Source organism: Paracoccus sp. SCSIO 75233 (assembly GCF_027912675.1).
GTDB lineage: Bacteria > Pseudomonadota > Alphaproteobacteria > Rhodobacterales > Rhodobacteraceae > Paracoccus.
The window spans coordinates 2,807,036-2,862,220 of sequence record NZ_CP115757.1 but is presented as its reverse complement, the minus strand read 5'-3'; the positions used below and the strand labels follow the sequence as shown (position 1 = coordinate 2,862,220).

General features: G+C 62.1%; 59 protein-coding genes (1 of these 59 running past the window's edge). 35 read left to right on the top strand and 24 right to left on the bottom strand.

The genetic code is table 11. The annotated features are described in order from the left end of the window. Positions 1-1,126: the final stretch of a double-strand break repair helicase AddA gene (addA, locus tag PAF12_RS13935; RefSeq protein ID WP_271107596.1), read on the top strand. It extends 2,267 nt beyond the left edge of the window; 1,126 of the gene's 3,393 nt are visible here — the last part of the coding sequence; its start codon lies off the left edge, out of view; it ends in the stop codon at positions 1,124-1,126. A 53-nt stretch (positions 1,127-1,179) separates the two neighbouring features. Beyond that, a complete protein-coding gene (gene trxA / locus PAF12_RS13930) occupies positions 1,180-1,500 on the top strand; it encodes a thioredoxin (RefSeq protein ID WP_271107595.1) in 321 nt (106 codons plus the stop codon). A gap of 30 nt (positions 1,501-1,530) precedes the next feature. Here the strand turns inward: trxA and PAF12_RS13925 are convergent, their stop codons facing one another. After that, on the bottom strand, positions 1,531-2,415 hold the full coding sequence (locus PAF12_RS13925; protein ID WP_271107594.1) for a hypothetical protein: 885 nt from the start codon (positions 2,413-2,415) through the stop codon (positions 1,531-1,533). 90 nt (positions 2,416-2,505) lie between these two features. Between PAF12_RS13925 and hslV the strand changes: the two genes are divergently transcribed. The 3 genes from hslV (at position 2,506) to PAF12_RS13910 (ending at position 4,746) form a co-directional block, all read left to right on the top strand. Next, the gene (gene hslV / locus PAF12_RS13920; protein ID WP_271107593.1) at positions 2,506-3,063 is read left to right on the top strand and encodes an ATP-dependent protease subunit HslV; all 558 of its coding nucleotides are present in this window, start codon (positions 2,506-2,508) and stop codon (positions 3,061-3,063) included. A gap of 56 nt (positions 3,064-3,119) precedes the next feature. Then, entirely contained in the window at positions 3,120-4,418 is a 1,299-nt protein-coding gene (hslU, locus tag PAF12_RS13915) for an ATP-dependent protease ATPase subunit HslU (protein ID WP_271107592.1), read from the top strand. 136 nt (positions 4,419-4,554) lie between these two features. Then, a complete protein-coding gene (locus PAF12_RS13910; RefSeq protein WP_368045146.1) occupies positions 4,555-4,746 on the top strand; it encodes a PLD nuclease N-terminal domain-containing protein in 192 nt (63 codons plus the stop codon). Between the two features lie 39 nt (positions 4,747-4,785). Here the strand turns inward: PAF12_RS13910 and PAF12_RS13905 are convergent, their stop codons facing one another. Beyond that, a complete protein-coding gene (locus PAF12_RS13905; RefSeq protein WP_271107590.1) occupies positions 4,786-6,210 on the bottom strand; it encodes a PAS-domain containing protein in 1,425 nt (474 codons plus the stop codon). 200 nt (positions 6,211-6,410) lie between these two features. Next, complete coding sequence (locus tag PAF12_RS13900) at positions 6,411-7,745, bottom strand: ActS/PrrB/RegB family redox-sensitive histidine kinase (RefSeq protein WP_271107589.1); 1,335 nt, start codon at positions 7,743-7,745, stop codon at positions 6,411-6,413. Between the two features lie 86 nt (positions 7,746-7,831). Here PAF12_RS13900 and PAF12_RS13895 point away from each other — a divergent pair, with 86 nt between their 5' ends. From PAF12_RS13895 to PAF12_RS13885, 3 genes are all read left to right on the top strand, one after another. Beyond that, entirely contained in the window at positions 7,832-8,461 is a 630-nt protein-coding gene (locus PAF12_RS13895; RefSeq protein ID WP_271107587.1) for an SCO family protein, read from the top strand. A gap of 69 nt (positions 8,462-8,530) precedes the next feature. Continuing rightward, positions 8,531-9,085 carry an ActR/PrrA/RegA family redox response regulator transcription factor gene (locus PAF12_RS13890; RefSeq protein ID WP_271107586.1) on the top strand — a complete coding sequence of 185 codons (555 nt, stop codon included), beginning with the start codon at positions 8,531-8,533 and terminating at the stop codon, positions 9,083-9,085. Between the two features lie 80 nt (positions 9,086-9,165). Continuing rightward, complete coding sequence (locus PAF12_RS13885) at positions 9,166-9,474, top strand: H-NS histone family protein (RefSeq protein WP_271107585.1); 309 nt, start codon at positions 9,166-9,168, stop codon at positions 9,472-9,474. A gap of 78 nt (positions 9,475-9,552) precedes the next feature. Here the strand turns inward: PAF12_RS13885 and PAF12_RS13880 are convergent, their stop codons facing one another. From PAF12_RS13880 to PAF12_RS13870, 3 genes are all read right to left on the bottom strand, one after another. Next, complete coding sequence (locus tag PAF12_RS13880; RefSeq protein WP_271107584.1) at positions 9,553-10,149, bottom strand: HD family hydrolase; 597 nt, start codon at positions 10,147-10,149, stop codon at positions 9,553-9,555. An 18-nt stretch (positions 10,150-10,167) separates the two neighbouring features. Then, positions 10,168-10,689 carry a protein-export chaperone SecB gene (gene secB / locus PAF12_RS13875; RefSeq protein ID WP_271107583.1) on the bottom strand — a complete coding sequence of 174 codons (522 nt, stop codon included), beginning with the start codon at positions 10,687-10,689 and terminating at the stop codon, positions 10,168-10,170. Between the two features lie 85 nt (positions 10,690-10,774). Beyond that, complete coding sequence (locus tag PAF12_RS13870) at positions 10,775-11,353, bottom strand: FxsA family protein (RefSeq protein ID WP_271107582.1); 579 nt, start codon at positions 11,351-11,353, stop codon at positions 10,775-10,777. A 104-nt stretch (positions 11,354-11,457) separates the two neighbouring features. Between PAF12_RS13870 and PAF12_RS13865 the strand changes: the two genes are divergently transcribed. Further along, positions 11,458-12,117, top strand: coding sequence for a Tim44/TimA family putative adaptor protein (locus PAF12_RS13865; protein WP_271107581.1), 660 nt, complete (start codon positions 11,458-11,460; stop codon positions 12,115-12,117). Next, positions 12,117-12,719 carry a Smr/MutS family protein gene (locus tag PAF12_RS13860; RefSeq protein WP_271107580.1) on the top strand — a complete coding sequence of 201 codons (603 nt, stop codon included), beginning with the start codon at positions 12,117-12,119 and terminating at the stop codon, positions 12,717-12,719. Before PAF12_RS13865 ends, PAF12_RS13860 begins: the two co-directional genes overlap by 1 nt. Here the strand turns inward: PAF12_RS13860 and PAF12_RS13855 are convergent. From PAF12_RS13855 to PAF12_RS13835, 5 genes are all read right to left on the bottom strand, one after another. Further along, positions 12,704-13,051 (bottom strand): TfoX/Sxy family protein, encoded by a 348-nt coding sequence (locus tag PAF12_RS13855; RefSeq protein ID WP_271107579.1) that lies wholly within the window; start codon positions 13,049-13,051, stop codon positions 12,704-12,706. The genes PAF12_RS13860 and PAF12_RS13855 overlap by 16 nt on opposite strands. Before the next feature lie 395 nt (positions 13,052-13,446). Then, positions 13,447-15,375, bottom strand: a complete 1,929-nt coding sequence (locus PAF12_RS13850) for a nitric oxide reductase activation protein NorD (RefSeq protein WP_271107578.1) — start codon at positions 15,373-15,375, stop codon at positions 13,447-13,449. Positions 15,376-15,385: 10 nt separating this feature from the next. Beyond that, positions 15,386-16,192, bottom strand: coding sequence for a CbbQ/NirQ/NorQ/GpvN family protein (locus PAF12_RS13845; protein ID WP_271107577.1), 807 nt, complete (start codon positions 16,190-16,192; stop codon positions 15,386-15,388). Positions 16,193-16,197: 5 nt separating this feature from the next. Beyond that, positions 16,198-17,595, bottom strand: coding sequence for a cbb3-type cytochrome c oxidase subunit I (locus tag PAF12_RS13840; protein WP_271107576.1), 1,398 nt, complete (start codon positions 17,593-17,595; stop codon positions 16,198-16,200). A 15-nt stretch (positions 17,596-17,610) separates the two neighbouring features. Then, positions 17,611-18,063 (bottom strand): cytochrome c, encoded by a 453-nt coding sequence (locus PAF12_RS13835; protein WP_271107575.1) that lies wholly within the window; start codon positions 18,061-18,063, stop codon positions 17,611-17,613. A gap of 347 nt (positions 18,064-18,410) precedes the next feature. Here PAF12_RS13835 and PAF12_RS13830 point away from each other — a divergent pair, with 347 nt between their 5' ends. From PAF12_RS13830 to PAF12_RS13780, 11 genes are all read left to right on the top strand, one after another. Next, a complete protein-coding gene (locus PAF12_RS13830; protein ID WP_271107574.1) occupies positions 18,411-20,168 on the top strand; it encodes a nitrite reductase in 1,758 nt (585 codons plus the stop codon). Between the two features lie 86 nt (positions 20,169-20,254). After that, on the top strand, positions 20,255-21,037 hold the full coding sequence (gene cobA, locus PAF12_RS13825; protein ID WP_271107573.1) for a uroporphyrinogen-III C-methyltransferase: 783 nt from the start codon (positions 20,255-20,257) through the stop codon (positions 21,035-21,037). Then, positions 21,030-21,329: a cytochrome c gene (locus tag PAF12_RS13820; RefSeq protein ID WP_271107571.1), complete on the top strand. Its 300-nt coding sequence runs from the start codon at positions 21,030-21,032 to the stop codon at positions 21,327-21,329. Before cobA ends, PAF12_RS13820 begins: the two co-directional genes overlap by 8 nt. Beyond that, on the top strand, positions 21,326-22,474 hold the full coding sequence (locus tag PAF12_RS13815) for a cytochrome D1 domain-containing protein (RefSeq protein WP_271107570.1): 1,149 nt from the start codon (positions 21,326-21,328) through the stop codon (positions 22,472-22,474). Before PAF12_RS13820 ends, PAF12_RS13815 begins: the two co-directional genes overlap by 4 nt. Then, positions 22,474-23,466 carry an Lrp/AsnC family transcriptional regulator gene (locus tag PAF12_RS13810; RefSeq protein WP_271107569.1) on the top strand — a complete coding sequence of 331 codons (993 nt, stop codon included), beginning with the start codon at positions 22,474-22,476 and terminating at the stop codon, positions 23,464-23,466. The genes PAF12_RS13815 and PAF12_RS13810 overlap by 1 nt, the downstream gene beginning before the upstream one ends. Continuing rightward, positions 23,463-23,912, top strand: a complete 450-nt coding sequence (locus PAF12_RS13805) for an Lrp/AsnC family transcriptional regulator (RefSeq protein WP_271107567.1) — start codon at positions 23,463-23,465, stop codon at positions 23,910-23,912. Before PAF12_RS13810 ends, PAF12_RS13805 begins: the two co-directional genes overlap by 4 nt. After that, positions 23,909-24,403 (top strand): AsnC family transcriptional regulator, encoded by a 495-nt coding sequence (locus tag PAF12_RS13800; protein ID WP_271107565.1) that lies wholly within the window; start codon positions 23,909-23,911, stop codon positions 24,401-24,403. Before PAF12_RS13805 ends, PAF12_RS13800 begins: the two co-directional genes overlap by 4 nt. Further along, entirely contained in the window at positions 24,391-25,599 is a 1,209-nt protein-coding gene (gene nirJ, locus PAF12_RS13795) for a heme d1 biosynthesis radical SAM protein NirJ (RefSeq protein ID WP_271107563.1), read from the top strand. Before PAF12_RS13800 ends, nirJ begins: the two co-directional genes overlap by 13 nt. Further along, the gene (locus PAF12_RS13790) at positions 25,574-27,136 is read left to right on the top strand and encodes a cytochrome D1 domain-containing protein (RefSeq protein WP_271107562.1); all 1,563 of its coding nucleotides are present in this window, start codon (positions 25,574-25,576) and stop codon (positions 27,134-27,136) included. Before nirJ ends, PAF12_RS13790 begins: the two co-directional genes overlap by 26 nt. 48 nt (positions 27,137-27,184) lie before the next feature. Further along, complete coding sequence (locus PAF12_RS13785) at positions 27,185-27,412, top strand: hypothetical protein (protein WP_271107561.1); 228 nt, start codon at positions 27,185-27,187, stop codon at positions 27,410-27,412. Between the two features lie 212 nt (positions 27,413-27,624). Then, a complete protein-coding gene (locus PAF12_RS13780; RefSeq protein WP_271107560.1) occupies positions 27,625-28,677 on the top strand; it encodes a tyrosine-type recombinase/integrase in 1,053 nt (350 codons plus the stop codon). Positions 28,678-28,704: 27 nt separating this feature from the next. Here PAF12_RS13780 and PAF12_RS13775 read toward each other — a convergent pair whose 3' ends face one another. The 3 genes from PAF12_RS13775 to PAF12_RS13765 all read right to left on the bottom strand — a co-directional run bounded on the left by PAF12_RS13775 (position 28,705) and on the right by PAF12_RS13765 (position 32,196). Further along, complete coding sequence (locus tag PAF12_RS13775; RefSeq protein WP_271107559.1) at positions 28,705-29,742, bottom strand: ParB N-terminal domain-containing protein; 1,038 nt, start codon at positions 29,740-29,742, stop codon at positions 28,705-28,707. Positions 29,743-30,013: 271 nt separating this feature from the next. After that, positions 30,014-31,492, bottom strand: a complete 1,479-nt coding sequence (locus PAF12_RS13770) for a sulfatase-like hydrolase/transferase (protein WP_271107558.1) — start codon at positions 31,490-31,492, stop codon at positions 30,014-30,016. Further along, complete coding sequence (locus PAF12_RS13765) at positions 31,489-32,196, bottom strand: GntR family transcriptional regulator (RefSeq protein WP_271107557.1); 708 nt, start codon at positions 32,194-32,196, stop codon at positions 31,489-31,491. Before PAF12_RS13765 ends, PAF12_RS13770 begins: the two co-directional genes overlap by 4 nt. A 203-nt stretch (positions 32,197-32,399) precedes the next feature. Between PAF12_RS13765 and PAF12_RS13760 the strand changes: the two genes are divergently transcribed. The 6 genes from PAF12_RS13760 (at position 32,400) to PAF12_RS13735 (ending at position 38,234) form a co-directional block, all read left to right on the top strand. Continuing rightward, on the top strand, positions 32,400-33,212 hold the full coding sequence (locus tag PAF12_RS13760; protein WP_271107555.1) for a transporter substrate-binding domain-containing protein: 813 nt from the start codon (positions 32,400-32,402) through the stop codon (positions 33,210-33,212). Between the two features lie 84 nt (positions 33,213-33,296). Further along, positions 33,297-33,962, top strand: a complete 666-nt coding sequence (locus PAF12_RS13755; protein ID WP_271107554.1) for an amino acid ABC transporter permease — start codon at positions 33,297-33,299, stop codon at positions 33,960-33,962. Positions 33,963-33,965: 3 nt separating this feature from the next. After that, positions 33,966-34,631: an amino acid ABC transporter permease gene (locus tag PAF12_RS13750; RefSeq protein ID WP_271107553.1), complete on the top strand. Its 666-nt coding sequence runs from the start codon at positions 33,966-33,968 to the stop codon at positions 34,629-34,631. Between the two features lie 38 nt (positions 34,632-34,669). Then, the gene (locus tag PAF12_RS13745) at positions 34,670-35,479 is read left to right on the top strand and encodes an amino acid ABC transporter ATP-binding protein (RefSeq protein ID WP_271107551.1); all 810 of its coding nucleotides are present in this window, start codon (positions 34,670-34,672) and stop codon (positions 35,477-35,479) included. 23 nt (positions 35,480-35,502) lie between these two features. Then, positions 35,503-36,420, top strand: a complete 918-nt coding sequence (locus PAF12_RS13740; protein WP_271107550.1) for an aminotransferase class IV — start codon at positions 35,503-35,505, stop codon at positions 36,418-36,420. A gap of 59 nt (positions 36,421-36,479) precedes the next feature. After that, positions 36,480-38,234 carry a cobalamin-dependent protein gene (locus PAF12_RS13735; protein WP_271107549.1) on the top strand — a complete coding sequence of 585 codons (1,755 nt, stop codon included), beginning with the start codon at positions 36,480-36,482 and terminating at the stop codon, positions 38,232-38,234. Between the two features lie 45 nt (positions 38,235-38,279). Here the strand turns inward: PAF12_RS13735 and PAF12_RS13730 are convergent, their stop codons facing one another. The 3 genes from PAF12_RS13730 to PAF12_RS13720 are packed head-to-tail and all read right to left on the bottom strand — an operon-like array spanning position 38,280 to position 40,994. Next, on the bottom strand, positions 38,280-39,227 hold the full coding sequence (locus tag PAF12_RS13730; RefSeq protein WP_271107548.1) for an aldo/keto reductase: 948 nt from the start codon (positions 39,225-39,227) through the stop codon (positions 38,280-38,282). Continuing rightward, on the bottom strand, positions 39,221-40,408 hold the full coding sequence (locus PAF12_RS13725; RefSeq protein WP_271107547.1) for an alpha-hydroxy acid oxidase: 1,188 nt from the start codon (positions 40,406-40,408) through the stop codon (positions 39,221-39,223). The genes PAF12_RS13730 and PAF12_RS13725 overlap by 7 nt, the downstream gene beginning before the upstream one ends. A 4-nt stretch (positions 40,409-40,412) precedes the next feature. Further along, a complete protein-coding gene (locus PAF12_RS13720) occupies positions 40,413-40,994 on the bottom strand; it encodes a MarR family winged helix-turn-helix transcriptional regulator (protein ID WP_271107546.1) in 582 nt (193 codons plus the stop codon). 104 nt (positions 40,995-41,098) lie between these two features. On the opposite strand from PAF12_RS13720, the gene PAF12_RS13715 reads away from it, so the two are divergent. Genes PAF12_RS13715 through PAF12_RS13680 form a run of 8 tightly spaced genes read left to right on the top strand, consistent with a single transcriptional unit; the run spans position 41,099 to position 48,610 of the window. Continuing rightward, positions 41,099-42,124, top strand: a complete 1,026-nt coding sequence (locus PAF12_RS13715) for an ABC transporter substrate-binding protein (protein ID WP_271107545.1) — start codon at positions 41,099-41,101, stop codon at positions 42,122-42,124. A 60-nt stretch (positions 42,125-42,184) separates the two neighbouring features. Further along, complete coding sequence (locus PAF12_RS13710; protein WP_271107543.1) at positions 42,185-43,246, top strand: ABC transporter ATP-binding protein; 1,062 nt, start codon at positions 42,185-42,187, stop codon at positions 43,244-43,246. Next, positions 43,243-44,094 (top strand): ABC transporter permease, encoded by an 852-nt coding sequence (locus tag PAF12_RS13705; protein ID WP_271107542.1) that lies wholly within the window; start codon positions 43,243-43,245, stop codon positions 44,092-44,094. Before PAF12_RS13710 ends, PAF12_RS13705 begins: the two co-directional genes overlap by 4 nt. Beyond that, the gene (locus PAF12_RS13700; RefSeq protein WP_271107541.1) at positions 44,091-44,879 is read left to right on the top strand and encodes an ABC transporter permease; all 789 of its coding nucleotides are present in this window, start codon (positions 44,091-44,093) and stop codon (positions 44,877-44,879) included. The genes PAF12_RS13705 and PAF12_RS13700 overlap by 4 nt, the downstream gene beginning before the upstream one ends. 13 nt (positions 44,880-44,892) lie before the next feature. After that, the gene (locus tag PAF12_RS13695) at positions 44,893-45,714 is read left to right on the top strand and encodes a polysaccharide deacetylase (protein WP_271107540.1); all 822 of its coding nucleotides are present in this window, start codon (positions 44,893-44,895) and stop codon (positions 45,712-45,714) included. Continuing rightward, positions 45,711-46,460, top strand: coding sequence for an SDR family NAD(P)-dependent oxidoreductase (locus PAF12_RS13690; protein WP_271107539.1), 750 nt, complete (start codon positions 45,711-45,713; stop codon positions 46,458-46,460). The genes PAF12_RS13695 and PAF12_RS13690 overlap by 4 nt, the downstream gene beginning before the upstream one ends. A 9-nt stretch (positions 46,461-46,469) precedes the next feature. Next, on the top strand, positions 46,470-47,213 hold the full coding sequence (locus tag PAF12_RS13685) for an SDR family NAD(P)-dependent oxidoreductase (protein WP_271107538.1): 744 nt from the start codon (positions 46,470-46,472) through the stop codon (positions 47,211-47,213). An 11-nt stretch (positions 47,214-47,224) separates the two neighbouring features. Further along, the gene (locus PAF12_RS13680) at positions 47,225-48,610 is read left to right on the top strand and encodes an amidase (protein WP_271107537.1); all 1,386 of its coding nucleotides are present in this window, start codon (positions 47,225-47,227) and stop codon (positions 48,608-48,610) included. Positions 48,611-48,623: 13 nt separating this feature from the next. On the opposite strand, the gene PAF12_RS13675 is transcribed toward PAF12_RS13680, so the two are convergent. The 7 genes from PAF12_RS13675 to PAF12_RS13645 all read right to left on the bottom strand — a co-directional run bounded on the left by PAF12_RS13675 (position 48,624) and on the right by PAF12_RS13645 (position 55,030). Continuing rightward, on the bottom strand, positions 48,624-50,306 hold the full coding sequence (locus tag PAF12_RS13675) for an aconitase family protein (RefSeq protein WP_271107536.1): 1,683 nt from the start codon (positions 50,304-50,306) through the stop codon (positions 48,624-48,626). Continuing rightward, positions 50,303-50,437, bottom strand: coding sequence for a hypothetical protein (locus PAF12_RS13670; RefSeq protein ID WP_271107535.1), 135 nt, complete (start codon positions 50,435-50,437; stop codon positions 50,303-50,305). Before PAF12_RS13670 ends, PAF12_RS13675 begins: the two co-directional genes overlap by 4 nt. A 9-nt stretch (positions 50,438-50,446) precedes the next feature. Next, a complete protein-coding gene (locus PAF12_RS13665; RefSeq protein WP_271107534.1) occupies positions 50,447-51,169 on the bottom strand; it encodes an amino acid ABC transporter ATP-binding protein in 723 nt (240 codons plus the stop codon). Next, positions 51,162-51,815: an amino acid ABC transporter permease gene (locus PAF12_RS13660; protein WP_271107533.1), complete on the bottom strand. Its 654-nt coding sequence runs from the start codon at positions 51,813-51,815 to the stop codon at positions 51,162-51,164. Before PAF12_RS13660 ends, PAF12_RS13665 begins: the two co-directional genes overlap by 8 nt. A gap of 10 nt (positions 51,816-51,825) precedes the next feature. Next, positions 51,826-52,491 carry an amino acid ABC transporter permease gene (locus PAF12_RS13655; RefSeq protein ID WP_271107532.1) on the bottom strand — a complete coding sequence of 222 codons (666 nt, stop codon included), beginning with the start codon at positions 52,489-52,491 and terminating at the stop codon, positions 51,826-51,828. Positions 52,492-52,556: 65 nt separating this feature from the next. After that, positions 52,557-53,366 (bottom strand): transporter substrate-binding domain-containing protein, encoded by an 810-nt coding sequence (locus PAF12_RS13650; RefSeq protein WP_271107531.1) that lies wholly within the window; start codon positions 53,364-53,366, stop codon positions 52,557-52,559. Between the two features lie 149 nt (positions 53,367-53,515). Beyond that, positions 53,516-55,030, bottom strand: coding sequence for an aldehyde dehydrogenase (NADP(+)) (locus PAF12_RS13645; RefSeq protein WP_271107530.1), 1,515 nt, complete (start codon positions 55,028-55,030; stop codon positions 53,516-53,518). Between the last annotated feature and the right edge of the window lie 155 nt (positions 55,031-55,185).

Below are 55,185 nucleotides of genomic sequence, written 5' to 3'. Positions count from 1 at the left end.
CCGCCAGCCCGGTTCAGGTGCGGGGCTGATCCGGGTGATGACGGTGCATGGCTCCAAGGGTCTGGAAAGCCCGATCGTGATCCTGCCCGATACGAAAAAGCGCCGCGCCTACACGCCGCCTCAGGTGCTGAACGGCAAGGACGGCCCGCCGATACTGACCGGCAACAAGGATAATCGCCCCGATTTCGCGCATGAGCTGGTCGAGGAAGCCGCGCGGCTGAATGATGAGGAGCGCAAGCGGCTGCTCTATGTGGCGATGACGCGGGCGGAAAGCTGGCTGATCGTCACGGCGGAGGGCAAGACCGGCGAGGGCGAGGAAAGCTGGTATGCCATGATCGCGGACGGGCTGGCCCGCAGTGAGCTGATGCCCGAGATACTGACCGGCGGTCTGGGCGATATCACACGTTACAGCTTTGGCGACTGGCCCGAAGCCCCGGCCGCTGCGGCGGCGACGACCGTAACGCAGGAGGACGCGCCGTGGATCTGGGAATCCCCGCCCGAGGTTGCGCACCCGCCCCAGCCGGTTGCGGCATCGGCGCTTGGTGGTGCGAAGGCCCTGCCCGGTCCCGATAACGACGACCCGGACGCCGCGATGCTGCACGGAACACGGCTGCATCTGCTGCTGGAGCATCTGCCGAAAATCTCCCGCGCCGAATGGCCCGCCCGCACCCGTGATTTGCTGTCCGGCGCAGAGGGCGGATTGCCGGGCGAGGATGACGTTCAGCTTCTGCTGGAGGAGGCGACCGGGGTCCTGGACGCGCCGCAATTGTCCGAGGTTTTCGCCATGCCCGGGGATGCGACCGTCCTGACCGAGGTGGAGCTTGCCACTGCCCTGCCCGGTATCGGCTCCGTCCGTGGCGTGGTGGATCGGCTGGTTGTTTCCGCAGACAGTATCATCGTGATCGACTACAAATCCAATGCCACCGTACCGGGTGAACCGGACCAGACGCCGGAGGGCATTCTGCGGCAGATGGCCGCTTACCGGGATGCGGTCACGGGGATCTATCCGGGTCGGCTGGTCGAGACGGCTGTGCTGTGGACATCCAGCCGGCAACTCATGTGGCTGCCCGATAAGCTGCTGGATCGGGCGATGGCCGCCCTTGACCCTGCCGCCGCTGGTTCCTAGCTGTTACCAAAGCCCGCAATACCAGCACCCCGTTTGTTACAAGGAGAGCGTAAATGGCTACTCAACCCGTCACCGACGCCCAGTTCGAGGCCGAAGTCGTCAATTCCGATACCCCTGTCGTGGTCGATTTCTGGGCCGAATGGTGCGGCCCATGCAAACAGATCGGCCCGGCCCTAGAAGAGCTGTCCGACGAGTATGACGGCAAGGTCAAAATCGTGAAGGTGAACGTGGACGAGAACCCGGAAAGCCCTGCCTCTATGGGCGTTCGCGGTATTCCGGCGCTGTTCCTGTTCAAGGATGGCAAGCAGGTGTCCAGCAAGATCGGCGCGGCACCGAAAGCGGCGCTGAAAGCCTGGATCGACGAGAACGTCTGATCTCGGCGCCAGCGAGTTTCGGGGCGGCGGTCAGATCGGCCAGCCGCCCTTTCTCATGGCGGCGACGATCTGTGCCTCGGCGTTCTTTGCGGTTGCAACGATGGATTGCCGTCGCAGGAACCAGTAGAGATATTTTGCGTAGTTGGCCTTGTGTTTCGGTGCATGCCGCAAGGCGCGCTCAACGCCGATTTTCGGCACGTTCAGGGCGATATGGTGAAAATCCACCTGTGCAAACAGCACCACGGGCCGCGCCAGCAGATAAGCCTCAAAGGCAACGGCGCTGTTCTGCGTTGCGATATATTCAGCCTCAGCGATCAGGTGACGGCTGTTTTCGCCGACAGTGAAATTCGGGTAACGGTCGCCGATCCGGGCGAGCCTGTCCATTTCGTCCTGTGTGTAGTTTCCTTTCGGATGCAGCGTCGCGATGCAGTGCTTTCCGGTCGAAGCGACTTGTTCGACCATCTCGACCGGGCTCATTGACTGGAAAGAGCGGGTTTCCAGAAGTTGCTCCTGAAGCGGGATCAACACATGACGAGCTTTGCCGGGCCGCAATCCGGGCAGGACGCGCTGGCGCAGTTTCCGCAAGAAATGCCGCGCCGGAGCCGCCGGGATCTTGCCGGGTTCGAATTCGGCCGTGGCCACGGGCCAGCGCCAACGCCGCTGATCCGGTTCTATGTGCCAGTATGGATAGTAATAGGCCTTGCGAAAGAACATCGTGCGGGGATGGGACGGACCGCTCATATGGTGGAGCGCATAGCCCGTGACCGGCGGCGCGTCGGTTTCTTCCGCGAACTCGCAGCGCCAGCCGCCTGCCTCGACCGCGCTGCGGACCCGGTTCATGAAGTTGAACTGACCGGCAACGGTCCGCGCCAGCATATCCGGCTCAAGATGGATTCGCAGCAGCTTGGTAACCATGCCGCAGGCTAGGGCGCGCCGCCGACCCGTGCAATGCCTTGCAGGCGCGCGGCGCGGCCCCTATCTGGACGGCAGAACAAGGAGTTTTAGATGGCGGACGAGAAATTCCCCGGCTGGCATGGCACCACCATCCTTGCGGTCAAGCGCGGCGGTAAGGTCGTGGTGGCAGGCGACGGTCAGGTCAGTGTCGGTCAGACCGTGATGAAGGGAACCGCACGCAAGGTCCGCAGGCTGTCGCCGGGCGGACGCGACGTCGTGGTCGGATTTGCCGGATCGACGGCGGATGCCTTCACGCTGCTCGAACGGTTGGAGAAGAAGCTGGAAGCCGCACCGGGCCAGCTTCAGCGCGCCTGTGTCGAGCTGGCGAAGGACTGGCGCACCGACAAATATCTGCGCAATCTGGAGGCGATGCTGATCGTGACCGATGGCGACCAGCTTTATGTCGTGACCGGCGCGGGCGACGTGCTGGAGCCGGAGCATGACATTGCGGCGATCGGCTCGGGCGGGAATTTTGCCCTCGCCGCGGCGCGTGGCCTTCTGGAAACCGATCTCGACGCGGAGGCCGTGGCGCGCAAGGCGATGGCGATTGCCGCGGATATCTGCGTTTACACGAATGGAAACCTGACAATCGAGGAAATCGGCGCGTGACAGGGGGCGCTGCCCCCTGACCCCCGGGATATTTCCGCCAGGATGAAAGAGACATCATGACCGACCTCACCCCCCGCGAAATCGTATCGGAACTGGACCGTTTCATCATCGGGCAGAAGGATGCCAAGCGCGCTGTCGCCGTGGCGCTGCGCAATCGCTGGCGGCGCAAGCAGCTTTCGGATGATCTTCGCGATGAGGTCTATCCCAAGAATATCCTGATGATCGGCCCGACCGGCGTCGGCAAGACGGAGATCAGCCGCCGTCTGGCGAAGCTGGCGCAGGCACCGTTCATCAAGGTCGAGGCGACGAAATTCACCGAGGTCGGCTATGTCGGTCGCGACGTGGAGCAGATCATCCGCGACCTGACCGATACCGCGATGATCGACACGCGGGAGCGGATGCGCGAGGACGTCAAGACCCGTGCCCATGCCGCTGCTGAGGACCGGGTGATTGCTGTGCTCGCCGGGGAAGGTGCGCGTGAGCAGACGCGCAATATGTTCCGTGACAAGCTGAAGCGTGGCGAGCTGGACGACACGATTATCGAGGTCGAGGTTCAGGACAACTCAAACCCGCTCGGCGGGATGGAAATCCCCGGTCAGGGCGGCATGGGGATGATGGATCTGTCGGGGCTGATGAAGGCGTTTGGCGGGCGTCGGGTGATGCGCAAGGTTACCGTCGCCGAAAGCTACGACCTGCTGATCGCGGAGGAGGCCGATAAGCTGCTGGATGATGAGGTCGTGAAGGCCGCAGCCCTGGAAGCGGTGCAGGAAAACGGCATCGTGTTCATCGACGAGATCGATAAGGTCGCGGCCCGGACCGAGGGGCGCAGCGCCGATGTCAGCCGCGAGGGGGTTCAACGGGACCTGCTGCCGCTGATCGAGGGGACAACCGTTTCGACAAAATACGGGCCGGTGAAGACGGATCATATCCTGTTCATTGCGTCCGGTGCGTTCCATGTCTCGAAACCGTCGGACATGCTGCCCGAATTGCAGGGCCGTCTGCCGATCCGGGTCGAATTACGGGCGCTGACGGAGGAGGATTTCGTCCGCATCCTGACCGAGACCGACAATGCACTGACACGGCAATATACCGCCCTGATGAGCACCGAAGGCGTGACGGTGAATTTCAGCGAGGATGGCATTTCCGCACTTGCGCGCATCGCCGCCGAGGTGAATGGCAGCGTCGAGAATATCGGGGCGCGGCGTCTTTATACGGTGATCGAGCGGGTTTTCGAGGAGCTGTCCTTCTCTGCCCCTGATCGCGACGGCGAAACCGTAACTGTCGATGCCGCCTTTGTGGAGAAACATCTGGGCGATCTTTCCCGCTCGACCGATCTGTCGCGCTATGTGCTTTAGCGCCTTGCCCGTTGGCCCGTTGAGCGTGGGCGCAGCGGTTTGCGCAAATGTCGAATTGTTGAACCTGCAAGGTGGAACTTCGCGCGGCCGATGCCGTTTTGCCCGTGACAGCAAAATTTGAAGAGCGGTGCAGCTTATGGAATTCAATATGTTCTCTGGAATTATCGGCCTGATCATCTTCGCCCTCGATGTTTGGGCGATTGCTCAGATCATTAATTCCGGTGCAGACCGTAATATGAAGATCATCTGGGTTCTGGTGGTTGCCATATTGCCGGTCATCGGGCTGATTGCGTGGTATCTTGCCGGGCCGAAATCGAATTTGGGCTAGCCACCTGCCCTGCCCGCCCTCCATCGTCAGCCCATCGGCTCACACAGCCCTTTGATCGGCGGATGTGGTCTGCGGATAGCTTGTCGCTTCCTCCGCTTGAGCTGGCTCGCTGTGGTTTCTGTGAAACCGGACCATCCGGTTGCCGCCCGTTAAGGCGGACACGGTCCAGTTCAAAACGCCCTCGTGGCTCGGGTCCAGGAGAATGCCGTGGCGATCCGCGTGGCCGCCTGTGCCGAGTGCTGCTTCCAGATCGGCCAGCCCCGGTGCGTCAGCCCATTCTCCGCGCCACGCGACAAGCGCGCCTGAGATTTGCTGATGCCTGGCACCCCATAGCCCGGCATAGGGCTGGTTACATATGACGACGTTGCCGTCGGTGTCGAACACGATGATGCCAGTTTGGATGCTGTCGAGAACCTGCATATTCATATTGAGTTCCGCGCGGAAACCCCTCGCCAGTGAGGTTTCCGCCGTTATATCCTCGATTTGCAGCACCACCTGCCCGGCGGTCAGGGGGCGGCCCGTAATGCGATATGTCATTCCTGCCGGAAGCTGCCATGTCTCCACATGATGTTCTTTCGTGGCCGTCGCCACCAGCGTCGCGATTTTCCGGCGCCAGCCCCGGTAATCCCGTGGTTCCGGGATCATCCTCAGCTCCCGAAGCTGATCCAGAAGACTGTCGAGCGACGGCTTTGCGGCAAGAAACGATGCCGAAAGCCCGGTCAGATTCACCAGCGCCGGATTGAAAAGCTGAAGCCGGCCTTCGCTGTCGAAGATCGCCAATCCGATCTGAAGTTCCGCGAAAGCCTTGGTCAGGGTCTGTACAAACTCCCGAAGATGCCGTTCGACCCGGACCTCGTTATCTGCGGGCAGTGCATAGATTGTCGTGCCGCCGGGATTCGTGACCGGGAAGGTCTCCACCCAGCAGCTATTTCCGCCGAGACTGACTTCCGATCTCGTCGGGGCGTGGTCTTCGGCGGGCATATCCGGGGCGAGATATTCATGAAGCGGCAAGCCGTCATCGCTTGGCCCCGTCGCCTCTGCAGCGTGAGCAAAAAGCGTGTTGGCCCAAAGCAGATGTTTGGCAGGGTCCCGGCGCGCGATCATGATTGGTGCCGCGTCCAAAACCTGCCTCAGCATCGCAAGCTCCGCCTGAAGGAGGCTTTGCAGAACCGGATCGACGGCAGGACCGGCGGTTTCGCCTTCGGGTCGGATCAAGGTTACACGGATCAGGTCGCCCGGCATTTTCTCTGCCAGCACCCGGAACCCGGCGAAGCCCCCGGCCTTTCTGGATGTCAGATATCCCGCGACGTTGTCAGCCAATTGGCGGCGCAGGTTTTCTATGCCATCGAAGTGCTGCGCCAGCCAGCCCTCAAGCGAAACAAGGTCGCTGCCGCCGCAATGTTCGAGAATGGCCTTGGCGGGCGCGGTCGCATCGACCAGCTTTTCGTTTTGGAACAGAAACACGCAAGGCACCAGCCGCGCGGGTTTCCAGGGCCGAAAACGCCCTCGCTGCAAAATCCACCGGTCGCTAAAAAGCCAAAAAAATGCAGCCGTCGCGCCACCCGAAAACAATGCGATAAAGGCAATAGACCCAGTCATCATCCGCCATTCTTGCAGCCTTATGGTCGGATTTAGGGCAATTGGGTTAATTGTTGGTTAAGTCGCTAGTTTATCTGCGGATTTTCGGAAAGTGCGATCCTGTCGCTGGCGTTAATGCGGCTGATCGGCCACGAAATGGAGACGCGCGCGCCAACCGGGCCATTCGCGTAGGTCACCTGTGCGCCGCTGCTTTCCAAAAGCGTTCGCGCGATGAACAGGCCGAGGCCCATGCCTTCATACCCTGCCCGCCCGTCATTCCGCCGACCAACCGGAAACGGATCGCCGAGCCGGCCCAGCATATATGTCGGAAACCCCGGCCCGTCATCGCTGATGGTCAGATCAATCTGTCGTTCACTCCATTCCGCGGTAATAATGACCTTTGACTCGGCAAAATCCACGGCATTCTGGATTATGTTGCGCAAGCCGTGAACCACCCCCGGATCGCGATGGATCGTCGGTGCACCGCTTTCATCTGACAGCGTGATGGTGATCCTGGTGCCGCGTTCGGCATGCGGTGCAGCAGCCTCCTCTAGCACCGTACGCAATGGCGCTGCGTGTAGCGTCAGATCATCCTTTCCGGCCTGACCCATCGAGCGCATGATCTCGCGACAGCGGTCGACGGAAAGGGCCAGCGTTGCCGCGTCTTCGGTCAGGTCGATGCGATCGGGCAGGGCCTCCTCCAGCTCGTCCTTGAGCTCGGATGCGATCAGCTTGATCGTTGCCAGCGGCGTGCCCATCTCATGCGCGGTTGCAGCGACGATGCCGCCGAGATGCTGAAGCTTCTGCTCACGCGCCAGCGCCGTTCGGGTGGCGAACAGCGCATTTGCGGTCATCGCGAATTCTTCGGAAACACGCCGGGCATAGAACGCGAAAAACACCACGCCGATCAGAATGGCGATAAAATGGCCGAATTGCAGAATGGGCGGCATCGACAGATCCAGCGTCTCATGCTTCAGCGGCAGCGCCAGCCACGCAGCGATGGAGATCATCACGACGGTGGCAATACCGACCAGGATGGTTTGCCGGCGGCGCAATGCCGTGGCCGCGATGGTGACAGGCGCAAGCACCAGCAGGGCGAACGGATTGGACAGCCCGCCGGTGAGGCCGATCAGCAGCGAGATCTGGGCGAGATCGAAGACAAGCTGCCATGTCGCGCCGCTTTGGGTCACGCGCAAGGGCGACATGATCATCCATAAATTGACTGCCGCGCCCATGCCGACAACCAGAAGGGCAGGCCCCCGGGCGAACTCTATCCCCGCCAGAGAGGCGACGATGATCGCGGCAAGCTGTCCGCCAAGCGCCACCCAGCGTAGCAATATCAGGGTTCTCCGGCGGATGGGTTCGGCCGGTCTTCCCTGATTGGTATTGAATGCCAAGGTAAATTCTTCGGAATGCGACATTTTAAATCTGCTGCGTAAGGTCAGTGATCGTTGATATTCGGCATGAATTGCGCAATCAATCCGTCACAGTGTTTTTGGGGGCAATTATGAACGATAAGCGAATTCTGATTGCAGGCGTTGCGGCGACGGCGATTGTACTGGTCGGCGGCTGGCTGTGGTTAAATCGTGGTCCGGGAGACGGCGGGGACCGCTTCGCCTCATGTCGCACGGCCGTGGTCGCGGGCGGAGCCGGGGCATTGGGCGGGCCTATAGAGATGACCGATGAGACCGGCGCGCGCGTGACCAATGAGGATTTGTTCACCAAGCCCTCGCTGGTTTATTTCGGCTTTACATACTGCCCTGATGTCTGCCCGCTTGATAACGCGCGCAATGCCGAGGCACTCGACCTATTGGATGAGGACGGGATCGACGCCCAGGCGATCATGGTTTCCGTCGACCCGAAACGCGACACGCCAGAGGTGCTTGCGGACTATACCTTCAATATGCACGAGAAAATGATCGGCATTACCGGCACGCCAGAGGAAATCGACTCAATGGCCAAGCTATGGAAAGCTTATTACGCCGTCCATGACGATGGTTCCGATGATTATCCGGTTGATCACAGCACGAATACCTATCTGGTATTGCCCGATTACGGCACGGTAGAGTTTTTCCGCCGCGACCTGACACCAGCGCAACTTGCTGAACGCGTTGCCTGTTTTGTCGACGCTTCTTAATGCCCCAACCGTTTGCGTCTGCCTTATTATCAGCGTAATAAACTTGATATTTCATCGGCGGAGGTGGGAATGTCCGAAACGGTTATGCACAATGTAGGTGACGATCCTTCGCTTCTTTTGGTTGATGACGACGAAATTTTCGTTAACCGCCTTGCCCGCGCAATGGAGCGCCGCGGGTTTGAGCCGACCGTCGCGCTTTCGGTTTCCGACGCCTTGGGCGCGGTCAGGGCTAAAGCACCCGCCTATGCGGTTGTCGACCTGAGGCTGGAGGATGGCAACGGTCTGGACGTCATCGACGCGATGCGCGAAGTGCGCCCGAATGCGCGTGTTATCGTCCTGACCGGCTATGGCGCAATCGCAACGGCCGTTGCGGCGGTAAAAATGGGCGCCACCGATTACCTTGCGAAACCTGCGGATGCGAATGACGTTGCGTCAGCTTTGCTTCAGGTCGGGGAAACGCTGCCGCCGCCGCCGGAAAACCCCATGTCCGCCGACCGGGTAAAATGGGAGCATATTCAACGCGTTTATGAGCAATGTGATCGAAATGTAAGCGAAACAGCCAGACGATTGCATATGCATCGCCGCACACTTCAGCGGATTTTAGCCAAAAGAAGTCCAAAATAAATAATTAGATTGCTGGTGAATTGACATCATTACTTTTCAAGCATAATTTTACAAATCCTAAAATTAATCGGAGTTGATATATGTTGGATATCGAACGCATGTCTCTTAAGGAGCTGCGTGATCTGCGGACCAAGGTTGAGCGGGCAATTTCTAGCTTTGAGGAGCGTAAGCGCCGTGAAGCCCTGGCAGCAGTGGAAGAGGCGGCGAGAGAGCATGGCTTTTCGCTGAATGAACTGACGGGAAGCAAGGGCCGGCGCGTCGGGAAAGCGGCTGCGAAGTTCGTAAACCCCGAGGATAATTCGCAAACCTGGAGTGGTCGTGGCCGTCGCCCGCGCTGGATTCAGGACGCGCTTGAGGACGGAAAGTCCCTGGAAGAGCTAGCAGTATAAGTTAAAACAGCTTGCGGTGTATGTTAATTGCCGCAAGGGTTTTATCAATTTTGAGTACATTCCAATAGATAAATCTAATTAGAAGTCGGAAATCAGTTCGTTGAAACGTGCCAGATAAGCGGCGCGCGCCTCTGCGGGCGGGCGCAGCATGATCGTCAGACCCTCGCAATGCTCCGGATTTGGCCTTTTGAAAATCCCGCGAGCCTCTTTTTCCGAAAACCCCGCAATCTCGATGGCTTCAAGCCACGCGGAGACCTGATCGGCGCGTTTGATCTGCCGTTTGATTTTCGCAGGTAGTTTCGCGGGCAGCCCGAAACGGCGGTGCACAGCTTCGGCCACACGCTCATCCATTTCCCCGTACTCGCGGCCAAGCGCGCCCTTGACGGGGGAAATCATGTCGCCGAGGACATATTCAGGGGCATCATGCAGCAAGGCGGCGAGTTGCCATTGCACATCGATCCCGGGCGACATCCGTGTAAAGGCCTGTTCGACCAGCAGCGAATGCTCGGCGACCGAATAGGGCCAGTCACCCCGCGTCTGCCCGTTCCAGCGCGCAACGAAGGCTAGGCCGTGCGCGATATCCTCGATTTCAATATCGAAGGGCGTGGGATCGAGAAGATCCAGCCGACGGCCTGACAGCATTCGCTGCCAGGCGCGATTTTCGGTGCGGGGCATTTATTGATCGCCGTGCGATCAGGAAACCGGCGCGTCTGCGGGTTTCTCGGACTGCGCGCGGCGTGCCAGTTCCTGGCGATACAGCGCGACGAAGTCGATCGGGTCCAGGTTGACCGGCGGGAAGCCGCCATCGCGGGTAACGTCGCTGATGATGCGGCGCGCAAAGGGGAACACCATGCGCGGGCATTCGATCATCAGGAACGGATGCAGCTGATCGTCGGGGATACCCGAAACATGGAAGACAGCGCCATATTCCAGCTCACACAGGAACAAGCTCTTGCTGTCATTGGTGTTTTTGGATTCGACGCGGTAGCGGCTGATGATCTCGTAGTGGCCCTCGGCATTGCGCTTGCGCGCGTCGAGGCTGACCTGAACCGAAATCTCGGGCTTGACGTCCGCACCGGCGAGACCGTTTTGCGCGACGAGGTTCTCGAACGACATATCCCGCACGAACTGGGCAAGGATCTGAAGGCGCGGCTGCGCCGGCTGCTGCGGCTGTCCGTCGGTCTGCGGGGCGGCTTGCGGGTTTTCGTCAGTCATGAGGGTCCTCTCGGGAAACTTGGGTTCGCGGCGTTCTATCATCACAGCGCATGCGTCTCAATGTCGCCGGTTAATATCGACCGGGTTAATATGAGCGTGGCGGTTCCTGATCCGATTGCGTCCAGCCGGACGGCTTACGCGAGCCGTTGCGGCGTGTGTCCTGGTCCTGCGGGGCAGGGCGGTCGCGCTCGATATCCTCGCGCGTCGAATAGGGATCTTCCTGAACCGTATATTCGCCGTCGATCACGCCATCGTCGCGGCCCGGCCAGCCGTGGCTGGGTTGGCGCGAGGTGTCGAAGCCGAAGCCCACGCGGGTCACCTTCACCCGGCGTCCGGCGACCCGCATAACCCAGTCCCGCACGGCCGGGATCAGCAGCAACAGACCCATGGTGTCCGTGAAAAATCCCGGCGTCAGCAACAGCGCGCCCGCGAACAGGATCATCGCACCATGCGCAAGCGGGCGGGTCGGGTCGTTCAGCGTGCGGAACGAATCCTGCAACTCCGCCAGCGCCCGTCGTCCCTGACTGCGGATAAGGGCCGATCCGACGACGGCGGACAGGATCACAAGTGCAATCGTCGGCCAGACCCCAATGATCCCGCCGACCTGGATGAGCAGGGCGATCTCGATGATCGGGATCAGGATGAACAATATGAACAGCGGCATGTCTCTCCTCTTGGACCGGGAAACTGGACTCGTTCCCCTTGCGACCCTACATAGGTCCGGAACGCAGAATTACAAACCGCCGATATGGGCGTCAAAGGATGGCGATGTCGAACCCGATGATCCAACTTATTGTGCTCGCCGCGATTGCGGTTTTCCTGATCATTCGCCTGCGCGGCGTACTGGGCACGCGCGACGGGTTCGAGCCGACGCGGGTCGAACAGCGGCAGGCGGAGCGGGATTTCGAAGTCATCGACGGCGACAAGGCCGCTCCGCAGGATGAGGATCTGACCGATCACGTCGATCCCGAAAGCCCCGCCTATGCCGCGTTGCTGGCCATGAAGCAGGTTGAGCCCGATTTCTCGCTGGGCGAATTCCTGTCCGGGGCGAAGCAGGCCTATGAAATGATCCTCGTCGCCTTCGAAAAGGGCGATCTGGGCGAGGTTCGCCCATTCCTTGCCGAAGAGGTTGCCGGGGCATTTCAGGGTGCGATCGATGCGCGCGACCGTGCCGGACAGACCGTGGATGTGCAGTTTCTGGGGACGCGCGAAACCGCGCTCGCCGCGGCGGAGTTCGATACCTCGACCAATCAGGCAGCACTTTCGGTGCGCTTCCTTGGCGAGATGCTGGTCGCCACCCGCGATGCCGAGGGCAAGGTGGTCGATGGCGATGCGTCCACCCCCCGCAAGCAGCGTGACACCTGGACGTTTGAACGGGTGATGGGCGAGGCCGATCCGAACTGGCAACTCGTCGCAACCGGCGTTTAATGCCCCGGCGGCGCGGCCTGTCGTCCGAGGACCGCGAACTCTGGTCCCGCGTGACGCGCAGCGCAACGCCGCTCCACCCCAAGCCGCGAAAAGACACACCGGCGCCCGAGCCTGAACGCAAAAAGGCCGTGCCGGTGGTTCCGCGCGCGCCGCAGGATTTTCTGGAGGAGAGGCGCTTTCGCATTGGCGCGGGTGGCAAGACCAAACCGCAAAAACACGATCTCGCGCCGTCGCCCGCTCAGGCATTGTCGGCGCACCCGCTGCGGATGGATCGCAAGGTGCATAAGCAGATGACGCGCGGAAAGCTGCGCCCGGAGGCGAAGCTGGACCTGCACGGGATGACGCTCGCCGAGGCGGGGCCGGAACTGGCGCGGTTCATCCTGTCCTGCCACGCACGCGGTTTCCGTCTTGTGCTTGTGATCACAGGCAAGGGCAGCCGTGCCGCCGACCCCGGACCGTTGCCGACCAGACCCGGCGCGCTGCGTCATCAGGTGCCGCACTGGCTGCATAGCCCGCCATTATCGCAAGTCGTCCAGCAGGTCAGCTCCGCCCATCTGCGCCACGGCGGGGAAGGGGCCTATTACGTCTATCTGCGTCGCTGAGATTTGGGCGGCAGGCTGTCGGCGAAGGCAACGGCGCGGGCGATCCAGTCGGCAAGTACCGCGTCTTCCGTGATCCCTTCAGGCCCGACCGTCACGAAGGCCTTCGGTGTGCGACCGCCACCAATCTGCATCGGCGCGACATGCGGTTCACCAAGCGCCGCCGCCGCGCCGTCCTTGCCAAGCCGCAGCATCAGGCTGTCGCCGATGACGCCGCAGGTCATATTGCCGCTGCGCATGAAGCACAGCCCGCCCATCATCTTCAACTCCTCACCCCCGCCAAAGCGTTCGAGCGCGGCGCGGATCTGCTCAGCCAGCCCCTCATCATAAGCCACACCCGTGCACCCCCTGCCTGCGCGTTGGATAACGCCCAATTTGTGGAATAATCTGCTGATTTAGCATCAGGTCATTGTCATGTTGATTGCATCCAGCATGGTCGAGTGTGTGTCAGTTCAGCGTTTCGGTCAACAAAATGTCTTTACCGTAAAAGGCGCAGAAGACACCCTACGGCACTCACCATCCTTAAGACGAGGTTTCTTGGTCGTTGAGCGGAAGACCTGGCGACTAATTTCCGGGTTTGGCAATTCTCGCCCTAGGGCGATGAGAGCGAGCACGCTTTTGGAACCACTTCCATCACGCCAAATCTACAGCTCAGCGCGAAATATGGCCGCCCGCAGCTCTATCGCCGCATTCTTGCAACTGCGCCGGAACCGCATCCAGCCTCCAACGCTCACCCACCCACCAACTGCCGATAAATCCGGGGCAGGGCGAAGATCAGTTTTTCCGGGTCGGGCACGACGGCGAAGCCGCCTTGTCCGAACAGCCGGGGGAACCAGGATCGGGCGTCGCGGTCGACGGTGATGCCAAAGACCGATTGCCCGGCGCGGCGTGCCTCGCGCACGGCTTTGGCGGAGTCTTCGATCCCGTGGCGGCCTTCGTAGTGGTCGAGGTCGTTGGGTTTGCCATCGGTGATCACGATCAAAAGCCGTCGTTTGCGGGGCTGTCGCGAAAGCTCGGCGGAGACATGGCGGATCGCTGTGCCCATTCGCGTATAGAAGCCCGGCCGCAGCGCGCTGAGGCGGCGTTCGACGAGCGGTCCCATTTCCTCGGAAAATTCTTTGCAGTTCTGCACATAGACCCGGTGCCGCTTCAGTGACCAGAACGCATTGATCGCAAAATCATCGCCGCAGGCATCGAGCCCCCATGCCAGCGCGTTCAGGGCCTCGCGTTCAATATCGATGACGGCGCGGCCAGTGATAGCGCTCTCGGTCGAACGCGACGCGTCGAGCAGGATTGAGACTGCCAGATCGCGCGCCTCGGGCCGGGTCTGCATCCAGACGCGGTCACAACCCTCGCCGCTTGCGCGTCGGTCCGCCTCTGCCCGGACGGCTGCCTCGATATCCAGCGCATCGCCGTCCAGATGTCCGCGTGTGGTCATCCGGGCGGGGCGCAGTGCTTCGAACTGACGCTTGACCGCACGGATGCGGCGGGAGGCAGCGGGATCGCGGGCGAAGCCGTCATCGGCGGGCTCTGCCACGGAGGCAAGGACGCAAGCGTGGTCGGGCAGGTAGACACCGGCGCGACAGTCCCATTCTGGGTAGGTCAGCTTTTCGGACAGGCGCTCGCGGTCGACATCTTCCGGCGCCAGATCGAGATGCAGCTTCAGCCTTGTGGGCGGTGCCTTGCTGATCTGGCCCAGCCCGATTTCGTCCTGATCGTCGGCGGCCTTTCGGGCATTGTCGGGATCGTCGTCATCCACCCGGCGATTGATGTTGAGGAATTCGGCCCAGGACAGGATCGCTTCAAATTTATGCAGGATGAAACTGTCGCTCCGCTCGGCCTGCTCGGATTCGCGCCGCCGGGCACGATGGGTCCGGCCCTCGCCGTCCTCTGGCGCGGCGTCGGCGGTTTCGGCGTGGTCCATTTCGTGACGGGCGCTGCTTTCCACGGCGCGCAGCTCCGGCCAGAGCGGCACAGGCCGGTAGGGTCGATAGCCCCGTGGCGCGGTCTGGCCGAAAGCGCCGCCATCATTCATGGCCGCCCATATCTCAGCGGCCTCGGGGGGCAGGGGCGCGCCCAGCATGTGCCGGATCATGGCTTCGACCGCTGCCTCTGCCGGTGGCAGGGGCGGCTGCGGGCGCTGTGACAGATATGCATGGCACAACGCCTGATAAAGGCGTGTCAGCCCGGGCGCATCGGCCAGCGTTGCGGCGACCATGTCGCGCGCCGCCGCCAGAGCGCGCAAATCCGCACGCAGCGGGTCGTCCTCTCGATGACGTTCCGGCGCATGTGCCGCTGCCGCGGCGAGCCAGACATAAAGGGCGGCGTTCGCCTCCCGCTCGGGGAAGACGGCCAGTCTTGCGGGCAGGCGCAGCGCCTCGCCGTCGAAGCTGGTGCGGGGAACGGTTTCCACCGGGGTGCCAAGCCTGCGCCGCCAGGGCAGACGGTGAGAACTCACCTCTTCCGAGACCGGGCGCAGCTCGACAGACGGGCTGCCGCCCAGGCCCCGGAAAAGGACCGCCAGTCGCCCGCCGACCTCGGAAAGATCGACCGCGGCTCCCTCATGCGCCTCGGGCGCATCCAGGCGACTGACGAAGGCGTGCCATAGTTTCCCGACGCTTTCCTCGGGTTCCCACGGCTCGAAGGTGATCCGGTTCACGGGGCCAACCTCACCCAAAGACGGCCGTGACCAGATCGAGGAGCCCGCGTTTCGTATCCTCATCGTCGGTCAGCGGTTCAATCATCGCGACGTGGATCGCCCGCTCGACGGGCAGGCCCTGATGGATCAGCGTGGCGGCATAGACCACGAGGCGGGTTGAAACCCCTTCCTCCAGATCCTGCCCTTTCAAACCGCGCAGTTTGCCCGCCAGCCGCACAAGCGCCCTAACCCGGTCGGGGTCCAGCCCGCTTTCCCGGGCGACGATCCGCTCTTCCTCCGCCGGTTCGGGGAAGCTGAATTCGAGCGAGACAAAACGCTGACGGGTCGAGGGTTTGAGGGTTTTGAGGATGTTCTGGTAACCGGGATTATAGGACGCGACCAGCATGAAGCCGGGGGCGGCAATCAACTCTTCCCCGGTGCGGTCGATCGGCAGGATGCGGCGGTCGTCGGTCAGCGGATGCAGCACGACGGTCACGTCCTTGCGGGCCTCCACCACCTCGTCGAGATAGCAGATCGCGCCATCGCGCACCGCCCGCGTCAGGGGGCCGTCGACCCAGACGGTTTCACCACCTTTCAGCAGGTAGCGTCCGATCAGGTCGGCGGCGGACAGGTCGTCGTGACAGGCGACGGTGTGAAGCGACCGGCCCAGCCTCGCAGCCATATGCGCGACGAAGCGGGTCTTGCCGCAGCCGGTCGGTCCTTTCAGCAGCAGCGGCAGGCGGTTGTTGAATGCGGCTTCGAAAACCTCGCATTCATCAGTCTGGGCAAGGTAGAAGGGGGCCTCAGCCCCCTCCGTCCGATCTGGTTTGCCGGTCATCGGTGTTACTCCGCGGCCATGTGGTCGGGATCATCCGTCAGCCCGCGACGCTTTTGCGGGCCCGGAGGGACCAGCTCCTTGCGCGGCATTGCCAGCGAGTAGATGAGCATCAGCACACCGATGAACACGGCGACGCCCGAGAAGAAGCGCATCCAGTAGAAGATCGTGAGCTGGTCCTGCACGTCCATGAAATACTCACCCAGCACGCGCTGCATATGGGTCTGTACCGTGCCTGCGAAGGTCAGGGTAAAGGTCATGAAGACCATGCCGCCCGACATCAACCAGAAGGAGCTCATGTTGAGAACCTGATTGTACGGATCGCGGTTGCGCAGGATCGGCATCGCATAGGTGAAGATCGCGATATTCAGGCAGACATAGGCGCCATAAAACGCCAGATGCCCATGCGCTGCCGTGATCTGGGTGCCGTGGGTGTAGTAGTTTACCCCGTGCAGCGTGTGCAGGAAGCCCCAGACACCGGCGCCGAAGAAGGCGAGTGTGGCACAGCCCAGCGACCAGAGCAGTGCGGCCTTGTTGGGATGATCGCGCCGGCCCTTCCAGACCATGACGAAGGCGAAAGCCATCATGGCGAAGAACGGGACCACTTCCAGCGAGGAGAAGATCGAGCCGATCCACTGCCAGTAGCCCGGTCCGCCGACCCAGTAATAATGGTGCCCGGTGCCGAGAATGCCGGAGAACAGCGCCAGTGCGACAATGACATAGAGCCATTTTTCCACCACTTCGCGGTCAACGCCGGTCAGCTTGAGCATCAGATAGGCCAGGATCGACGCCATGATCAGTTCCCACACGCCTTCGACCCAGAGGTGAACCACGAACCACCAGTATTGCTTGTCGAGCGCGAGGTTTGACGGGTTGTAGAAGGCAAACAGGAACAGCAGTGCAAGCCCCCAGAGGCCCAGCAGAAGGACATTGGTGATCGCCGTCTTCTTGCCTTTCAGCACGGTCATCGAGACGTTGAACAGGAAAATCAGCGCCGCAACCACGATACCGACCTTCACCCATTTGGGTTGCTCCAGAAATTCACGCCCCTCCTTGCCGAGAAGCCAGTTCCCCTCGAACAGGTTGAAGACATAGGTGAGCACCACACCCAGCGTTCCGACCACCAGGATGATCAGCTGAAGATAGGCCAGCTTTGGCGAATAGATGTCGCGCTCCGCCTCTTCCGGGATCAGGAAATAGGCAGCACCGAAAAAGCCCAGCAACAGCCAGACGATCAGCGAATTGGTGTGCAGCATCCGCAAAGTGTTGAACGGCAGAAGCTCCGCCATGAAGTTGGGGTTGACGTAGACATAGCCGACCATCAGCCCGCCGATGATCTGGATCGCGAAAAGCGCCAATGCCACCGAGAAATAGGCCATCGCGATCTTTTGCGTTTGATATTTCATCTCACTTGTCCTTTCTCAGCCGGCGTCATTGGGGGGCCAGTTCTGGGTATCGATCGTGCCGGTCCACAACAGAAAATCCGACAGCCCGCGATATTCCTCTTCGGTCAGATCGAAGGCCGGCATCTGGCGGCGACCTTCGATCCCGCTCGGCATGGCTTCCATCCAGCCGCGCAAGGTTTCGTAGGCGGCCTCGGCGTCGTCATCGACACCCCAGCGGATCATGACATTGCCGAGTTCGGGCGCGAAATAAGCGCCTTCGCCGAGCAGTGAGTGACAGTTGATGCAGGCATGTTTTTCCCAGACATGCTTGCCGAGTTCCACGCTATCGGTGAGCCCTTCGGCATCGGTGGATGTGGTGACGATGTAGCGATGCGAATGCAAAGCCAGCGCCGCAAAAATGAGAATGAAGAACAGCGACCCGCCATAGAATATATTTCGGGCCATGCTTTTGGTCATGACGTCGCGCATAGCGCTCTCCTTCGCCCGGTTGGATGGAGAGCTTATGAAGGGCGCTTTCAGATACATCCTTAACGGAAGTCAAGGAGAATAAATTCTCTTAAAACGGTATCTTAGTTTCGCTCGGCCGACAGGCGGGAAACCATGCGCGCGCAGAATTCAGGGGCGCTGGATTTTCAGCCGATTTGTCCAACTATTGTTGGGCGAAAGCCGGAAATCCGTTGGATTGGATCGGTGGCAACAATTATACCATAGATAGTAGTCTGCGACATAATTACATCCTTAACGGAAGTCAAGGAGGGGACTCAGACCCGGTGCGAGACAGACCACGGCCTCACCAGCTTTACGGAGACAACGTCATGCAAAGTATAAGAGCCATACCCAGCCGTCTGTTGATCACCAGCGCCGCGCTGGCGTTGGCCGTTGCCGGCCCGCTTGCGGCTCAGGAAGAGCCCGAACCGGCAGAGGAAAGCAGTGCCACTGCGGCATCGTCGGGCGGTTACGACACGCTTGGGGATCTGAACCTTGAGATCCCGGGCCTCGGTCCCGACGACCCGATTATAAATCAGGAAGAATTCGACCTCGCGAACGAGATTTATTTCCAGCGCTGCGCAGGCTGCCACGGCGTGCTGCGCAAGGGCGCGACCGGCAAGGCGCTGACTTCGGACCTCACCCGCGAACTGGGTTACGACTACCTGCAGAGCTTCATCACCTATGGCTCGCCCGCCGGTATGCCGAACTGGGGGACCTCCGGCGATCTGAGCGAGGAAGAAATCGACGTCATGGCGCGTTACCTGCTTCTCGATCCGGCCTCGCCGCCGGAATGGGGCATGGAGGAAATGCGCGAAAGCTGGAAGGTCGTCGTCGCACCGGAAGATCGCCCGACAGAGAAGATGAATGACATCGACATCGACAACCTGATGTCGGTCACGCTGCGCGACGCCGGGCAGATCGCCCTGATCGACGGCGGCACCTATGAAATTCACGCCGTCATCGAAACCGGCTACGCGGTGCATATCAGCCGGATTTCTGCATCCGGGCGCTATCTCTTCGTCATCGGCCGCGACGCGCGGGTCAATATGATCGACCTCTGGATGGAAACCCCGGCCACCGTGGCGGAGATCAAGGTCGGGATGGAGGCGCGCTCCGTCGAGACCTCTAAGATGGAAGGCTGGGAAGACAAATACGCCATCGCCGGCGCGTACTGGCCGCCCCAATACGTCATCATGGACGGCGACACGCTGCAGCCGCTCAAGATCAAGTCCACCCGTGGCATGGTCTATGACGAGCAGAGCTACCACCCCGAACCGCGCGTGGCGGCGATCCTGTCGAGCCACTACCGGCCGGAATTCATCGTCAACGTCAAGGAAACCGGCAAGATCCTTCTGGTCGACTACACCGACCTCGAAAACCTCCAGACCACGGAGATCGAGGCGGAGCGGTTCCTGCATGACGGCGGGCTCGACAGCACCCGGCGGTATTTCATCACCGCGGCGAATGCGCGCAACAAGCTGGTGGTGATCGACACCAAGGAGGGCAAGCTTGTCAGCATCACCGACACCGAAGGGCTGACCCCGCACCCGGGTCGCGGCGCGAACTTCGTGCACCCCGATCATGGTCCGGTCTGGGCAACCTCGCATCTGGGGGACGAGTCGGTCGCACTGATCGGGACCGATCCGGAAGGCCATCCGGACAAGGCCTGGAAGATCACCGAGACGTTCTATGCCCTTGGTGGCGGGTCGCTGTTCATCAAGACGCACCCGGAATCGGAAAACCTCTATGTCGATGCGACGCTGAACCCGGATGAAGAGATCTCGTCTTCGGTCGCAGTGTTCAAGATCCCGGACATGAAGGAAGGCGAAGATCCGCCGTTCATCACCCTGCCGATCGGCGAATGGGCCGGGATCGAGGACGGTCAGCCGCGCGTCGTGCAGCCCGAATTCAACCGGGATGGTACGGAAGTCTGGTTCTCGGTCTGGAATGCCAAGGATCTGGAAAGCGCCATCGTTGTGGTCGATGACAAGACGCTGGAGCTGAAGAAGGTCATCAAGGATGAGCGCCTCGTGACCCCGACCGGCAAGTTCAACGTCTACAACACAAGGGCCGATATTTACTGAGCCCCCACGCGGCGGACGGTCCCTGACGTCCCCTTTCCCCGTCCGCCGCAATTTTATCCAGCGATTGCCAGATAGGAAGACATGCCATGACGAGCTCCGGAAAAGTGTATCTGATCGGGGCCGGCCCCGGAGATCCGGAACTGATGACGCTGCGCGCGATGCGCATGCTCTCGCAGGCGGATGTGGTGGTTTTTGACAGGCTCGTTTCCCCAGAAATTCTCGCGACATGTCCGGCAAGGGCAGAACGCATCGCGGTCGGCAAGGCGGCGAAGCATCATTCCGTGCCGCAGGACGAGATCAACGCCATCCTTCTGGCGCAGGCCCTGAAGGGTCGCATCGTGGCGCGGCTGAAGGGGGGCGATCCGCTGATTTTCGGACGCGGTTCGGAAGAGGCCGCGTATCTTACGGCGCGCGGCATCGAGGTCGCCTACGCACCCGGCATCACCGCCGCTCAGGGCGCGGCAAGCGCCACCGGCGTCCCGCTCACCCATCGGGGGCTGGCGGGGTCGGTCCGATATGTAACCGGCCACCGGCAGGCGGGACAGGTGCTCGACCTGGACTGGAAGCGGCTTGCGGACCCGGACTGCACCCTCGTCGTTTATATGGGGGTTGCCAATATCGGCCAGATCGCCGTGGGTCTGATGACCGAAGGGCTCGACCCCGCGACACCGGTCCTTGCCGTGGCAAATGCCACGACTGTGCAGGAAACGCGGCTCGTATCCCAGCTCGACCGGCTGGGCCGGGACATTCGTCTGTCCGGGCTGACAGCGCCGGTTCTGTTCGTGATCGGCCGCGTCGTCTCGCTTTATTCCGAAACCGCTATCCCGTCAGAGATGGCGGCACGGGCAATGACGGCGGCGCATGCGTAGCCTTCTGGTCCTTGCGATCTCATGTGCTCCGGCACTGGCCGGGGATCTTGATGGCGATGCGCTCCGGCGGCTTGTCCATCAGGATTGCGGCTCCTGCCACGGGCTCACGCTCAAGGGTGGTCTGGGCCCCGGGCTGACAGCGGACATGCTGGCCCATTACGACCGCGACGGACTGGCCTCCGTCATTCTTCAGGGCGTGCCCGGAACGCCGATGCCGCCGTGGGCACCGTTGATGTCGGACGAGGAGGCACGCTGGATCGCCGATTATCTTCTAACGGGAGAAAACGAATGAGACCCCTGATCCTGACCTTCGCAGCACTGGCGTTCGCCGGGACCGCCGCCATGTCAGAGACCGTGGCCACCGGCGATCTGGGGTTGGTGATCGAGCGCGCCAGCGGCTCCGTCCTGCTTATCGACCAGTCCGACCGGGCGGCTCTGGCCCGGATCGAGGGGTTGGGCGATCTGTCGCATGCCTCGCTGGTCTATTCGCCGGACGAACGCTTCGCCTATGTCTTTGGTCGTGACGGAGGATTGACCAAGGTCGACATCACCGAACGCCGCATCGCTGGCCGGGTGGTCCAGGCCGGAAACGCCATTGGCGGCGCGATCTCCGACGATGGCGCATTGGTGGCCGTGTCGAATTACGAACCGGGCGGCGTGCGTATTTTCGACGCCGAAACGCTGGACATGGTGGCCGATATTCCGACCGGGTCGAAGACCATCGGGCTGGCTGATGCGCCCGGCAGACGATTTGTCTTCAGCCTCTGGGATGCGGGTGAGACATGGATTGCCGACCTGTCCGGCGACGATCCCGACATCACGAAAATCACCGGGATTGGCCAGAACCCCTATGATGCGCTGATGACCGGAAATGGCCGGACCTACATCGCGGGGCTCTTTGGAGAGGACGGGCTGACCGCGCTGGATCTGTGGGCCGAAACGCCGGAGCCGATACAGGTGCTGCCCGGCTATGGTCGTGGCGAGGCGCCTTTGCCGGTCTATAAGATGCCGCATCTGGAAGGATGGGCGTCGACGGGTGCCGAGTTCGTTCTGCCTGCAGTGGGACGGCACGAGGTGCTGTGGGTGGATGCCCGCGATTTCACCGAAACAGGACGCACGGCGACATATGGCCGGCCCGTTTTTGCAATGGCCCGACCGGATGGACGGCAGGTCTGGGTCAATTTCGCCCATCCGCTGAACGACACAATTCAGGTGATCGATACGGTGACCAAGCAGGTGGTCCATGAGTTCAAGCCCGGTCCTGCCGTGCTGCATATGGAATTCACGCCGCGCGGGAACGAGGTCTGGATATCGGTCCGGGATGCCGGAAAGATCATGATCTACGACACGAGAACGTTTGAAAAACGTGGTGAGATCGAGGCCGAAAGTCCCTCGGGCATCTTCTTCACCGCCCGTGCGCATCGGACGGGGCTGTAATGCAGAGCGTCGCAGATCCCGTCGATGCCGCCCTGCTGAACGACTGGCAGCGGGGATTTCCCGTCATACCGGCCCCTTTCGCGGTTCTCGCCGCACGGCTGAGCATCGGCGAATGCGAGGTTCTGGAGCGGCTCGGACGGATGCAGGAGGCCGGGCGGATCGCCCGCGTCGGCGCAACCTGTGCGCCCAATATCGTATCTGCCAGCACGCTCGCAGCCTTGCAGGCCGGGCCGGATGAGCTGGAACATGTGGCCGGAATTATCGGGCAGGAGCCGGGCGTCAACCACTCCTACCTGCGGGAGGACGCGTGGAACCTGTGGTTCGTGGTGACGGGCCCGGATCGCACGCATGTGGATAACGCTCTGGCCCGCATTTCCGAGCGCACCGACCGACAGGTGCTGGACCTGCGGCTGGTGCGACCGTTCAATGTCGATCTCGGTTTCTGCATGAAGGGACAGGCCGGGCCTGTGGCCGGGCCGCGATCCGTGGACCGCGCGGCGATGCGAACGGGCGACCGCGAGATCCTGCAATGCCTGACCCGGGGCCTTCCGCTCACGCCGCACCCCTGGGCCGCCATCGCATCCCATCTGCGCCGCCACGAAGAGGAGGTGCTGGAACGTGTGGCGGCTCTGGCCAAGGCCGGGGTTATCTCCCGGCTCGGTGTGATCGTGCGCCATCGGGCACTCGGCTGGCGGTCAAATGCGATGTGCGTCTGGAATGTCAGTCACGACGACTGTGCCGAGATCGGGCCGGTTCTGGCCCGGCTGCCCGGCGTGACCCTGTGTTATGAGCGCCGGCCGGTTGCCGGGATCTGGGATTACCGGCTCTACAACATGATCCACGCGCGCAGCCGGTCGGAGGCATTGGCGACACTTGCCCGGATACAGGCCCTGCCGGGGCTCGCCCGGGCGGCGCACAAGGTTCTGTTCTCCACCCGCTGCTTCAAACAAACCGGCGCCTTGATCCTGTCGGAAAAAGGAGAGGCCGCATGAAACTGGACCCGACAGACCGTGCCCTGATCAATCGTTTGCAGGAGGGATTGCCGCTCGTTCCCGCACCTTTCGACAGCATCGCCGCAGAGCTGGGGACCAGCGTCGACGACCTACTCGCGCGGCTTGAGCGGATGAAGGCAGGCGGTGCCATAACGCGTTTCGGCCCGTTCTTCGATGCGGCGGCCATGGGCGGCGCATTCTGCCTTTGTGCAATGGCGGCGCCGGAAGCGGAATTCGAAGAGATTGCAGAGCGGGTCAACGCATTTCCGCAGGTGGCGCATAATTATCAGCGGGCGCATCGGCTGAATATGTGGTTCGTCCTGGCGACCGAGACGCCGGAAGAAATCACGGCGGCGGCAGACGGGATCGCGCGTGAAACCGGGATCGAGGTGCTGCGCTTTCCGAAACGGCGGGAATTCTTCATCGGCTTTCGGGTGGCGGCATGACGGTTACGGATCGGGATATCGTCCGGGCGCTGCAGGGCGGGTTGCCCTTGGCAGCGCGCCCCTATGCCGCCGCCGCCGCATCGCTGGGCCTGTCGGAAGCCGCCTTGCTGCAACGCTTGCAGGCGATGCAGGACAGTGGTGTCATCCGCCGTATTGCCATTGCGCCCAACCATTATCGGCTGGGCATGACGGCCAACGGCATGACGGTCTGGGATGTCGAGGATGCCCGCGTGGCGGAGTTGGGCGCGAAGGTCGGCGCGCTGCCCTTTGTGACCCATGCTTATGAACGCCCCCGTGCGCCGCCTGACTGGACATATAATCTTTTTGCAATGGTGCATGGCACAACACGCGATGAAGTCGAGGCGAAGCGGGCCCGGATCGCCACGCTTCTGGGCGCCGCATCGCGCGCGAATGACATTCTCTATTCAACACGGATCCTGAAAAAGACGGGGCTGCGGCTCCGCCGGAAAGGAGCGGCATGTTCCGACTGAGCGAATATATGCGCCAACTGGTCGAACCGACGCCGGTCAGGCAGCGCCACGGGCCGGTCAAGCCGGTGGTGATCTGGAACCTGACCCGTCGCTGCAATCTCAGATGCCGGCATTGCTATACGGTGTCGGCGAATGTCGATTTTCCCGGCGAGCTATCCACTGAAAAGGCCTTTGAGGTGCTCGACGATATTGGCCGGATGGGCGTGCCGGGGCTGATCTTGTCGGGTGGTGAACCTTTGTCGCGAGATGATTTCTTCGACATTGCCGCCCATGCCCGCGGCAAGTCGCGGATGCTTGCGCTCTCGACCAATGGCACCGGAATATTTGGCGAGACGGCGGATCGGGTGGCGGAGATCGGGTTCCACTATGTCGGGATCTCCATCGATGGGATCGGTGCCACGAATGACTGGTTCCGTGGCGTTGAGGGATCCTTTGACGACGCCCTGCGTGGCGTGCGCGCATGCAAGGCGCGTGGCATCAAGGTGGGTGTGCGGTTCACCCTGACAGAGGGCAACCATCAATGCCTGCCCGATATTCTGCGGTTCTGCGACGATGAAGGCGTGGATAAGTTCTACCTCTCGCATCTGGTCTATGCCGGGCGCGGCGATAAGAACCGCGGCGAGGATGCCAGACACACGCGCAGCCGCCGGGCAATGGACCTGCTGATCGCCCGAGCGTGGGAGGGGGAAACGGGCGGCCAGATGCTGGATATCGTGACCGGCAACAACGACGCCGACGCCGGCTATTTCCTGCACTGGGTCCGGCGGAATTTCGACGCGAGGAAAGCGGCGCATCTGCGCGCGCATCTGGCGGCTTGGGGGGGCAATTCGTCGGGTCTCGGCGTGGCCAATATCGACTTCCTCGGCGATGTGCATCCCGACACTTACTGGTCGGATTACACCGTGGGCAATGTGAAGGAGACGCCGTTCTCAAAGATCTGGACGGGGGACGATCCCATGCTGGCGGTCCTGCGGACCCGGCCCCGCCCGCTGAAGGGTCGCTGCGGAGCCTGCAAGCTGAAGGATATCTGCGGCGGCAACACGCGGATCAGGGCGCTGCAACTGACCGGCGATCCCTGGGCCGAGGACCCCGCCTGTTACCTGAGCGGGGACGAGATCGGCGTGACCGAAGCCCCCCGTCTGGAAACCACCCCCTTCCGAGGTAAACGACATGACCCGGTTCATAATTTCGATTAGGGCTGCCGCAGCCGCACTGCTGCTATGTCCGCCCACCCAGGCCCTTGCCGAAGCGGATGAGGATTTCCGGACCCACTGCGCCGAATGCCACGGCGAAAACCGGCTGGGTGGGCTGGGACCGGCGCTGATCCCGGAAACGCTTGGCCGGATGCGGGGACCGGTTCTGGACGAGGTGATCGCCCTCGGTCGCCCGGCCACACAGATGCCCGGCTTTGCCGAAGCGCTGACAGCGGATCAGATCGCCGCCCTGACCGAATATCTGACGACGCCGCTGGACGTCGTGCCGGACTGGACCGACATCGACATCACGGCCAGCCGGGAGATGAGCACCGGATATGAGGCGGCCGATGCGCCGATCTGGTCCGCCGATCCGATGAACATCACCTTGGTGGTGGAAACCGGCGATCATCATGTTTCCGTGCTGGATGGGGACAGTTTCGAGGTGCTCGACCGGTTCCCGACGCCGTTCGCCGTGCATGGCGGGCCGAAATTCAGCCCGGACGGGCGGTTCGTCTTCATCATGTCGCGCGATGGCTGGGTGCAGAAATACGACCTGTGGTCGCTGCAGGAAGTGGGCCGGGTGCGCGCCGGGCTCAACAGCCGCAATATCGCGATCAGCCGCGACGGAAAATGGCTCGCCGTGGCCAACTACCTGCCGATGACACTGGCGATCCTGTCGACCGATGATCTGACGCCGGTCAAGGTCATGCCAATCATCGCCAGGGACGGAACGCAAAGCCGCGTTTCCGCGGTCTACCAGGCACCGCAACGCGACTCCTTCATCCTCGCGCTCAAGGACGCGGCCGAGATCTGGGAGGTTGCGACCGACCCGGACGCGGCGGCGGTCTATGAAGGGTTCGTCCACAGCTATGAAAAGGATATGGTGGAGGCCATCCCGTCCTCCGAGGGCCTCTTCGCCCGGCGCCGGATCGAGATCGCCGAACCGCTGGATGATTTCTTCTTCTCCGACGACTACAGAAACCTGATCGGCGCGGCGCGCGACGGCAGTCGCGCCGTGGTGGTCAACCTCACCGTCGGGCAGGAGATTGCCGAGCTGCCGTTGAACGGTATGCCGCATCTGGGGTCCGGTATCAGCTGGGACAGGGGCGACCGGCGCGTGATGGCCACGCCGCATCTGAAGGAAGGCAAGATTTCGGTCATCGATACGGAAAGCTGGGAACTGGTGAGCACCATCGAAACCGAGGGCCCCGGCTTCTTCCTGCGCAGCCACGAAAACACCCCCTATTTCTGGGCCGACGTCTTCTTTGGCCCGAATCGCGATGTCATGCATGTCATCGACAAGCAATCGCTGGAGATCGTGAAAACGCTCCGCCCCGAACCCGGCGCCACGGTTGCGCATGTGGAGTTCACGCGCGACGGGCGATATGCGCTGGTCTCTGTCTGGGAGGAGGACGGTGCCGTGATCGTCTATGATGCGGCAACGCTGGAAGAGGTGATGCGTCTGCCCATGAACAAGCCGTCAGGGAAATACAATGTCTGGAATAAGATCACCTTTTCCGAAGGCACCAGCCATTAGGACTGTAACCGAAGCGGTCGGCGGCTCGCCGGTGTCGGGGGCCGTGTCATGAGCCGCGACGGCAGGTGGCCGGTCTGGAAGCTGGCCTTGCTTCTCTACCCCTTCGCAATGCTCGCCGTGGCGATCAACCTGTTCATGCTCGCATTGATGGGCCAGGCACTCGGCTTTCAGGCACTCCCGCCGGTGACAGCCCTGATCTGCGCAGTCCCTCTGGGCATCCCGGCGGCACTTGCAACCGGATATTGGGTGCGCGGCCTGATGGACGAGGCGGAGTGAGGTTCGGCCACAGAGATTGCGACAGAACCGCTGGATCAGGCTCTGCGGTCCCAAGCTTCTGCTGCGTGGTATGGCTGCAGTATTGCTTTGTATCATCACAGTAAAAACGAACGACGATCACATATGCATGCTGCATCTTGACCATGTATCCGCGATAAATAACTCTTATCGCGGCTCTTGGCTATGATGCAATAGCGCGCCATAATCCCCGCATGCGCACGCCAAATCCCCCTGCTCTGCCCCTGCCCGCAACGCTTTTCAGCAGCGATGCCGGACTGCTCACCGATCTTTACCGTCGCGGCACCCCGGAAAACACGTTGCGCGCCTGGGAGCGGGATCTGGCCTATATCAGCGCTTGGAAACGGACCGCTTTCGCAGCACCGCTGGCCTGGCCGGAGGCGGAGGAGGTGGCGCTGCGCTTCGTGCTCGATCATTCGGTCGACCTCACCGACAGCGACGGCGAGGCCCGTGCCGTGGCGGACGCGCTGATCGCCGCCGGGCTGCGCAGGACGCTCGCTTGCCCGGCCCCGGCGACGCTGGACCGGCGCATCGCCTCGTGGCGGGCGTTTCACCGGATGCGCAACCTGCCTTCGCCGTTCGAGGCGCCGCTGATCCGGCAGGCCCGTGGCCGGGCGAGGCGGGCAGCGGCGCGGGAAAGGACCCCGAAATCGGCCCATCCCATCACCCGGCAGGTGCTGGAGGCGATGCTGGCGACCTGCGATGGCAGTCATCGCGGGATGCGCGACCGCGCGGTGCTGATGCTCGGCTGGGCCTCGGGCGGGCGGCGGCGGTCAGAGATCGCCGGGCTGAATGTCGACGATATCGATGCCCGCGAATTCACCGAGAAAGGCTTGATCCGCATCCGGCTGCTCTCGACCAAGACCACTGGTCCGGAGCGCGCGCCGCGCCTGCCGCTGAAGGGGCGGGCGGCGCGGGCGGTCCTGGGCTGGATCGGGCTGGCGCGGCTCGATAACGGGCCGCTGTTCCGGCCGATCAGCCTCGCCGACCGGCCCCTGCCCCGCCGGATCACCCCGGACGGCATTCGCGGCATTGTCCGTCACCGGCTGGAACTGGCCGGCTACCCGCCCGATTTCGCCTCGGCCCACGGGCTGCGATCGGGTTTCCTGACCCAAGCCGCGCGCGACGGCGCCCCGATTGCAGCGGCGATGCAGTTGTCGCTGCACCGCTCCGTCCAGCAGGCGCAGAGCTACTATGCTGATGTCGAGATCGAGGATAATCCGGCGACCGATCTGTTGGAGGATTGACCCCTCCGCCAAGTTTCGCCGCGAAACCTATTTCTCCAGCAACGAACGTATTTCCAGCATCAGACTATCCATCAGTTCGACGGTCAGCGCCTCGCCCTCAAAACGCAGGATATGGCCCCGTCCGTCCCGCGCGCGCCGGATGGTGATGCCCGCCGAGGTCACCAATGTCTGGTCGTCAGTCCAACCATATCGCACAGGCGGAGTTGAGCGCGGCCTGCCGCCCCTGCTGGTGTCGCGCGGTGCGGCCTCCAGATCGCTGATGGCAGGTTCCAGAATCGTCCATTCCTGGTCCGCATTCTCTGGCGTGTGCTGGGACAAGAGACTGCGCAGCTCCGTTTCCGCACCGCGCCGCAGCGCCGCCGCCAGACGCAGGCCGCGCTTCTCGGACAGGCGCTCGGGGAACTGCAGCATGTCACCGAGTTCCTCGAAGATCAGCGCAAAAGACCGGATCTTTGATCGTTTGGCCTTGGAGCCGGTCGCATAGAGCTTGTCCACGGCATCTTCGGTATTGGCGAAGGCACCTTGATTGGCGGCGATGACAGCGATGCGGCCGCGTTCAAAATGGCTGAGTTCCTCGCGAACCTCGTTTTCCTCGATCATTGAAATGAATGCGCTGCCGGTGTCTGCCCGGGGTCGGATGATGGCGCGGATGGTCCGGTGCTTCTCCGCCTCGGTCAGCTCCAGCAGGCCGCGCACCGCAAGCAGGCGGCGATAGCCGGACAGCAGACCGTAGCGCTGGCCAGCCGCACCGGGGTTTTCCATTTCAAAAACTTCAATGGGCAACCGCAGACCGTGTGCAGCGATGGACAGTCGCAGTTCCGTGATCGCCTCCTCGCTCATTGTCATGCGATCCCGGATCATGGCGCCTTCGTCGATCTCGTCGAGCGGGATCTCGACCATCAACAGGCCCTGTTCTTGCGCGGATTTCAGCCGTGCTGTGCTCTCTGCCGCAACCTGCGCGACTGGTTCCGGGGTTGGTCGATCCGAGGTTTCGCGGCGAAACTCTTCCTCGATCCGTTCGAGGTCGCCGCCGCTCGGGGTTTCAAGACGCCCGTAGTTATCCATCTGCCTACTCCATCTGCTGATCAGGCCATCATGTCCGTGGCTGCCAGAGCGTTGATCGTCGGGCAACCGAGGGCCGGGGGGAGTATCGGGGAGAATGATGTCGCAATCTTTAACGCTGCGGTCGTTGCAGAGCGCGACCCGGAGCCGCCAGCCCCTCAGCCCCATGCGCCACACCGGAACCTGAAATTCGGCCCGGTGCAGGTCGCGCTATACGCCGGGCATATCGCTATCCGGCCAGTGGGTCGGTTGGATCAGATCGCACGCGTCCGGGTCATGCGCTTGTCAGCAACTGGCGCATGTTGGAGTGTTTTTGCGGTGGCCAGTGATGGCCGCGTTGGCTTGACAGGTTCCGGTTCTGGCGGGGCATGGCAGGCTTGTCGGGCAGGCCGATCAATTTGCCGTCGCGAATCCAGTCCAGATCGCTGCCGTAAAGCTCGGCAATCAGGGTGGTGGTGAGCCGGTCCAGGGTTTCCGTATATTCGGCCGTGCCGGCGAGGTCGTGCCGCTCATCCGGGTCGGATTGCAGGTCGAAAAGCTGGCATCTGTTGCCGACAGGGTAATAGATCAGCTTGTAGCGTGCATCACGGACCATGCGCGTTGCATCGCTGCCCGTGCCGAACTCACCATAGATCATCTGGCGCGGGCTTTCGGAGATCATCGGGCGACCGTCGGCGCTGTCAGGGACTTCGATACCGGCCAGCGACAGGAGCGTGGGCATGACATCGGCCAGCGTGACGAGCCGGTCATCCTCGGCGCCGATGCCGATCGCGGTGTCGGTCGGGCGCCCCATGAGGATCATCGGCACATTGGCCGAGCCGCGATAGAACAGGCTTTTCGCCCAGAGCCCGTGATCGCCCAGCATATCGCCGTGATCCGATGTGAACAGGATAATGGTGTTATCCAGCAGCATTTCCTCGCGCAGGGTGCCGATAATCAGCCGCAGCTGGTGGTCGATATGGGTGCAGAGCGCATAGAAGGCCCGACGGATTTCGGCGATCTGGCGCGCCGAGTATTTTTCGCCGCGCTTCCGTTTGGAGGCGACCGCGAAGGGCAGATCCTGTGTCGCGTCCCAATCATCGGTTATCGGAGCCTCAATCTCCATATCGCGATACATGTCGAGATAGGCTTGCAGCGGCACAAGCGGCGGGTGCGGGTGGCGGTAGGCCAGATACCAGAATGCCGGTCTGAGCGGGTCGCGGCGTTTGATCTGCCGGATCATCTGCTGGGTGGACCAGTTCGTGACATGGAGTTCTTCGGGCAGGTGCCAGGGCCTGTGGACATAGCCGTCCGTGCTCATGCCATGATCGAATTGCTGGCCGGGATATCCCTTGTCGCCCAGCCAGATTTCGTAATCATCCATCACGCCGTATTGGGCGCGGCCTTCTTCCTCAAGCTGGACATCGTGGAAACCGATGCGGTCCCGCTGCGGAAACACATGCAGCTTGCCGACCGCGTGGGTCTGGTATCCGGCGGCGGAAAACGAGGCGGCGAGGGTTTCGGGCGGCATCGGCATCTGATCGTCGTAAACCCTGTCGCCGTGGCGACGCGACGACGCGCCTGTCATGAGCGAGCGGCGGGCGGGTACGCAGATCGGACATTCGCTATGGGCATTCGTGAAGCGTGTGCCATTACGGCAAAGCTCGTCCAGCGTGGGTGTCTGGATCACCGGATGGCCTGCCGCGCCGAGCATATGGGCCGACCACTGATCGACGGTGATGAGCAGAACATCGGGACGATCTGTGCCGGTCATGGGGTGTCTTCCTGTTTTCTGGTTTCCCGTTCGCGCAGGAAGGCTTCGGTGCGGCTGAAACCCCTGACCATATGGTCCCTGATCTCCGCGATCATGGCGTCGAGATCATCGCCCTGTGCCAGTTCCACATATCGCAGATGCCCGGTCGCCAGCGGGCCGCGCCGACGATGCGCGCGATGATGTGCGGCCCAGTAAAGCTGCAGCTTTCCGCGCATGCCGTTCCAGACATTGAGAAGCAGAGAGTGGCCGCAGCTTTCATAAACATGGCTGTGGAGGGAGAGTTCTTCGGCGATGCTTGCCTCATCATCGCCCTTTTCGATGCAGGCGAGGAGGCGTTCATGACGCTGTGTCAGCTCTGTCCGATAGGCGGCGTCGCGCCGGTCCCATACCTGCCGGAAGGCAAACACTTCCAGTTCGGTGCGGAGCGAGAAGATTTCGTTCACCTCCTGCAGGGACAATTCGACCACATGGGTGCCGGTATAGGGTACGGTGACGAGCAGCCCCTCCTTGATGAGTTCGCCGAGTGCTTCGCGCAGGGGGCCGCGGCTTACGCCGAAGATGCGGGCCATCTCTGCTTCGACAACCGGCGCACCGGGGGCGAGTTCGCCGCTGATGATCGATGCCCGCAGCGCGTCGACGATCTGTCTGCGGAAGGTCGTCCGCTGGAGTTGCCCGATCCCGGTTCTTGATTCTGCCAGTGCCACGGCGTCTCCTCGTCCGCTTTGCTATTCGACTTCTGCGTGATGCTGATAGCCCACGCAAACACTCGCACAAGGGTTAACTTTTTTCTTGATTTAATTTTGCCGACAGCAGATTGTCAACAATAAGCGATGGCTGGATGCGCCTTCTTTCGGCCATAACGCAAACAGGTGTTCATGGGAGGAACCGAATGTTTTCAAAGCGATCAATGATGCGGGCCGTGGTGGCTGCGACAATAGCCTTTGCGACGACGCTGCCGGTCGCGGCCCAGACCGCGCTGGAGACGGTGACCGAGCGGGGTGCGCTGCGCGTCGGCATGGCGGCGGCTGATCCGTGGTTTTACAAGGATCCGATCTCGCAGGAATGGACCGGCGTCGGGGTCGAGATGGGCAAGGCGATGGCCGCGGAACTGGGTGTCGAATTCACGCCCGTCGAAACCACCTGGGCAAATTCGGTTGCGGCGATTCAGGCCGGGCAAATTGACCTGATGTTCGTCCTCGATCCGACGGAGGAGCGTAAGAAGGCGATCGATTTTCCCGATAACCCGTTATTCTACTATGCCATGGGCGCGCTTATTCAGGACGGGATGGAAGTCGCGGAATGGCAGGATCTGAACGTCGAGGGCACGGGCATCGGCGTGACGCTTGGGACCAGCGTGGATCGCCTGCTGACCGAGACGCTGCCCGAAGCGAAGATCGAGCGTTTCGCATCCAATGATGAGGCGGTCGCGGCCTTCGCCTCGCGCCGCGTCGATGCCGTGTCGCAGTTCCATCCGGCCCTGATCGTGCAGGTTTCGCGCATTGGCACCGGCAGCGTGGTGTTGCCGAAGCCGATCCATGCGGTTCCGACCTCGGTCGGGCTGCCCAAGGCCGACGATCCCTCGTTCAAGGATTGGGTCAATGAGTTCATCACCAATTCGTATGAGAGCGGCCAGACGACAGAGATGTTCGAGACCTATCTTGCGACCAAGGGTCTGGACCCGAAAACCGTGCCCGGGCTGGTCAAGGAAGACTGGGATTGATCGGGGCCGGCGCCGTTTCTGAGTATGGCAGATAATCCTGCGGAGCGACGCGACCGATGCGTCGCTCCTGCGGCGGGGGATTGAATGCAGCAATATCAATGGGATTTTGGCGCGGTGCTCGCCTATTGGCCGATGCTGGCCGAGGGGTTGTGGGGCACGATCGCGATCTCGGTGCTGGCGATATTGTTCGGCATCGTCGGGGGAGGGATCGTTGCGGCGATGCGGATGTCTCACCTGCTGCCGCTGAGAATAATCGGGACCGCCTATATCGAGTTCTACCGAAACACCCCCGGTATCGTGCATTTCTTCTGGGTCTATTACGCATTGCCGGTCGTGGCGGATGTGAATCTGGGGCCGCTGGAAGCGGCGGTCATTGCGCTGGCGACCCAGTCCAGCGCCTTCTATGCGGAGGTGTTGCGCGGCGGCATTCAGTCCATCGTGAAAGGACAGTGGGAGGGCGCGACGGCGCTTGGCATGTCGCGGCGGCAGGCTTTGCGCCGGATCATCCTTCCGCAGGCGGCGCGGCGAATGGTTGCCCCGTTCGTGGAGCGGTCCTTCGAGATTGTTAAGACATCCTCGCTGGCTTCAACGCTCGCCTATGGGGAGCTTCTGTATCAGGGGATGCAGATCGCCTCCATCACCTATCGTCCGCTCGAAACTTACACGCTGCTGGCGGCGATCTATTTCGCGCTGCTTTACCTTCTGTCGTCGCTTGCAAGGATGGCCGAAGACCGGCTGCAGGAGATCTGAGGCATGGGTTATCAGTTCGATTTCTCTCTTGTCGTCGATATCCTGCCCGTGCTGTGGCGTGGGGTCATCGTCACGCTGGAGCTGTGGGCGGTCTGCCTTGCCGTGGGGCTGGTGATCGGGTTTTTCGTAGCACTTATGCGGATCTCGTCCTCATGGCCGCTCCGCTTTATCGGGCGCGCATTTGTCGAGATTTTCCGGAATATTCCCGCCCTGATCCAGTTGATCTGGTTCTTCTATGCGTTTCCGATCCTGATCGGGGCGCAGCTTACCCCGTTTTTCGCCGCGGTTCTTGGCATCAGCCTGAATACGGCTGCGTTTTCCGGGGAAATCTACCGCTCCGGCATTCAGTCGGTCGAGCGGGGGCAATGGGAGGGTGCGAAGGCCATCGGCATGAGCCGGTCCGCGACCTTCCGCCGGGTGATCCTGCCGCAGGTCTTCCGCCGGATGCTGCCAGCTTTCACAAACCGGGCGGTCGAGGTGGCAAAGGTCACGTCGCTGGCCTCGATCCTGAGTGTTCAGGAGTTGATGTATCAGGGCCGGATGCTGTCCTCGACCTATTACCGTCCGCTGGAAATCCTGACGACGGTCGGCCTTGTCTATCTGGTGATGATCTATCCGCTGACATGGACCTCAGCCGCGCTTGAGCGCCGGATGCGCAGGAGAGCCTGACGATGATCGCGCAAGACGAAATAACAGGAGCCCCGCAGATGACCGAGACCGCCGCTGCCCTGACCGACGAAACGATCCTCCGTTGCATCGGGCTTAGAAAGTCATTCGGCAGCCTCGATGTGCTGAAAGGCATCGATCTTGAGGTGAAACGTGGTGACCGCATTGCCATTATCGGAGGCTCGGGGTCGGGCAAAAGCACGCTGCTGCGCTGTCTGAACTTCATGGAACTGCCGACCGGCGGCGAGGTGATCCTTGATGGTGAGCGGATCGGAACGACCCGCACCGGCCGGGACGGGTCGGAAACGGTCAGCTATAGCGAGCGTGAGCTGATCTCGGTGCGCAAGCGGGTCGGCATGGTGTTCCAGCAGTTCAATCTTTTCCCGCATATGAGCGCTGCTGAAAACGTGATGGAGGGGCTGGTTTCGGTGTTGCACCGCCCCCGACGCGCAGCGCGCGAACGTGCCGCCGAAGAGCTGGAGCGGGTCGGTCTTGGCGACAAGCTGGATGTGTATCCGGGCCGTCTGTCGGGTGGTCAGCAGCAGCGGGTTGCCATTGCCCGCGCGCTTGCCCTGGACCCGGAGGTCTTGCTGTTCGATGAGCCGACATCCTCGCTCGACCCGGAGCTTGTGGGGGAGGTGCTGCGCACCATCCTGACGCTGGCCGAGAGCGGGCGGACGATGCTGCTGGTGACCCATGAGCTCGGCTTCGCCTATCGCTTCGCGACCCATGTCATCTATCTCTATGACGGTGTCGTGCATGAAACCGGATCAGCCGAACAGGTCTTCAAGAGCCCGCAAAAGGAACTGACCCGTGCCTTCGTCGCCCGGTCGTCCGAATTTTCACTCTGAGTTTTCAGCCAGAAAGGCCCGTCATGAATCCCGCTTCCAGTGCTCAATCCTATGATGGCGATCCCCGCAATGACGACGCCCTGATCTATGTGAACGGCGATTTCGTGCATCGCGACAAGGCGACGGTTTCCGTCTTCGATGCAGGCTTCGTTCTGGGTGATGGAATCTGGGAGGGGTTGCGGCTGGTGAATGGCAGGCTTCTGTCGGTTGACCAGCATATGGACCGTCTGTTCGAGGGCGCGCGCGCCATCTCGCTGGATATTGGCATGAGCCGTGAAGAGGTGGTGCAGGCGGTGCTGGCAACCTGTGAAAAGAACGGGTTTGCGGACAACACGCATATCCGTCTTATGATCACGCGCGGACGCAAGACCACGCCGAACCAGGACCCGCGTTTCATGGCCTCCGGCGCGACCGTGGTGATCGTGGCCGAGATAAAGAAGCCGAGGACGGAGCTGTCGGAGAACGGGCTGTCGCTGTTCACATCGACGTTCCGTTGCTCGACGCCGGATGTGTTTGATCTGCGTCTGAACTCCCATAGCCGGCTCAATCTCATTCAGGCGCTGATTCAGGCCATTGCGGCTGGCGCCGATGAAGCCCTGATGCTGGATCAGCGGGGGCTGGTGGCAAGCTGTAACTCGACCAATTTTTTCATTATCCGTAAGGGGGAGTTGTGGACTTCGCCGGGTCTTTATTCCTTCAACGGGATCACCCGGGGCCATGTCTTCGATTTGTGGGCCGAAAAGATCGGCGCGGCGCATATGAAGGATTTCACCCTGACGCAGGCCTATTCTGCCGATGAAGCCTTCGTGACCGGCACCCTGGGCGGGATCACGCCAGTGACGAAAATCGACGGCCATGTGATCGGCGATGGCAAACCCGGCGAACTGACACGGCGGGCGGCCAGGGTCTATTGGGACTGGGTCAGGGAAAGCTGTAACTGAGACGGGCGGGACAATATGTCCGCTCTCTCTGCCCGATACTGCGATAAGGGGACGAAGAAATGCCAGATGTCAGCCCGGATTCCCGCATCCTGATTGATCCTGCCCTGACGCCGGGCCGCGATCTGCTGGCCGCGGGGCGCAAATTGGCGCGCGGCTGGTCGTTCGGTTCCTGTCCGTTCCTGACCGAACAGGGGGTGGCCTCGGAGGCTGAATACAAGCGTCGCGTTTCCGGCACCGGGCGGATCATGCAGCATGCGCATATCGGGTTTCGGAATGTCGACCGGACGATCTCGGCCATCGGGGAGGTGCATGAAAAATGCCGGCAGGAAGGCGTGACCGTCGACCGGTTCGGCATCACGCTGGACTGGTCGATGGGCTATCCGAAGGAGCGGCGCGATTCAGCGATGCGTGGCACCGGGATCGTGCTGAACGCGCCGGAGGACTTTGCCCGGATCACCCATGCGGCACCTGCCGCTTCGCATTTCGGGGATTTCATGCTTGGCCTGCCGGGCGCGGTCGAGAATACCTGTGCAGCGCTGGCGGCAGGTGCGTCTTCGCTTGGCAATCTGGGCCAGTATTTCACGTTTCGCTTGCCCTATTGGGACGACGACGTTGCCACGACCGAGGCGACGGTCACGGCGCTTGGGGTGATTGCCGGGCAGGAGGCGGAGATACTCGTCCATTCCAACCTCGATGACGGCTTTGCGGGCCTGTTCATCGACATGGCATGTGCGCTTGGGATGGTGCTGATCGAGAAACATATCGTCGAAGACCTGATCGGCGCGCGGCTTAGCCATTGCTATGGGCATCACTTCAGCGATCCGTTGTCGCGCGCCGCATTCCATGCCGCACTGGCGCAGGTGTCCGATACGCCCGGCACGATGATTTTCGGCAACACCGTTTCCTATCAGTCAACGGCTGCGGGAAATTATGCGAGCCTTGCCAGCTATTTGCTGGCGGATACGCTCGCGCTCGGGCGCTGGCCGCTTGGTCATGCCGTCAACCCGGTTCCGGTGACCGAAAACCAGCGGATACCGGATGTCGATGAAATCATCGATGCCCAGATATTCGCGCATCGGCTGGCCCAGCATTCGCCGTTCTATGACACGCTGCTCGACTGGGGCAAGGTGACCGCGATGGCCGATGAACTGGTGGCCGGGGGGCGGCGCTTTGCGCAGACGGCGCTTCGGGGGCTGGCAGATCGCGGCGTTCCGGCGGATGATCCGGCGGCCCTGATGCTGGCGATCCGGCGGATGGGTCCGAAGCGGATGGAGGCGCTGTTCGGTCCCGGAGCCGAGGGACCGCGTGGGCGTGTCCCGCTCATTCATGCGGAGTGGGCGCGCGAACTTAACCACAAGGCCGAGGCCTGGGTGGCCGGGCAGGACCGGCTTGCCGCGCCGCTTCGCGTGTGCATCGGAACGACGGATGTTCATGAACATGGCAAGTATCTCGTCGAACAGGCGCTGATCGGGCTGGGTGCCGAGATTGTCGATGCGGGTGTCGCGATCGACGCGGAGAAGCTGGTCGCGCGCGCGATCGAGGGCCGGGCCGATGTGATTGCATTCAGCACCTATAACGGCGTCGCACTTGGCTATTCGCGCGCGGTTCTGAAGGAAACCGAAGCTCAGGGGGTTGACCTGCCGGTCATGGTGGGCGGACGCCTGAACGAGGTGCCGAAGGATTCCAATTCCGGCCTTCCGGTCGACGTGACCGAAGAGATCAACCAGCTTGGCGTCGGCGCCTGTCGCGACCTTGACGATATGGCGGCCTTCCTGCGGAAGGTGGCTGCGACGAAAACCGCTGCGGCGGTTTGATCTGGCTGACCGGCTGCGGCGCGTGGCCACGCTGCGCCCGAAGCGTCAGGGCGCGTCGCTGCGGTTGAGGATCGAAAGTGACTGCGGGTCGAGTTCGTGGCGCGCGGCGATCACGATTTCATCAAGCTGCGCCATGCTGGTCGCGCTGGCGATAGGCGCGGTAATCGCGGGCTGCGTCCTGATCCACGCAATCGCGGCTGCTGCGGGGGAGATCCCTTCTGCCTCCGCCACGGCGATCAGCTTTTGCAGGATGCGCAAATTCCGTTCGTTCATGAACGAGGCGACGCGGGCCGAGCGCGCACCTTTCAGATCGGCCTGGCTTCTGTATTTGCCGCTGAGAAACCCGGCGGCGAGTGCGAAATAGCTGATGGCCCCCAGCTTTTCGCGCTGGCACAATTCGGCCAACGTACCTTCGAACTCATTGCGCGCGATCAGATTGAATTCCGGCTGAACGCTTTCCGGCCTTGGCAGTCCCAGATCATGGCTCACGCGCAGCAGGTCGCTGATCTGGGCAGCGCTGAAGTTTGAAACGCCGAAAAAGCGGATTTTCCCGGCGTCGATCAGCCGGGCCATGACCTGCACGGTTTCTTCGGTCGGCGTCTTATCGTCGGGCTGATGAAGCTGGTAGAGATCGATGTAATCGGTCTTCAGGCGGCGCAGCGAATCGTCCACGGCCTGCGTAAGCCAGCGCGCGGAAAGCCCCTCGCGTCCTTCGCCCATTCGCATCCCGCCCTTGGTCGCGACGATGACCCGGTCGCGCCCGCCACGCATCGACAGCCAGTCGCCGATCAATGCTTCGGATTCGCCGCCTTCATGGCCTTCTGCCCAGTTGGAATAGACATCGGCCGTGTCGATCATGTTGAGGCCCCGGTCGATCAGGCCGTCCAGCAGCCGGAAGCTCTTCTGCGCGTCCACGGTCCAGCCAAGCACGTTGCCGCCGAACACAACCGGCGGCACCATGAGATCGGACCGGCCGAGCCGTCTTGTCAGCATCCCGTCTTCTCCTCCAGAAACTCTGGTCCCAGTTCCGCTATCCGGGCACAGCCGATTCCGGCCATGACCAGATCGGTTTCCTGCCGCAGGATCGACAGAACCTTGCGCGCGCCGTCCTGACCGTCCGCGGCGACGCCGTAGAGGGTCGGGCGTCCGGCGAAGACAAAATCCGCGCCGAGGCACAGGGCCTTGATGATGTCCGATCCGCGCCGCACGCCGCTGTCGACGAGAAGCGGGATCTCTGCCCCGACCTCTGCCCTTATCCGGGGCAGCATTTCGATGGGGGCTGGCGCTTCGTCCAGCGCCTTACCGCCGTGATTTGACAGCATGACGGCATCTGCGCCGGTGTCGACGGCGCGTCGTGCGTCTGCGGGGTGCAAGATGCCCTTCACGATCAGCGGACCCGGCCAGCGGCTACGGATGTCCTCCACATCGCGCCAGACAAGCGTGCCTGTCTTTCCCGGGACGAACGCCTGATCGAAGAAGAATGCCATAACTTCTGAGGGCGTCGCGTTCTCGGCTGCGTATTGCCGCCAATTGTTCATGGTTTCGATGCCGCCACTGCTGAGAAAGCGGAGGAACCAGGCGGGATGGTTCAGGACTTCGCGGGCCAGCCGGGGCCAGTGTGACGGTTTCGGGCGGAACGGAACCGAAATCCCGTTGCGGAGATGGCGCTCCCGTTTGGGTGTGACCGGCGTGTCCACGGTCAGGACGAGGGCTGCAATCCCGGCGTCGCGGGCACGGCGGATTTGGTCGTGAGTGATGGACCGGTCGCGCGCCGGATAAAGCTGGAACCACGCATGGTCCGGTGCGATCCGGGCGATATCCTCAAGCGAGGCGCCAGCGGCACCCGACAGCGCGAACGGAATATCTGCCTCCCGCGCCGCCGCTGCGAGAAAGCGGTCGGCGTCGCGTCGGAAAATCTGTGCCGGGCCGGTCGGGGAGATGCCGAAGGGCATTGAATATCGCCGTCCGAAAAGCTGTGTCTCAAGACTGCGTTTCGACACATCGCGAAGGTAACGCGGCAGAAGCCGGTAGCGTTCGAAAGCCTGCCGATTGCGCGCAAGCCCGGCTTCGCCGTCGACGCCCCCGGCAATGAAATCATACAGAAAACCCGGCAGGTAGCGGCGTGCGGAAAGCTCTATATCGTCGAGGTTTATCGCGTTCCGCGGTCTGCCCATTCCATCAGCCCAGATTATTGGCCGCGACAAGACCGCTGAGAAGCTGCGCCAGGTCGTCACGCTCTTCGGTTGACAGCGTGGCGATGATCTCAAGTTCCAGTTCCGCATGGGCGGCCATTGCGCGTTCGGCGAGGGAAACGCCTTTTTCGGTCAGCTGGACAATCACGCTGCGACCGTCGCCTTCTGCGCCGCTGCGCTGCACATAGCCTTCCGCTTCCAGCTTGCGCAGTAAATTCGACAGACCGCCGGAGGACAGGACGATTGATGACAGCAACTCTCCGGGCGTCATCCGGTAGGGTGCGCCGCTGACGCGGATTGTCGCAAGTATCGCGTAGCTGGGATATTTCAGACCGAATCGCGACAGGTTACGGTTGATCTTTTCTTCTATAAGCTGGTGCAGGTGGAGGACGCGTCCGACCACGGCTTTTCCGCTGCTGTCGATCTGCGGCATCTCGCGATGCCACATCTTCAGTCCTCGTCCGATCCGGTCGTTCTTCAGATAGTGGTTCGTTTTTTCGTCCAATTTCACGCCTTCGAAACGCTGAGCATTCCCGTAATCTTGCACCGATCCGCGCGACAGGTGCATCTGTTTTATATCTTTTTAGTATCTTTTTCAAAAGCTATATGCAAAGATTGACCAACCGCAGCGTTTCAGGCTCGCGGGGACATTAACGAACTGGGAGGTATGTTTTGTCCAAGAAATTCGCTTTCGCGATGACCGCAGCGATCACTGTCGCAGGAACCGCGACCGGCGCACTGGCGCAGGAACTTGTTGTCGGCGCGTTCGGTGGTTCATTCGCAGATAACGTGCAGACCTGCTATATCGCGCCCTTTACCGAGGCGACCGGGGCGTCGGTGATCCTGAAGCCTGCCAGTTCGGCCCAGCACGCGGCATCGGTGCGCGCGACGGCGGGGCAGTCCGATATGGATCTGGTTTTCGCTGACGATGCGTTCGCCGTGCAGATGGCGAATGAGGGACTGCTGATTCCGCTGGACCGCAGCAAGCTGAGCAATGCGCCAGACATCATCGACGGCGCATGGGGTAAGGATGACGCCTATGTCGCTGCCATGCTGGGCGCGACGACGATCGTCTATAACAAGGATACCGTCTCCGAAGCGCCGACCTCCTGGAATGATCTGTTTGATCCGAAATATGAGGGGCGCGTCACCATCGGGGATGTCTCGGCAACCGCTGGCTGGCAGTTCCTGGCCGCCGTGAACGAGATGGAGGGCGGTACGCTGGAAGACCCGACGCCCGGCCTTGAGAAAATAGCGCCGCTGGCGAAATCTGCGGTTCTTCTGCACACGCAGGCCGATCAGGTCGTGTCCCTGTTTGAGCGGGGCGAGATTGATCTTGCCGTGTGGTATCCGGACCGTGCGGGCGTGGCCATCAAGGGCGGTCTTCCGCTTGCCGTCGCCTATCCGGAAGAGGGCGCGGTCGGTATTCGGCCGACCATCTCGATCCCGAAAGGCGCGCCGAACGCCGATCTGGCGATGACGCTTGTCGACACGATCCTGTCCGTCGAGGCGCAGAAATGCTTCTCTGAAGCGCAGGTGATCGGCGCTGTGAACCGCAAGGTCGAGCTGTCCGATGATCTGTCCGACCTGCTTCCCAGCCCGGAACAGACGGAACAGATGCTGTTTCTTGATCCCGCGGACATGGCCGTCGTCATGCCGGACTGGACGCGCCGCTGGCAGCGTGAAGTCCTGCGCTGATACCTTTGCGGCCCCGGACACCATCCGGGGCCGTTTCAGTCAGCCTTTCAAGGGGACGGGATGAGCAAGCTTACACTGCAGAATATCGTCAAGCGCTACGGCAAGATCGAAGTCGTCAAGAACGCCTCGTTCGAGATTGCCGAGGGGGAGTTCGTCTCTCTGCTGGGGCCGTCCGGTTGTGGCAAGACCACCATTCTGCGGATGGTTGCCGGGCTTCTCGACCCCAGCGAGGGCCATGTGATGATCGGCGATCGCGACGTTACGCGCCTGCCGCCGAACAAGCGCAATGTCGGGCTGGTCTTTCAGTCATACGCCCTGTTCCCGCATATGACCGTGTTCGAGAACGTGGCCTTCGGCCTTCGCCGCAAGGGGGAATCCGGTGCCAATCTGACAGAGCGCGTCAATGCTGCGCTGGACATGGTCCGGCTTGGCGGCTACGGCGACCGTTATCCCCGCCAGCTTTCCGGCGGACAACAGCAGCGTGTTTCAATGGCACGCGCCATCGCGCCGCAGCCGAATATCCTTTTGTTCGACGAACCGTTGTCGAATCTCGACGCCAAGCTGCGTGACGAAATGCAGATCGAACTGAAGCGGCTGCAACAGGAACTGCGCATCACGACGCTGTTCGTCACCCATGATCAGGCCGAGGCGCTGAGCCTTTCTGACCGGGTTGGCGTCATGTATGGCGGCGTGATCCAGCAGCTTGACAAGCCGGAGGTGATCTACAGCCAGCCCGCGAACGCCTTTATCGCCGGGTTTATCGGGAAGCCGAACCAATTGACCGGGCGTGTCGAAAGCGGTGCGGTCGCGCTTGGCGAAGGGTTGTCGCTGAAACCCGAGAAGCTGGAGCTGCCCGAGGGCAGCGAGGTCGATGTCTTCATCCGGCAGGAGGCGATACAGGTTCTGTCCTCGCCCGAGGCAGACGCGCTTGCGGGAACGGTGGCGTTGCGGTCGTTCTCGGGTCCGCAGGTTCAGCTGGTCATCAGACTGCCGCAGGGCGCGGAGATGGTGGTGGAAGTGGCGTCGTCAGCCGAGGCCGCGGCCCTTATGCCGGGCCAGGCGGTCTATCTGTCGGTTCGCCCGAGAGATGTCATCGTGTTGCCGCAAGGATCGGTGGCATGACCGGCCGGCGCAGCGCATGGCTGCTGATTGCGCCGCTTCTGGTGGTGCTGCTGCTGTCCTTTGTCCTGCCACTGATCCTGCTGCTTCCCACGAGCTTTCAGGAATACCAACCCGGTCAGGGCATCGTTTCGGGCAGCTTCACGCTGGAAAACTATCTCAGGATCGCGACGGACGGGTATTATCGCGAGGTGGTGCTGCGTACGCTGGTGCTGGGCGTCAGCGTGACGATCCTGTGCCTTCTGACCGGCTATCCCGTCGCCTATCTGATCGTGCGCGGCAACCCGCGATGGCGTTTGCCGCTGACATTGCTGGTGATCTTTCCGCTGATGCTCAACCTCGTCGTCCGGTCCTTCGGCTGGATCGTGCTGCTGACCAATCGCGGGGTTGTCAACAACCTGCTGATCGATCTGGGCATCATCGAAACGCCGCTGAAGCTGATGTTCAACATGACCGGGCTGCTGATCGGGCTGACCCATATCTATCTGCCGTTCATGGTGCTGATGCTGGTCGCGGCCCTGCAAAACGTCCCCCGCGACGTGGAGTCCGCGGCGTCCTGTCTTGGTGCCAGCCGGGTGCGGGTTTTCTGGTCGGTCACCTTCCCGTTGACCGCGCCGGGGATCATCGGCGGGTCGATTCTGGTCTTCGTTCTGACGATCTCGGCGCTTGTCACGCCGCGCATGTTGGGCGGGCCGACATATCAGGTCATGGCGACGCTGATTTACGATGAATATATGCAGCTTCTCGACTGGCCGAGCGGGTCTGCGCTGTCCTTTGCGCTGGCCTTTGCAACCATATTCATCATCTGGCTTTCTAACCGGTTGACCAAGAAATGGGCGGGCATGGCATGAGCGATCTGAAACCGACGATCCCGATCAGAATATTCGCCCTGCTGGTTGTTCTGTTCCTGCAGCTTCCGGTGCTGGTGGTGATCCTGACCTCGTTCAGCGAGACCTCTTACCTGACCATTCCCCCGCAGGGCTGGACGCTGAAATGGTTCGGCGAGGTGCTGAGCGATCCGACCTATCTGCGTGCGATCAAGAACAGCCTGATCCTTGCGGTCAGCTCGACCGTGCTGTCGCTGGTGTTGGGTGTCGCGGCGGCCTATGGCCTGTTCAGGAAGGCCATTCCGGGGCATGAGGCGATCACCTCGCTGCTGATGGCGCCGCTGATCGTTCCGGCCGTGGTGATCGGGGTGGCGATGCTGCAATATGTCACGCTGGTCGGGATGCGGGGCAGCTTTCTGGTGCTGATCCTCGCGCATGTGGTGATTACGGTTCCGTATATCCTGCGCTCCGCGCTGGCCAGCCTGTCGGGGATCGACCTGTCGGTCGAAGAGGCGGCGCGGGTCTTGGGTGCTGACGGACCGACGGCGTTCCGGCTGGTGACATTGCCGCTGATCAAGCCCGGTCTGGTTGCGGGTGCGCTGTTTGCCTTCGTCACCTCGATGGAAAACGTCCCAGTGACGATCTTTCTGGCGAGTGCCAGACAGACCACGCTGCCGATCCTGATTTTCAGTTCGGTCGAGATGGGCGTCAATCCCGGCGTTGCGGCGGTTTCGACCTTGCTGATCATCGCGACCGTTATCGTGCTGGTTCTGGCTGAGCGCTGGACAGGTTTTCATAAATTTGTCTGAAAAGGAGGGCGTGATGCATTTGACGAGCAAGGGCTTCCCGCTGTTTCTGACCTTCGATCTGGATGCCGAGACGATGTGGACGGCGCGGGATGCCGGCTATGCGAAGCGCCCGATCCTGATGTCTCAGGGTGCCTATGGCTGGAAGGTCGGCACGGATCGTATTCTGGACCTGCTGAAACGCCATGAGCTGCGAACGACGTTTTTCGTTCCGGGGCTGATCGTCGATCAGCGGCCGGAACTGATGGACCGGATTCTGGTGGGCGGGCACGAAATCGCGCATCACAGCTATTCGCATCGCTGGATCCTCAACCTCAGCCATGACGAGGAGCGGGAGGAGATGGAGCGGGGCTTTGAGGCGATCAAGCGCGTTGCCGGTTACGCGCCGCGCGGCTGGCGCTCACCTGCGGCGGAGTTGAGTGATATTTCGATGCAGCTCATGCTGGACTATGGTTTCGACTATTCATCGAATTTTTTCGACGACGACTCGCCCTATCTTCATCATGTCGACGGCAAGCCGACGAAGCTGGTTGAGCTGCCATTCCGCTGGGTTCTGGATGACGCACCGTTCTTTCAGTACTCCATCGTGCTGCCGGGCCGGACGATGCAGGCACCGTCGGCCATGCTGGAGGCGTGGCAGCTTGAACTGGACGTTCTTCATGCCGAACGCCGGATGATGATGGTCGGGATGCATCCGCAGATCATCGGTCAGCCGTCGCGGCTATGGGCGCTGGAACGGCTGATCGAACATGCGAAGTCCAAGGGCGATATCTGGATGGGCCGCTGTGACGAGATGGTCGCGGATATGCGCCCGCGTCTGGAAAGCGCCGACCCATGAGCGGGTCGCTGTCCGGTCGCCGCATTGTCGTTGCTGGTGGCGCGCAAGGCATCGGGCGGGCGACGGTTGCCCGGTTTCTGAACGAAGGTGCCAGCGTGGCCGTGATCGACCGCGATGATGCGCGCCCGGATGATCCGGGCGGGACATTGCCATATGCGGTTGCGGACATCACCGACAGCGCGGCCATCGATCATGCGCTGAACCGGCTCGCGGATGATCTGGGCGGGCTGGACGGTTTGGTCAATTGTGTCGGTCTCGACCTGCTGGCACCGCTTGAGAACATCACCGATGAGGACTGGGACCGGCTGATCGCCGTCAATCTGACCGGCGCGATGAAGCTGTGCCGCGCGGCCTTGCCGCATCTGCGCCGGTCTGAAAACGGCGCAACCATCGTCAATCTGTCATCGGCGGCAGGGCTGGTCCCGCTGAAGGGCCGCAGCGCCTATGCAGCGTCCAAGGCCGGTTTGCAGATGTTTTCCAAATCCCTTGCAATGGAACTCGCCCCGGATGGCATTCGCGTGAACACGATCTGCCCCGGTGCGGTCGATACGGCATTGTTCCGCAGCTCCATCGACGCGCACGGAGATACCGAAGCCCAGCTGGAAAGCGCGCGCAACCGCTATGCCCTGAACCGCATTGCCAGCCCTGAAGAAATAGCATCGGCCATTCTTTGGCTCAGCAGCGCCGAGTCTTCCTATGTTACCGGTGTCGCGCTTGCCGTGGATGGCGGTCGCAGCTTTCATTGAGGAATATCCATGTCCGTTTGCAGACGCTTTGATGGGAAACGGGTTCTGGTGACCGGGGGCGGCGCCGGGATCGGCGGCGGCATCACGCGGCGGATGCTGGATGAGGGGGCTGCGGTCGGTGTCATGGACCTCGACATTTCCAGATTGCCGGAAGCCGCCCCGGACAGGCTTTTCGCGGTTCAGGGCGATTGTACGGACGCCGCCGCCCTTGGACAGTTTCACGACGATTTCTGCCGGAAGCTGGGGCCTGTCGATGTGCTGGTCAACAATCTCGGCCAGAGCGGTCGGGAACGCAGCGCACCGTTTCACGAATCTCAGGAGGAAACATGGCGCTTCGTGATGGAAATCTCGCTGTTCAGTGCCATGCGCATGTCCCGGCTTGTGGTCCCCGCCATGCGGCAGAGGGGTGGCCGGATCGTCAATATCTCCAGCCTCGCCGCATTCAACGGTGAGCCGGGGCTGGCGGATTACGCATCCGCCAAGATGGGCCTGATCGGGCTGACCCGTGCGCTGGCCCGGGAACTGGCGGCGACCGGCACCACCGTGAATGCCGTGGCACCGGGCGCGATCCGGACTGCCGCGCATGACAGCCTGCCTGCCCATGTCGTGCAGGGTCTGATCGACCGCACCCCGGCAGGCTTTGTCGGCAGTCCTGAGGATGTGGCCGCCGCTGTCGCCTTTCTGGCCAGCGACGAGGCGCGCTTTATCACCGGCCAGACATTGCTGGTCGATGGCGGCCACTGGATGATCTGAAAGGAGCGAGGATGACCGATATTGCCGATATGACCGCGATCGAACTGGCCGGCCGGATACGCGCCCGCGATATCTCTCCGGTCGAGGCGACCAAAGCCGCGCTGCACCGGATCGAAGACCGGAGCCGCCTGAACGCATTCATCACCGTCGCCACGGAAGAAGCCCTGACCGAAGCGCGGGCGGCGGAAGATGCGGTGATGCGCGGCGACGATCTGGGCCTGCTGCATGGTGTGCCCTATTCGGTCAAGGATCTTCTCGCCACAGCCGGTGTGCGGACGACGATGGGGTCGCGCCTGTTCGAAACGAATGTGCCGAGCGGGGATGCCGTATCCGTCGCCCGTGCCCGCACGGCGGGCGGGATCATGATCGGCAAGACAACCACGCCCGAATTCGGCCACGCGCAAACCGCCAGCTCGCCACTATTCGGGCTGACGCTGAACCCGGTCGATCCCGATGTCACCGCGGGCGCGTCAAGCTCCGGCTCCGCCGTTGCCGTGGCGGCAGGCATGGGACCGCTTTCCATCGGGACCGATGGTGGCGGCTCGGTCAGGATACCGGCGGCCTGCTGCGGGATTGTCGGGATGAAACCGACGCTCGGGGTCATTCCCCATCTGGCGCTGCCTGATCTGTTCGGGGCAAATTCCTATGCCGGGCCGATGGCGCGCACGGTCGCGGATACGGCGCTGTTCTTCGAAGCGCTTCAGGGTGCGGATTCGCGTGACCCGTGGGGACAGGCCGCCGGGCAATTGCACCCGGATGACGGGGCCGGGCTTGCCGGGCTGAGGATCGGCTGGATTCCGACCGCTGGCGCGCGGGTGGAGCCGGAAACGGCGGCAGTGACGCTTGCCGCCGTGCGCCGACTCGAAGCCGAGGGCGCGATTGTCGAAGAAGCCGATATTGATTTCAAATCCTTCGAGCCGGTTTTCCTGACCCTGCTGCGGGCGGGTCTGGCTGCGCGCACCGCCGCTGCATTCGCGGGGCGTGAGGATATGGTTGCCGCTTCGCTGGTGGAGACGGTGCGTTTTGGCCAGCGCCTCTCGGCGGTTGAACTGTCGGAGGCACAGGCACAAAGGACGCGGCTTTTCCAGATCATGCAGGCGCATTTTGCACGGTTCGACCTGCTCGTCTCGCCGGTTCTTACCGCCCCGCCACTGCCGCTCGGCTATGATCCGATGGGTGAGATCGAAATCGGTGGCGCGCCTGCGGGGACAATCCGTGGCGCATGGTATCCCTTCACCTACCCGCAGAACCTGACAGGACATCCGGCGATTTCACTGCCCTGGGGCGAAAGCAGCTCCGGCCTTCCGATTGCCTTGCAACTATGCGCCCCGTGGTATCAGGATCGCAAATTGTTGAGGCTTGCGGAACTCGTGATGCAGGCCCGTCCGGCGGGGTAGGTTTCCGCAATCGTCAGCCCGGCAGCTTCACCCATTCAGGCGCTGCCGCTGGCGCCAAGCCGGAGGACGCCGCTTCCGCACAGTCACGCAGACTGCCGAAGCGCAGTGCGCGGCCTGACAATCCGGGGCCGTAATGGGCGTACTTCCCGGAATTGGTCATGACGGTTCGGGCTTCGGGCGGAAAGACCGGTTCGGTGATCGAGCACCAGCAGAGGTCGGGGATAATCGTCACACCCAGTCTGGTCAGCGTTTCGAGGGTATCGCTTTGACGGATCGCCGCCATCACCTCGCGCCCGACGGTGATGATGGTCGGGATACTGACCTGCCGGCCATTCAGCAGAGCCGCGAACTGCGCGCATTCATCGGCGGAGGCGTGGGGGCTGCCCAAGGCGATCAGGTCGACCTGCTGCGGACCCTGGTTCAGATCGTGCCATGCAGCAGACATATCGTCGTGCGTAATTTGCAGCGTATCAGCGTCCTCGCGCGGCGGCAGTTGGGATTCGGGCGTCACCCCTGCGATATGCAGCATCGGGGCGGCGGAGGTGGTTCCGAAGGCAGCGCATAGCGCCTTGATGTCGTCCTGCGACGGGTGGCGCGCGGCAATCCCGCGCAGGAGCGGGATGCGATCCGGCGATTTCAGCCCGGCGATATAGCCGATCAGCGGCCAGAAACTGTCGTCGATCCCGGCAGGTGCCGCGATGTCGAGAATGCGGGCGGGGCGGCGTTCCTGCTCCAGATAGACACCGGACAGCGGCGCGCGGCCGGTGACAGCGATGCAGAGATCCAGATAATCGGGATGTTTCGGGGTTCTGGCACCGAGCGCGCTGTTGGCATAGATCACCGCGTTGGATTCGGCCCACGCGATGCTGTCGCCTTCGCCCGGGCGGTCATTCAGCAGATAGGGGGCGCAGGTGAATGTCGGCTGGCACCCCATGCGCACATAGGCATCGGCCAGCCGCGCCGCCTGACTGCCGAAAAGCTGCGGAACGCCTTGGGATTGCCAGTTCTCCCGATCCACGGAAATCGCGTTGACCGTCGTCGGGACGCGGATTTTCGCGCCCAGAGCGTCCATCTTCTCGGCAAAGATCAGATTGGCCTGATTGGCGAGGATGCAGCCGTCGATATGGCCGCGCGTGACATCTGTCAGCGCCGTCGCCCCTTGCAGCCGCGCCATGACACAGACGATGCGCATGGCAAGTGCTGCGGCCTCGCCATCACGACCCGACAGGATGGCGTTATCTTCGGGTGTCAGTTGCAGTGCCGTCCGGTGCGGGTCCTGGATGGGCAGGTGCAGCCCGTCCCCGCAGATTGCGTCGGCGGTAATCGTCAGATTTGCCGCCCGTGACAGCCGGGCAAAATCGTCAGGGGTCACGCGCAGGACGGGCAGTGTCTTGCCGAACATCTCCGCCCCGATCAGGGCGCCGAGGGTCGCCACGTCCTCTGCCTCGGAAAAGATCAGCGCGGCAGGGGCGCAGCCGTTCAGCATCATCTCCAATATGACGCCGGAACCGGAGCATGAGCCCCGGCTGGTCGGCATCATCACGACGCGGCCCGCAAGTTCGGCATCATGGGCGGGATGATGGGTGTCGATCACGCGCGCCGTCGCCGGATCGACGCCGCCCCAGAAACTGAGGCCGGATGCCATTGCCAGAACCGGGCCTTCGCCGGTGCCGGGCAGGATGCGCGTCGCGGTCATTTCGGGGCGAAGCCATGCGCGGCGACATTGCTGCCCGCAACCGCGCGCGCCATCCCTCGCGTCTGCAACGCCAGCTCGGGTGAGGGGCCGACAATGCCGGCCCCGGTCACGATCACATCGGGTCGAGACATGGGCGTCCCCTAATGCGTGGCGGCGAGGAATTGTTGCAGGTTTGGGTCCTTGGGTGCCCCGAACAGCTCATCCGGCGGGGCGATTTCGGCCATGACACCCTGATGAAAGAAGGCCACGCGGTCGGAGACCTCTCGCGCGAATTTCATCTCATGGGTGACGCAGATCATCGTCATGCCCTCGGATGCCAGCATCCGCAGCGTGTCCAGAACCTCACCGACAAGCTGCGGATCAAGTGCGGATGTCACCTCGTCAAACAGCATGTAATCGGGGGACATCGCCAAAGCACGCGCAATCGCCATGCGCTGCTGCTGACCGCCCGACAACCGGCCCGGATAGACGTCAAGCTTGTCGCCCAGACCGACATGGTTCAACTGCTTCTCGGCCATCGCCGCGGCCTCGGCCTTAGACTGCTTCAGCACCTTGCGGGGCGCCAGCATCACGTTTTCCTTCACCGTCAGATGCGGGAAGGCGTTCCATTGCTGGAACACGATGCCGATCTTCTGGCGCAGCTTGTTGAGGTCGGTGGATTTGGCGTGAACCTCCGTCCCGTCGACGGTGATCTTGCCCGCCTGAATGGGTTCCAGCCCGTTGATACAGGTCAGCAGCGTGGACTTGCCGGAGCCGGAGCCGCCGATGACGGTCAGCACCTCTCCCTTCGATACGGTCAGGTCGATGCCTTTCAGCACCTCCAGCGCGCCGAAGGATTTGCGGACGTTTTCGATCTCAATCATTGGACCACCGTCTTTCCAGATAACCGCCGATGCGTGCGACGGGGAAGCTGATGAGGAAGTAGAACGCGCCGCAAATCATCAGCAGCAGCAGCGGTTCCTGCAGGCGCGTGATCAGGATCTGCGTGGATTTCAGCAGCTCCGTCACCTGCACGACATAGACAAGGGCCGAATCCTTCATGACCCCAAGGGCCAGTCCGATCCAACTGGGCAGGGCCACGCGGGTTGCCAGCGGCAGGACGATATTGGTCATGTCCTGCCCCCATGTCAGCCCCAGCGAGCGTGATGCCCGGCGCAAGGTCAGCGGCACCGCCTCGATCCCGCCGCGGACGATTTCCGCGCAATAGGCCGAGGTGTAGAGCGTCAGCACCATACAGGCGACGGTCAGGCCGGACAGGCCAAGCCGCAGCACCGTGCCAAGGAAGGCATAGGCCAGAACAAGCTGGATCAGCAGCGGGATGGAGCGGAAGATGTCCAGCACGAACATCAGGGGCGCGGACCAGACCGGCCCGAGCTGATAGCGGATCACCCCGAAGAGAATGCCCAGAACCGTGCCGAAGAACACCGAGATCACGGTCACGAAGATCGTCATTCCCGCGCCCTTGGCGAGGAAGATCAGGTCATTTACCGTCAATGCGGTATCGAACATGGTAGCCCCCTCAATACCGGAACAGACGGCGTGAAATCAGCCAGGCTCCGGCCTGAATGATTTTCACGATGATGTAGAAGATCACCCCGGCCATCGCGAACAGCTCGAACGTGCGGAAGGTCAGCGCGTTCAGATCCTGCGTCACACCGTAGAGATCCATATTCATGCCGACCGTGACACCCAGCGAGGTCATCAGCACCGCCCAGACCATCTGGTTGGTGATGGTCGGGAAGGATATGCGGATCATCTGCGGCAGCACGATATAGCGGAAGGCCTGAAGATCGGACATGCCGAGCGAACTGCCCGCGCGCGGCTGCGTGTCCGGGATCGCCTTCAGCGCGCCGCGGAAATTCTCTGCCAGATAGCCCGCATTGTTGAAGGTGATACCGAGCAACAGCGAGTTATAGGGTGACAGGTGAATCCCAAGTCCCGCCAGTCCGAAATGCGCCATGTAGATCTGGAACAGCGCCGGGGTATTCCGTGCGATTTCCACCCATGTTGTCGCAATCCCGCCAAGAATCCGGCTGTTGGATCTGCGGAACAATGTCAGCAGAATGGCCAGCATGATACCGATCGCCATCGACAGGATGGCAACCTGCATTGTGATAAGTGCACCGTCCAGCATTTCCGGCAGGCGGTTCCACGCCTGACGCCACTGGAATCTGTAATTGAACATCTCCGCCCCTCGTCGTTACGAAAAGGCGGCGCGGTATCTTCCGCGCCGCCCGACTGGCAGAGGCCTTAGCGATAGACGCCCTGGATCGTCAGATCGGCGGGCTCACCCTCGCCAACCCATTTTTCGTAAAGCTCGGCATAGCGGCCGGTACGGACCTGCTGGTTGATGAACAGGTTCATGTAGTTGATCAGCCCCTGTTCCTCGCGCAGCGCGATCAGCGCGACATAGTCGGGCACCATCGGGGCCTTGTCGACAACGCGGATGCCGGGGAAATTGCCCGATGCGACATTGGCTTCGGCCACTTCAACGGTGGAGACGGTGGCATCAAGCTGGCCCTGGCTCAGCGCCAGGAACACATCGGCCTGATTCTGATAGGGCCGGAATTCGCCCTCGCCCCATTCATTCACGCGTTCTTCCAGCCAGATCGCCTCATAGGTGCCGGCGGTGGCGCCCACGGTCTTGCCCTTGAGGTCTTCCCAAGTGGACATCTCCACACCTTCATTCGCGGTCACGGCGTTCTCGAACGCATAATAGGGAATGGTGAAGCCGACCGTCTTGGCGCGCTCCAGCGTGTCCGAGGTCGAGGCGACACCGACATCCACCTGACCGGAAACCAGTGCCGGGATGCGTTCGGGGAAGGTGGTCTCAACGATCTCCGCCTCGACGCCAAGGGCTGCGGCAAGGTCGTTGCAGTAATCGACATCGAAGCCCTGCGGCTCGTTATTCTCGTCGCGCGATCCCATTGGCGGGAAATCCAGAACCACGGCGCAGCGCAGCGTGCCCGAGCCGATGATATCGTCCAATTTGTCCGCGAAGGCCGGGCCGGTTGCAACGGTCGCGGCGACGGCGGCAATGGTAAGTGCTTTGATTTTCATTTGGTTTGTTCTCCCTGTCTGGTATTCCGGTCCGGTAAGGACCGATTCCACATAATTTTTATCGACCCTACCAATCCGAAAAGCAAACACAAAATACTTGTTGTATGCAAAGATCTTGCCCGCACCGGGGATCGGTGCAGGCATTGAGCTTACGCCAGGTCTTTCGGCATCACTCCCTCAGGTATATTCTGGAAGCAGACCGGGCGCAGGAAGCGGCGGATGGACAGGGTTCCGACGGAGGTCGCGCCGAAATTCGTGCTGGCCGGATAGGGACCTCCGTGGACCATGCTGTCGACGACCTCGACCCCGGTCGAAAACCCGTTCGCCAGCACCCGCCCCGCCATGCGCTCCAGCACCGGCAGCAGCTTCTTCGCGGTTGCCGCATCGCCCGCATCCATATGGATCGTGGTGCTGAGCTGACCCTCGAACCCCTTGGCCAGCGTCAGCATCTCATCGGTGCCGGAGACGCGGATGACCAGACCCAGCGGGCCGAACACCTCCTCGCCCAGAGCATGATCCTGAAGATAGCTTTGCGCGTCGGTCTCATAGAGATTCGGGTTGGCCTCGCGCCCCTCGCTGGTGGTGGAGACGATCGGGCGGACGCTGTTGCGGCTTTCGAAACGGTCCTGCCCGTCGCGATAGGCTTTGGCGATACCGTCGGTCAGCATCACCTGCGGGCCGATCTCTCGCAGCGCATCGGCGGCGGCCTGAACGAAGGCGTCGCCTGCCGCGCCGGTCTCGACCACGGCGATGCCGGGATTGGTGCAGAACTGCCCCGCCCCCATGGTAAGCGAGCCGGCCCAGCCCTTGCCGATTTCCGCGCCGCGATTGGCCACGGCTTCAGGCAGAAGGAACATCGGGTTGACGCTGCCCAGCTCGCCAAAGAACGGGATCGGCTCGGGCCGCTGCGCGCAGAGATCGAACAGCGCCCGTCCCCCGCCGAGGCTGCCGGTGAAGCCCACGGCCTTGATCCGCGGATGCTGGACGAGCGCCTGCCCGACCTGACGGTTGCCGCCCTGAATGAGGCTGAACACCCCCGCCGGCATGCCGGTTTTCGCAATCGCGGCATGGATCGCCTCGGCCACGATCTCGCCGGTGCCGGGATGGGCGGAATGGCCCTTGACCACCACCGGACAGCCTGCCGCGAGGGCCGCTGCCGTATCCCCGCCCGCGGTCGAAAAGGCCAGGGGGAAGTTCGAGGCCCCGAACACCGCGACCGGACCGATGGGCCGCTGGATCATGCGCAGATCGGGACGCGGCAGCGGCTGGCGCTCGGGCAGCGCTTCGTCATGGCGGCGGTCGAGGTAATCGCCCTTGCGGATATGTTCCGCAAACAGGCGCAGCTGGCCCGTGGTCCGCCCCCGCTCGCCCTGCAAGCGGGCCTCGGGCAGGCCGGTTTCCTGAGTGCCGATTTCGGTGATCTGATCGGCGCGGGCCTCCATCTCGTCCGCAATGGCATCGAGAAACGCCGCCCGGTCCTCGCGGCTGGTATAGCCGTAGGTCCAGAACGCCTCTTCCGCCGCCTCGCAGGCGCGGTTCACCAGATCGACCGTGCCAACGGAAAAATAATGGCTCGGGCCATGCGCGGGTTCGGAGGGGAACATTGCAGCGCCGGAAACCCAGTCGCCTGCGATCAGATGCTTGCCGTGAGGGGTGAAGGGCATGAGAGACTCCGCTTGGATCATGGATCGAGAATTCCAGATTTGCATACATGAAGTATACAAACCCCGCAACGACCCTTGGTGACGGCGGCGCCTGGGGTGCCGGAAATTCACGACCGGCGCGCTTGAGGCGATGACCCGTGACATTCCCTGCCGCC

Bases quoted from the DNA above. Each gene is read 5' to 3' on its own strand.
- secB (WP_271107583.1), bottom strand. From the start codon at position 10,689: ATGACTGACGAAAACCCGCAAGCCGCCCCGCAGACCGACGGACAGCCG.
- hslU (WP_271107592.1), top strand. From the start codon at position 3,120: ATGACCGACCTCACCCCCCGCGAAATCGTATCGGAACTGGACCGTTTC.
- PAF12_RS13820 (WP_271107571.1), top strand. From the start codon at position 21,030: ATGCGTAGCCTTCTGGTCCTTGCGATCTCATGTGCTCCGGCACTGGCC.
- PAF12_RS13680 (WP_271107537.1), top strand. From the start codon at position 47,225: ATGACCGATATTGCCGATATGACCGCGATCGAACTGGCCGGCCGGATA.
- PAF12_RS13815 (WP_271107570.1), top strand. From the start codon at position 21,326: ATGAGACCCCTGATCCTGACCTTCGCAGCACTGGCGTTCGCCGGGACC.
- PAF12_RS13755 (WP_271107554.1), top strand. From the start codon at position 33,297: ATGCAGCAATATCAATGGGATTTTGGCGCGGTGCTCGCCTATTGGCCG.
- PAF12_RS13895 (WP_271107587.1), top strand. From the start codon at position 7,832: ATGAACGATAAGCGAATTCTGATTGCAGGCGTTGCGGCGACGGCGATT.
- PAF12_RS13900 (WP_271107589.1), bottom strand. From the start codon at position 7,745: ATGTCGCATTCCGAAGAATTTACCTTGGCATTCAATACCAATCAGGGA.
- cobA (WP_271107573.1), top strand. From the start codon at position 20,255: ATGACGAGCTCCGGAAAAGTGTATCTGATCGGGGCCGGCCCCGGAGAT.
- PAF12_RS13865 (WP_271107581.1), top strand. From the start codon at position 11,458: ATGTCGAACCCGATGATCCAACTTATTGTGCTCGCCGCGATTGCGGTT.
- PAF12_RS13890 (WP_271107586.1), top strand. From the start codon at position 8,531: ATGTCCGAAACGGTTATGCACAATGTAGGTGACGATCCTTCGCTTCTT.
- PAF12_RS13705 (WP_271107542.1), top strand. From the start codon at position 43,243: ATGACCGGCCGGCGCAGCGCATGGCTGCTGATTGCGCCGCTTCTGGTG.
- PAF12_RS13740 (WP_271107550.1), top strand. From the start codon at position 35,503: ATGAATCCCGCTTCCAGTGCTCAATCCTATGATGGCGATCCCCGCAAT.
- PAF12_RS13775 (WP_271107559.1), bottom strand. From the start codon at position 29,742: ATGGATAACTACGGGCGTCTTGAAACCCCGAGCGGCGGCGACCTCGAA.
- PAF12_RS13870 (WP_271107582.1), bottom strand. From the start codon at position 11,353: ATGCCGCTGTTCATATTGTTCATCCTGATCCCGATCATCGAGATCGCC.
- PAF12_RS13745 (WP_271107551.1), top strand. From the start codon at position 34,670: ATGACCGAGACCGCCGCTGCCCTGACCGACGAAACGATCCTCCGTTGC.
- PAF12_RS13910 (WP_368045146.1), top strand. From the start codon at position 4,555: ATGGAATTCAATATGTTCTCTGGAATTATCGGCCTGATCATCTTCGCC.
- PAF12_RS13835 (WP_271107575.1), bottom strand. From the start codon at position 18,063: ATGCGCGACGTCATGACCAAAAGCATGGCCCGAAATATATTCTATGGC.
- PAF12_RS13830 (WP_271107574.1), top strand. From the start codon at position 18,411: ATGCAAAGTATAAGAGCCATACCCAGCCGTCTGTTGATCACCAGCGCC.
- PAF12_RS13860 (WP_271107580.1), top strand. From the start codon at position 12,117: ATGCCCCGGCGGCGCGGCCTGTCGTCCGAGGACCGCGAACTCTGGTCC.
- PAF12_RS13650 (WP_271107531.1), bottom strand. From the start codon at position 53,366: ATGAAAATCAAAGCACTTACCATTGCCGCCGTCGCCGCGACCGTTGCA.
- PAF12_RS13845 (WP_271107577.1), bottom strand. From the start codon at position 16,192: ATGACCGGCAAACCAGATCGGACGGAGGGGGCTGAGGCCCCCTTCTAC.
- PAF12_RS13655 (WP_271107532.1), bottom strand. From the start codon at position 52,491: ATGTTCAATTACAGATTCCAGTGGCGTCAGGCGTGGAACCGCCTGCCG.
- PAF12_RS13735 (WP_271107549.1), top strand. From the start codon at position 36,480: ATGCCAGATGTCAGCCCGGATTCCCGCATCCTGATTGATCCTGCCCTG.
- PAF12_RS13810 (WP_271107569.1), top strand. From the start codon at position 22,474: ATGCAGAGCGTCGCAGATCCCGTCGATGCCGCCCTGCTGAACGACTGG.
- PAF12_RS13720 (WP_271107546.1), bottom strand. From the start codon at position 40,994: ATGCACCTGTCGCGCGGATCGGTGCAAGATTACGGGAATGCTCAGCGT.
- PAF12_RS13665 (WP_271107534.1), bottom strand. From the start codon at position 51,169: ATGATTGAGATCGAAAACGTCCGCAAATCCTTCGGCGCGCTGGAGGTG.
- hslV (WP_271107593.1), top strand. From the start codon at position 2,506: ATGGCGGACGAGAAATTCCCCGGCTGGCATGGCACCACCATCCTTGCG.
- trxA (WP_271107595.1), top strand. From the start codon at position 1,180: ATGGCTACTCAACCCGTCACCGACGCCCAGTTCGAGGCCGAAGTCGTC.
- PAF12_RS13770 (WP_271107558.1), bottom strand. From the start codon at position 31,492: ATGACCGGCACAGATCGTCCCGATGTTCTGCTCATCACCGTCGATCAG.
- PAF12_RS13685 (WP_271107538.1), top strand. From the start codon at position 46,470: ATGTCCGTTTGCAGACGCTTTGATGGGAAACGGGTTCTGGTGACCGGG.
- PAF12_RS13695 (WP_271107540.1), top strand. From the start codon at position 44,893: ATGCATTTGACGAGCAAGGGCTTCCCGCTGTTTCTGACCTTCGATCTG.
- PAF12_RS13710 (WP_271107543.1), top strand. From the start codon at position 42,185: ATGAGCAAGCTTACACTGCAGAATATCGTCAAGCGCTACGGCAAGATC.
- PAF12_RS13750 (WP_271107553.1), top strand. From the start codon at position 33,966: ATGGGTTATCAGTTCGATTTCTCTCTTGTCGTCGATATCCTGCCCGTG.
- PAF12_RS13675 (WP_271107536.1), bottom strand. From the start codon at position 50,306: ATGACCGCGACGCGCATCCTGCCCGGCACCGGCGAAGGCCCGGTTCTG.
- PAF12_RS13840 (WP_271107576.1), bottom strand. From the start codon at position 17,595: ATGAAATATCAAACGCAAAAGATCGCGATGGCCTATTTCTCGGTGGCA.
- PAF12_RS13670 (WP_271107535.1), bottom strand. From the start codon at position 50,437: ATGTCTCGACCCGATGTGATCGTGACCGGGGCCGGCATTGTCGGCCCC.
- PAF12_RS13760 (WP_271107555.1), top strand. From the start codon at position 32,400: ATGATGCGGGCCGTGGTGGCTGCGACAATAGCCTTTGCGACGACGCTG.
- PAF12_RS13790 (WP_271107562.1), top strand. From the start codon at position 25,574: ATGACCCGGTTCATAATTTCGATTAGGGCTGCCGCAGCCGCACTGCTG.
- nirJ (WP_271107563.1), top strand. From the start codon at position 24,391: ATGTTCCGACTGAGCGAATATATGCGCCAACTGGTCGAACCGACGCCG.
- PAF12_RS13800 (WP_271107565.1), top strand. From the start codon at position 23,909: ATGACGGTTACGGATCGGGATATCGTCCGGGCGCTGCAGGGCGGGTTG.
- PAF12_RS13730 (WP_271107548.1), bottom strand. From the start codon at position 39,227: ATGCTGACAAGACGGCTCGGCCGGTCCGATCTCATGGTGCCGCCGGTT.
- PAF12_RS13690 (WP_271107539.1), top strand. From the start codon at position 45,711: ATGAGCGGGTCGCTGTCCGGTCGCCGCATTGTCGTTGCTGGTGGCGCG.
- PAF12_RS13925 (WP_271107594.1), bottom strand. From the start codon at position 2,415: ATGGTTACCAAGCTGCTGCGAATCCATCTTGAGCCGGATATGCTGGCG.
- PAF12_RS13785 (WP_271107561.1), top strand. From the start codon at position 27,185: ATGAGCCGCGACGGCAGGTGGCCGGTCTGGAAGCTGGCCTTGCTTCTC.
- PAF12_RS13780 (WP_271107560.1), top strand. From the start codon at position 27,625: ATGCGCACGCCAAATCCCCCTGCTCTGCCCCTGCCCGCAACGCTTTTC.
- PAF12_RS13660 (WP_271107533.1), bottom strand. From the start codon at position 51,815: ATGTTCGATACCGCATTGACGGTAAATGACCTGATCTTCCTCGCCAAG.
- PAF12_RS13805 (WP_271107567.1), top strand. From the start codon at position 23,463: ATGAAACTGGACCCGACAGACCGTGCCCTGATCAATCGTTTGCAGGAG.
- PAF12_RS13880 (WP_271107584.1), bottom strand. From the start codon at position 10,149: ATGCCCCGCACCGAAAATCGCGCCTGGCAGCGAATGCTGTCAGGCCGT.
- PAF12_RS13700 (WP_271107541.1), top strand. From the start codon at position 44,091: ATGAGCGATCTGAAACCGACGATCCCGATCAGAATATTCGCCCTGCTG.
- PAF12_RS13725 (WP_271107547.1), bottom strand. From the start codon at position 40,408: ATGGGCAGACCGCGGAACGCGATAAACCTCGACGATATAGAGCTTTCC.
- PAF12_RS13645 (WP_271107530.1), bottom strand. From the start codon at position 55,030: ATGCCCTTCACCCCTCACGGCAAGCATCTGATCGCAGGCGACTGGGTT.
- PAF12_RS13885 (WP_271107585.1), top strand. From the start codon at position 9,166: ATGTTGGATATCGAACGCATGTCTCTTAAGGAGCTGCGTGATCTGCGG.